The organism is Ruegeria sp. D3, from assembly GCF_056534465.1.
Window position 1 is genome coordinate 110,549 of sequence record NZ_JBQFPK010000010.1, and the last position, 56,329, is coordinate 166,877.

At 59.2% G+C, this 56,329-nt stretch carries 55 protein-coding genes (2 of these 55 cut by a window edge); 20 read left to right on the forward strand and 35 right to left on the reverse strand.

Annotation, left to right across the window (positions count from 1 at the left end):
• The 3 genes from panB to glpK form a co-directional block, all read left to right on the forward strand.
• On the forward strand, positions 1-499 hold the 3' portion of the coding sequence (gene panB, locus ACR0DX_RS15555) for a 3-methyl-2-oxobutanoate hydroxymethyltransferase (RefSeq protein WP_170527510.1). It extends 341 nt beyond the left edge of the window; 499 of the gene's 840 nt are visible here — the last part of the coding sequence; its start codon lies off the left edge, out of view; its stop codon occupies positions 497-499.
• Positions 496-1,338, forward strand: a complete 843-nt coding sequence (panC, locus tag ACR0DX_RS15560) for a pantoate--beta-alanine ligase (RefSeq protein WP_170355876.1) — start codon at positions 496-498, stop codon at positions 1,336-1,338. The genes panB and panC overlap by 4 nt, the downstream gene beginning before the upstream one ends.
• Positions 1,339-1,408: 70 nt before the next feature.
• On the forward strand, positions 1,409-2,887 hold the full coding sequence (glpK, locus tag ACR0DX_RS15565) for a glycerol kinase GlpK (protein WP_170355875.1): 1,479 nt from the start codon (positions 1,409-1,411) through the stop codon (positions 2,885-2,887).
• 13 nt (positions 2,888-2,900) lie between these two features.
• Here glpK and smpB read toward each other — a convergent pair whose 3' ends face one another.
• From smpB to ACR0DX_RS15615, 10 genes are all read right to left on the reverse strand, one after another.
• Positions 2,901-3,383, reverse strand: coding sequence for an SsrA-binding protein SmpB (smpB, locus tag ACR0DX_RS15570; RefSeq protein WP_170355874.1), 483 nt, complete (start codon positions 3,381-3,383; stop codon positions 2,901-2,903).
• A 41-nt stretch (positions 3,384-3,424) separates the two neighbouring features.
• Complete coding sequence (gene idi, locus ACR0DX_RS15575; protein ID WP_170355873.1) at positions 3,425-3,967, reverse strand: isopentenyl-diphosphate Delta-isomerase; 543 nt, start codon at positions 3,965-3,967, stop codon at positions 3,425-3,427.
• A gap of 152 nt (positions 3,968-4,119) precedes the next feature.
• Positions 4,120-4,533: a cytochrome c family protein gene (locus ACR0DX_RS15580; protein WP_170355872.1), complete on the reverse strand. Its 414-nt coding sequence runs from the start codon at positions 4,531-4,533 to the stop codon at positions 4,120-4,122.
• Between the two features lie 113 nt (positions 4,534-4,646).
• Positions 4,647-5,663, reverse strand: a complete 1,017-nt coding sequence (locus ACR0DX_RS15585; protein WP_170355871.1) for a P1 family peptidase — start codon at positions 5,661-5,663, stop codon at positions 4,647-4,649.
• An 81-nt stretch (positions 5,664-5,744) separates the two neighbouring features.
• Positions 5,745-6,488, reverse strand: a complete 744-nt coding sequence (locus ACR0DX_RS15590; protein WP_170355869.1) for an SDR family oxidoreductase — start codon at positions 6,486-6,488, stop codon at positions 5,745-5,747.
• Between the two features lie 55 nt (positions 6,489-6,543).
• Complete coding sequence (gene arfB / locus ACR0DX_RS15595; RefSeq protein WP_170355867.1) at positions 6,544-6,963, reverse strand: alternative ribosome rescue aminoacyl-tRNA hydrolase ArfB; 420 nt, start codon at positions 6,961-6,963, stop codon at positions 6,544-6,546.
• 262 nt (positions 6,964-7,225) lie between these two features.
• Positions 7,226-7,870 carry a queuosine precursor transporter gene (locus ACR0DX_RS15600; protein ID WP_170355865.1) on the reverse strand — a complete coding sequence of 215 codons (645 nt, stop codon included), beginning with the start codon at positions 7,868-7,870 and terminating at the stop codon, positions 7,226-7,228.
• Between the two features lie 90 nt (positions 7,871-7,960).
• The gene (locus tag ACR0DX_RS15605) at positions 7,961-8,845 is read right to left on the reverse strand and encodes an esterase-like activity of phytase family protein (protein WP_170355864.1); all 885 of its coding nucleotides are present in this window, start codon (positions 8,843-8,845) and stop codon (positions 7,961-7,963) included.
• Positions 8,818-9,681 carry a penicillin-insensitive murein endopeptidase gene (mepA, locus tag ACR0DX_RS15610; RefSeq protein WP_170355862.1) on the reverse strand — a complete coding sequence of 288 codons (864 nt, stop codon included), beginning with the start codon at positions 9,679-9,681 and terminating at the stop codon, positions 8,818-8,820. The genes ACR0DX_RS15605 and mepA overlap by 28 nt, the downstream gene beginning before the upstream one ends.
• Entirely contained in the window at positions 9,678-11,045 is a 1,368-nt protein-coding gene (locus ACR0DX_RS15615; RefSeq protein WP_170355861.1) for an MFS transporter, read from the reverse strand. The genes mepA and ACR0DX_RS15615 overlap by 4 nt, the downstream gene beginning before the upstream one ends.
• Positions 11,046-11,174: 129 nt before the next feature.
• Here ACR0DX_RS15615 and ACR0DX_RS15620 point away from each other — a divergent pair, with 129 nt between their 5' ends.
• The 3 genes from ACR0DX_RS15620 (at position 11,175) to yaaA (ending at position 14,384) form a co-directional block, all read left to right on the forward strand.
• Positions 11,175-11,462 carry a YggT family protein gene (locus ACR0DX_RS15620; RefSeq protein WP_170355859.1) on the forward strand — a complete coding sequence of 96 codons (288 nt, stop codon included), beginning with the start codon at positions 11,175-11,177 and terminating at the stop codon, positions 11,460-11,462.
• 78 nt (positions 11,463-11,540) lie between these two features.
• Positions 11,541-13,580 carry a DNA helicase RecQ gene (recQ, locus tag ACR0DX_RS15625; RefSeq protein ID WP_170355857.1) on the forward strand — a complete coding sequence of 680 codons (2,040 nt, stop codon included), beginning with the start codon at positions 11,541-11,543 and terminating at the stop codon, positions 13,578-13,580.
• 33 nt (positions 13,581-13,613) lie between these two features.
• Entirely contained in the window at positions 13,614-14,384 is a 771-nt protein-coding gene (gene yaaA / locus ACR0DX_RS15630; RefSeq protein WP_170355855.1) for a peroxide stress protein YaaA, read from the forward strand.
• Here the strand turns inward: yaaA and ACR0DX_RS15635 are convergent.
• The 6 genes from ACR0DX_RS15635 to ACR0DX_RS15660 form a co-directional block, all read right to left on the reverse strand.
• The gene (locus ACR0DX_RS15635) at positions 14,372-14,836 is read right to left on the reverse strand and encodes a VOC family protein (RefSeq protein ID WP_170355853.1); all 465 of its coding nucleotides are present in this window, start codon (positions 14,834-14,836) and stop codon (positions 14,372-14,374) included. The two genes, yaaA and ACR0DX_RS15635, sit on opposite strands and share 13 nt — an antisense overlap.
• Before the next feature lie 9 nt (positions 14,837-14,845).
• Positions 14,846-17,053 (reverse strand): response regulator, encoded by a 2,208-nt coding sequence (locus ACR0DX_RS15640; RefSeq protein WP_170527507.1) that lies wholly within the window; start codon positions 17,051-17,053, stop codon positions 14,846-14,848.
• A gap of 292 nt (positions 17,054-17,345) precedes the next feature.
• Positions 17,346-19,388 carry a hypothetical protein gene (locus tag ACR0DX_RS15645; RefSeq protein WP_170355849.1) on the reverse strand — a complete coding sequence of 681 codons (2,043 nt, stop codon included), beginning with the start codon at positions 19,386-19,388 and terminating at the stop codon, positions 17,346-17,348.
• The gene (locus tag ACR0DX_RS15650) at positions 19,385-22,147 is read right to left on the reverse strand and encodes a DUF4159 domain-containing protein (RefSeq protein WP_170355848.1); all 2,763 of its coding nucleotides are present in this window, start codon (positions 22,145-22,147) and stop codon (positions 19,385-19,387) included. Before ACR0DX_RS15650 ends, ACR0DX_RS15645 begins: the two co-directional genes overlap by 4 nt.
• A complete protein-coding gene (locus tag ACR0DX_RS15655; RefSeq protein ID WP_170724666.1) occupies positions 22,144-23,019 on the reverse strand; it encodes a DUF58 domain-containing protein in 876 nt (291 codons plus the stop codon). Before ACR0DX_RS15655 ends, ACR0DX_RS15650 begins: the two co-directional genes overlap by 4 nt.
• Positions 23,016-24,023, reverse strand: a complete 1,008-nt coding sequence (locus tag ACR0DX_RS15660) for an AAA family ATPase (protein ID WP_170355845.1) — start codon at positions 24,021-24,023, stop codon at positions 23,016-23,018. The genes ACR0DX_RS15655 and ACR0DX_RS15660 overlap by 4 nt, the downstream gene beginning before the upstream one ends.
• A 64-nt stretch (positions 24,024-24,087) precedes the next feature.
• Here ACR0DX_RS15660 and ACR0DX_RS15665 point away from each other — a divergent pair, with 64 nt between their 5' ends.
• Positions 24,088-24,666, forward strand: coding sequence for a DUF1285 domain-containing protein (locus tag ACR0DX_RS15665; RefSeq protein WP_480846653.1), 579 nt, complete (start codon positions 24,088-24,090; stop codon positions 24,664-24,666).
• Here ACR0DX_RS15665 and ACR0DX_RS15670 read toward each other — a convergent pair.
• Complete coding sequence (locus ACR0DX_RS15670; RefSeq protein ID WP_480846655.1) at positions 24,663-25,595, reverse strand: DMT family transporter; 933 nt, start codon at positions 25,593-25,595, stop codon at positions 24,663-24,665. The genes ACR0DX_RS15665 and ACR0DX_RS15670 overlap by 4 nt on opposite strands.
• 179 nt (positions 25,596-25,774) lie before the next feature.
• On the opposite strand from ACR0DX_RS15670, the gene ACR0DX_RS15675 reads away from it, so the two are divergent.
• Complete coding sequence (locus tag ACR0DX_RS15675) at positions 25,775-26,530, forward strand: hydroxypyruvate isomerase family protein (protein WP_480846657.1); 756 nt, start codon at positions 25,775-25,777, stop codon at positions 26,528-26,530.
• A gap of 29 nt (positions 26,531-26,559) precedes the next feature.
• The gene (locus ACR0DX_RS15680; RefSeq protein ID WP_331251824.1) at positions 26,560-26,823 is read left to right on the forward strand and encodes a DUF2798 domain-containing protein; all 264 of its coding nucleotides are present in this window, start codon (positions 26,560-26,562) and stop codon (positions 26,821-26,823) included.
• 44 nt (positions 26,824-26,867) lie between these two features.
• Here ACR0DX_RS15680 and polA read toward each other — a convergent pair whose 3' ends face one another.
• The 4 genes from polA to ACR0DX_RS15700 form a co-directional block, all read right to left on the reverse strand.
• Positions 26,868-29,663: a DNA polymerase I gene (polA, locus tag ACR0DX_RS15685; RefSeq protein ID WP_480846660.1), complete on the reverse strand. Its 2,796-nt coding sequence runs from the start codon at positions 29,661-29,663 to the stop codon at positions 26,868-26,870.
• Between the two features lie 70 nt (positions 29,664-29,733).
• Positions 29,734-30,117 (reverse strand): hypothetical protein, encoded by a 384-nt coding sequence (locus tag ACR0DX_RS15690; protein ID WP_170355837.1) that lies wholly within the window; start codon positions 30,115-30,117, stop codon positions 29,734-29,736.
• A 243-nt stretch (positions 30,118-30,360) separates the two neighbouring features.
• Positions 30,361-31,023: a YrbL family protein gene (locus tag ACR0DX_RS15695; RefSeq protein WP_170355835.1), complete on the reverse strand. Its 663-nt coding sequence runs from the start codon at positions 31,021-31,023 to the stop codon at positions 30,361-30,363.
• An 89-nt stretch (positions 31,024-31,112) separates the two neighbouring features.
• Positions 31,113-31,304: a zinc-finger domain-containing protein gene (locus ACR0DX_RS15700; RefSeq protein WP_170355833.1), complete on the reverse strand. Its 192-nt coding sequence runs from the start codon at positions 31,302-31,304 to the stop codon at positions 31,113-31,115.
• 87 nt (positions 31,305-31,391) lie between these two features.
• Between ACR0DX_RS15700 and ACR0DX_RS15705 the strand changes: the two genes are divergently transcribed.
• Entirely contained in the window at positions 31,392-32,324 is a 933-nt protein-coding gene (locus tag ACR0DX_RS15705; RefSeq protein WP_170356051.1) for an ABC transporter ATP-binding protein, read from the forward strand.
• Positions 32,325-32,335: 11 nt separating this feature from the next.
• On the opposite strand, the gene ACR0DX_RS15710 is transcribed toward ACR0DX_RS15705, so the two are convergent.
• On the reverse strand, positions 32,336-32,800 hold the full coding sequence (locus ACR0DX_RS15710) for a DUF1203 domain-containing protein (protein WP_170355831.1): 465 nt from the start codon (positions 32,798-32,800) through the stop codon (positions 32,336-32,338).
• A gap of 110 nt (positions 32,801-32,910) precedes the next feature.
• Here ACR0DX_RS15710 and ACR0DX_RS15715 point away from each other — a divergent pair, with 110 nt between their 5' ends.
• The 3 genes from ACR0DX_RS15715 (at position 32,911) to ACR0DX_RS15725 (ending at position 37,364) form a co-directional block, all read left to right on the forward strand.
• On the forward strand, positions 32,911-35,829 hold the full coding sequence (locus tag ACR0DX_RS15715) for an error-prone DNA polymerase (protein WP_170355829.1): 2,919 nt from the start codon (positions 32,911-32,913) through the stop codon (positions 35,827-35,829).
• A 48-nt stretch (positions 35,830-35,877) separates the two neighbouring features.
• Positions 35,878-36,291, forward strand: a complete 414-nt coding sequence (locus ACR0DX_RS15720; protein ID WP_170355827.1) for a group III truncated hemoglobin — start codon at positions 35,878-35,880, stop codon at positions 36,289-36,291.
• A 134-nt stretch (positions 36,292-36,425) separates the two neighbouring features.
• Positions 36,426-37,364, forward strand: a complete 939-nt coding sequence (locus ACR0DX_RS15725; RefSeq protein WP_170355825.1) for a DMT family transporter — start codon at positions 36,426-36,428, stop codon at positions 37,362-37,364.
• A 52-nt stretch (positions 37,365-37,416) separates the two neighbouring features.
• Here ACR0DX_RS15725 and ACR0DX_RS15730 read toward each other — a convergent pair whose 3' ends face one another.
• Positions 37,417-38,529: an S-(hydroxymethyl)glutathione dehydrogenase/class III alcohol dehydrogenase gene (locus ACR0DX_RS15730; protein ID WP_170355824.1), complete on the reverse strand. Its 1,113-nt coding sequence runs from the start codon at positions 38,527-38,529 to the stop codon at positions 37,417-37,419.
• Between the two features lie 129 nt (positions 38,530-38,658).
• Between ACR0DX_RS15730 and ACR0DX_RS15735 the strand changes: the two genes are divergently transcribed.
• Together ACR0DX_RS15735 and ACR0DX_RS15740 are read left to right on the forward strand one after the other, a co-directional pair.
• A complete protein-coding gene (locus tag ACR0DX_RS15735) occupies positions 38,659-38,946 on the forward strand; it encodes an I78 family peptidase inhibitor (protein WP_170355822.1) in 288 nt (95 codons plus the stop codon).
• Between the two features lie 61 nt (positions 38,947-39,007).
• The gene (locus tag ACR0DX_RS15740) at positions 39,008-40,660 is read left to right on the forward strand and encodes a Y-family DNA polymerase (protein ID WP_170355820.1); all 1,653 of its coding nucleotides are present in this window, start codon (positions 39,008-39,010) and stop codon (positions 40,658-40,660) included.
• 15 nt (positions 40,661-40,675) lie between these two features.
• Here the strand turns inward: ACR0DX_RS15740 and ACR0DX_RS15745 are convergent, their stop codons facing one another.
• On the reverse strand, positions 40,676-41,401 hold the full coding sequence (locus tag ACR0DX_RS15745; RefSeq protein WP_170355818.1) for an SDR family NAD(P)-dependent oxidoreductase: 726 nt from the start codon (positions 41,399-41,401) through the stop codon (positions 40,676-40,678).
• A 189-nt stretch (positions 41,402-41,590) separates the two neighbouring features.
• On the opposite strand from ACR0DX_RS15745, the gene ACR0DX_RS15750 reads away from it, so the two are divergent.
• The 5 genes from ACR0DX_RS15750 to ACR0DX_RS15770 are packed head-to-tail and all read left to right on the forward strand — an operon-like array spanning position 41,591 to position 45,788.
• Complete coding sequence (locus ACR0DX_RS15750; protein WP_170355816.1) at positions 41,591-42,913, forward strand: FAD-dependent oxidoreductase; 1,323 nt, start codon at positions 41,591-41,593, stop codon at positions 42,911-42,913.
• Complete coding sequence (locus tag ACR0DX_RS15755; RefSeq protein ID WP_170355815.1) at positions 42,876-43,412, forward strand: chalcone isomerase family protein; 537 nt, start codon at positions 42,876-42,878, stop codon at positions 43,410-43,412. Before ACR0DX_RS15750 ends, ACR0DX_RS15755 begins: the two co-directional genes overlap by 38 nt.
• Complete coding sequence (locus tag ACR0DX_RS15760; protein WP_170355813.1) at positions 43,412-44,635, forward strand: MFS transporter; 1,224 nt, start codon at positions 43,412-43,414, stop codon at positions 44,633-44,635. The genes ACR0DX_RS15755 and ACR0DX_RS15760 overlap by 1 nt, the downstream gene beginning before the upstream one ends.
• Positions 44,632-45,249 (forward strand): DUF3833 domain-containing protein, encoded by a 618-nt coding sequence (locus ACR0DX_RS15765; protein ID WP_170355811.1) that lies wholly within the window; start codon positions 44,632-44,634, stop codon positions 45,247-45,249. The genes ACR0DX_RS15760 and ACR0DX_RS15765 overlap by 4 nt, the downstream gene beginning before the upstream one ends.
• On the forward strand, positions 45,246-45,788 hold the full coding sequence (locus ACR0DX_RS15770; RefSeq protein ID WP_170355810.1) for a DUF3833 domain-containing protein: 543 nt from the start codon (positions 45,246-45,248) through the stop codon (positions 45,786-45,788). The genes ACR0DX_RS15765 and ACR0DX_RS15770 overlap by 4 nt, the downstream gene beginning before the upstream one ends.
• A 51-nt stretch (positions 45,789-45,839) precedes the next feature.
• On the opposite strand, the gene ACR0DX_RS15775 is transcribed toward ACR0DX_RS15770, so the two are convergent.
• The 11 genes from ACR0DX_RS15775 to ACR0DX_RS15825 all read right to left on the reverse strand — a co-directional run.
• On the reverse strand, positions 45,840-46,847 hold the full coding sequence (locus ACR0DX_RS15775; protein WP_170355807.1) for a porin: 1,008 nt from the start codon (positions 46,845-46,847) through the stop codon (positions 45,840-45,842).
• Positions 46,848-47,188: 341 nt separating this feature from the next.
• The gene (locus tag ACR0DX_RS15780) at positions 47,189-48,352 is read right to left on the reverse strand and encodes a TonB family protein (RefSeq protein WP_480846667.1); all 1,164 of its coding nucleotides are present in this window, start codon (positions 48,350-48,352) and stop codon (positions 47,189-47,191) included.
• Positions 48,349-48,726, reverse strand: a complete 378-nt coding sequence (locus ACR0DX_RS15785) for an ExbD/TolR family protein (protein ID WP_480846670.1) — start codon at positions 48,724-48,726, stop codon at positions 48,349-48,351. Before ACR0DX_RS15785 ends, ACR0DX_RS15780 begins: the two co-directional genes overlap by 4 nt.
• Positions 48,723-49,088: a biopolymer transporter ExbD gene (locus ACR0DX_RS15790; RefSeq protein ID WP_480846672.1), complete on the reverse strand. Its 366-nt coding sequence runs from the start codon at positions 49,086-49,088 to the stop codon at positions 48,723-48,725. Before ACR0DX_RS15790 ends, ACR0DX_RS15785 begins: the two co-directional genes overlap by 4 nt.
• On the reverse strand, positions 49,081-49,746 hold the full coding sequence (locus ACR0DX_RS15795; RefSeq protein WP_170355801.1) for a MotA/TolQ/ExbB proton channel family protein: 666 nt from the start codon (positions 49,744-49,746) through the stop codon (positions 49,081-49,083). Before ACR0DX_RS15795 ends, ACR0DX_RS15790 begins: the two co-directional genes overlap by 8 nt.
• The gene (locus ACR0DX_RS15800; protein ID WP_170355800.1) at positions 49,743-50,177 is read right to left on the reverse strand and encodes a hypothetical protein; all 435 of its coding nucleotides are present in this window, start codon (positions 50,175-50,177) and stop codon (positions 49,743-49,745) included. The genes ACR0DX_RS15795 and ACR0DX_RS15800 overlap by 4 nt, the downstream gene beginning before the upstream one ends.
• A gap of 135 nt (positions 50,178-50,312) precedes the next feature.
• Positions 50,313-52,601: a glycoside hydrolase family 9 protein gene (locus ACR0DX_RS15805; RefSeq protein WP_170355799.1), complete on the reverse strand. Its 2,289-nt coding sequence runs from the start codon at positions 52,599-52,601 to the stop codon at positions 50,313-50,315.
• A gap of 334 nt (positions 52,602-52,935) precedes the next feature.
• A complete protein-coding gene (locus ACR0DX_RS15810) occupies positions 52,936-53,862 on the reverse strand; it encodes a glycosyltransferase family A protein (RefSeq protein WP_170355798.1) in 927 nt (308 codons plus the stop codon).
• A gap of 1 nt (position 53,863) precedes the next feature.
• On the reverse strand, positions 53,864-54,829 hold the full coding sequence (locus ACR0DX_RS15815) for a glycosyltransferase family 2 protein (RefSeq protein WP_170355797.1): 966 nt from the start codon (positions 54,827-54,829) through the stop codon (positions 53,864-53,866).
• Positions 54,830-54,866: 37 nt separating this feature from the next.
• Complete coding sequence (locus ACR0DX_RS15820; protein ID WP_170355796.1) at positions 54,867-55,748, reverse strand: sulfotransferase family protein; 882 nt, start codon at positions 55,746-55,748, stop codon at positions 54,867-54,869.
• A 73-nt stretch (positions 55,749-55,821) separates the two neighbouring features.
• A protein-coding gene (locus tag ACR0DX_RS15825) for a WecB/TagA/CpsF family glycosyltransferase (protein WP_170355795.1) crosses the window boundary here: on the reverse strand, positions 55,822-56,329 show its 3' portion. It continues 293 nt past the right edge of the window; 508 of the gene's 801 nt are visible here — the last part of the coding sequence; the start codon falls outside the window, past its right edge; the stop codon is at positions 55,822-55,824.

A 56,329-nucleotide genomic window follows, 5' to 3' on the forward strand; every position in this document is an offset into this window, starting at 1 on the left:
GGGAGCCGTCAAGCTTGAGGGCGGGGTCGAAATGGCCGAGACCATCCGCTTTCTGGTCAAGCGCGGCATTCCGGTGATGGCTCATATCGGCCTGACCCCACAATCGATCAACACGCTGGGTGGCTACAAGGTACAGGGCCGCGATGAACAGGCTGAGGCCGTGCTGGCAGACGCCTACGCCGTCGCAGGCGCAGGCGCGTTTTCGGTCGTGTTAGAGAAGGTTCCGCAACGTCTGGCCGATCGCATCACAGCCGAGGTTGCGATCCCCACCATTGGCATCGGTGCATCTGCGGGCTGTGACGGGCAAATCCTTGTGGTCGACGACATGGTGGGCTTTTTCACCGCCTTCAAACCGAAATTCGTCAAACGTTATGCCGAACTTGGCCCGCTGGCCGAGGCCGCCATCGCCGAATACGCCGCCGAAGTGCGCGCCCGCAGCTTTCCGGCGGACGAACATGTCTTTGCCGATCAGGCCCCGTCCAAAGGACCAAAGACATGACAGCCCCCATCCTGCGCCGCCTTGCCGATCTGCGCGCGTTGACGACAGAATGGCACCGCAAGGGTGAAGTCATTGGCGTGGTCCCCACCATGGGCGCGCTGCATCAGGGGCATCTGTCGCTGGTTGAGGCCGCCAAGGTGGGGGCCGACCGCGTGATCGTCACGATCTTTGTGAACCCCAAGCAGTTCAACAACCCCGAAGACTTGGCCAACTACCCGCGCACCGAACATGAGGACGCGCAGAAACTGGCCCCATTTGACGTGGATGCGATCTATGTGCCCGACCCGGATGAGATCTATCCGCGGGGCTTTGCCACCACCGTTTCCGTCACCGGCCTGACCAACGTGATGGAGGGTGAATTCCGTCCCGGCCATTTCGACGGAGTCACCACTGTCGTCGCGAAGCTGTTCCTGCAAACACAGGCAGACAGAGCCTATTTCGGCGAAAAAGACTATCAGCAATTGATGGTCGTGCGCCGTATGGCCCGCGATCTGGACATCCCGATCGAGGTTATTGGCTGCCCCACCGTCCGCGAACCCTCGGGGCTGGCGATGTCCTCGCGCAACCTGCGTCTGTCACCCGAAGGGTTGGAGATCGCTGCCCACAAACACCGGATCATGACCGAACTGGCCTCCGCTTTGAAAGATGGCGCGGCCTTTGACATTCTGGCTGCGCAAGCGCAGACCGATCTGCTGGCCGCAGGGTTCACGCAGGTCGAATATATCCAGCTCCGCTGCGCCGAAACGCTGGAACCACTGACCCATGCCGACCGCCCCGCCCGGCTGTTTGTGGCCGCTTGGGCAGATGGCGTGCGACTGATCGACAATATTCCGGTCTGAACGCTCTGGCACCCGCGCTATTGTTTGCGCTAAAGTCCTGCAAAACCAATACCGGAGGGGGGCGCGGGGCATGACCTATATTCTCGCTATTGATCAGGGCACCACATCATCGCGGGCCATTCTGTTTGACGCTGAAATGCAGCGCGCGGGCACCGCACAGCACGAATTCACCCAGCATTTCCCGCAGGAAGGCTGGGTCGAACACGACCCCGAGGAAATCTGGGACAGCGTTTTGCGGGTCTGCCGTGAGGTGATGGAAACCAATGGCGTCACCCCCGACCAAATCGCCGGTATCGGCATCACCAACCAGCGTGAAACCACCGTGGTCTGGGATCGCGCCACCGGGAAACCGATCCACAACGCCATCGTCTGGCAGGACCGCCGCACCGCCGAGATTTGCGCCCGCTACAAACAAGCCGGTTGCGAGGATGATGTGACGGCCCAGACCGGCTTGCTGCTGGACCCATATTTCTCGGGCACCAAGGTGAAATGGCTGCTGGATACCGTCCCCGGCGCGCGCGAAAAGGCCGAAGCCGGAGAGCTGCTGTTCGGCACCATCGACAGCTTCCTGATCTGGCGTCTAACCGAAGGCCGCAGCCACGCCACAGACGCCACAAACGCCGCCCGCACCCTGTTGTTCGACATCCACAAAGGCGAATGGAGCACGGAGATCTGTGATCTGCTGGACGTGCCGATGAATATGCTGCCGCAGGTACTTGATTGTGCCTCGGACTTCGGAGAAACGACTCTGTTTGGGGGAAATATCCCAATTCTGGGTGTGGCGGGCGACCAACAGGCCGCCACCATTGGGCAGGCGTGTTTTCAGCCGGGGATGATGAAATCCACCTATGGCACGGGCTGTTTCGCGCTGCTGAACACGGGCGACAAACCCGTTGAGTCGAAAAACCGCCTGCTGACTACCATCGCCTATCAGCTTGACGGCAAGCGGACCTATGCGCTTGAGGGCTCTATCTTTGTAGCCGGGGCTGCTGTGCAATGGCTGCGTGATGCGTTGCAGATCATCGAAACGGCCCCCGAAAGCGGCGATTTGGCGCAACAAGCAGACCCTAATCAGCATGTCGTGCTGGTGCCCGCTTTTACCGGGCTGGGCGCGCCTTACTGGAAACCCGATTGCCGGGGCGCAGTGTTCGGTCTGACCCGCAATTCAGGTCGGGCCGAGTTCGCCAAAGCCACGCTGGAAAGCATCGCCTACCAGACCCGCGATCTGTGGCACGCCATGCAAGGCGATTGGGGCGCGGATACCGATGTGACGCTGCGCGTCGATGGTGGCGCCAGCGCTTCGGATTGGGCGATGCAGGGGTTGTCGGATTATCTGGGTGCTGAAGTTGACCGTCCGGTGATGCAGGAAACAACTGCTCTAGGTGCGGCGTGGCTGGCCGGAATGCGCGCGGGGGTCTATCCCGATCAGCAAGGGTTCTCGGAGACCTGGGCGCTGGACCGCCGGTTTAAACCTGAGATGTCGCAAGAGGATCGCGACGCCGCCTATGATCGATGGAAACGGGCTGTGTCAGCTGCGATGGCGTTCTGAACCGAGTGAGGGATCAGCTATGATCCTTCATCAACCGCTGCTTCTGACGTGACCAATCGCGCTTAGCCTGCGTTTCGCGCTTGTCGTGCAGTTTCTTACCCTTGGCGATGCCGATCTTCAGCTTGGCCCGACCCTTGTGGTTGAAATACAAAACCAGCGGCACCAGCGTCATACCCTTGCGCTGAGTCGCATTCCACAGATTTGACAATTCTTTGCGCGACACCAACAACTTGCGACGACGGCGTTCTTCGTGCTTGAAGACCTTCGCCTGCTCATATGGCGCGATATAGCTGTTGATCAGCCACAGCTCACCGTCATCGACCGAGGCATAGCTTTCGGCGATGTTCGAGCCGCCGGCGCGCAGAGATTTGACCTCGGAGCCTTCCAGCATGATGCCGCACTCGATATCCTCTTCGACCGCGTAATCGAAGCGGGCCCGCCGGTTTTCGGCGATGACTTTGTAATTCGGGTCGGTCTTCTGCTTTTGCTTGGCCATGACGCGTTGATTTAGGCGGCTTGGCGCGGCCTTGCAAGCCCTCAGGTCTTGGCGGAGATGATCAGGTCGGGGCCGAAAATCGTGTCGGCGTGGTTGTGCAGATAAATCTTGAGCCAGGGCGTGAATCGCGCGGGGTGGCGCTGCACCTCGGCCAGAAGGTCGTGATAGTCGATCCAGCGGATATCCATGACCTCGTCGGGGTTCGGTTCGATCTGCAATGGCCCACGCACATGGGCAAGGAAAACGTCCACCACCTCATGCTCGATCATCGAATTGCCCACATCGGCGTGGTATTCCAGCCGGTGGCGATATTCGGGATAGAGCCCGGTAATCCCCAATTCCTCACGCAGGCGGCGCACCGCGCATTCCGAGGGCGTCTCACCCCAGTCAGGATGGGTGCAGCAGGTATTCGCCCACAGGCCCGGCGTGTGGTATTTGCCCATCGCCCGACGTTGCAGCAAAATCTCGGTCCCGCGCACGACAAAGACCGACACCGCCTTGTGCCGCAAACCCTTTTCATGCGCTTCAAGCTTGTCCACGGGGGTCAACTCGCCATCGACCCAGGCCGGGATCATGATTCCCATCTTTCAACTCCTGCTGCCTGTCCGACGGACAGGTCGGACTCGTTCGGCTGCGTATTTCCAAGGTGGCGATGTTGAGCACTCATATCAATCGCACGAAAGGCCGCAGGGGGACTGCGGCCTTTCGATGAATCTCAGGAGATCGGTGTCAGATACTATTCGCTCGAAACGCTGACGATATAGGCATAGACGTCTTCACCGCCGGATTTCAGCCGGAAGGTCATTTTCGACTTGGCCGCTGTGTCATCCAGATAGGTTTTCAGGAAGGCTTTGGGGTCCTGAGAGTACTCGACAAAGGTTGTCTCATCCCAGACCAGACCGTTTTCACCTGCGGCCACGATGCTGTCACCGTATTTGAAGTCTTCAACCGTGCCAGCAGTGCGGCCCGCGATACCGTAAAGGTTCGGGCCGGTCTTGCCACCTTTGACGATCACTTCGCCATCCGGATCAGCGATCATGTGGCAGGATTTGCACTTGTTGAAGGCTTTCTTGCCAGCTTCTGCGTCACCTTCAGCATAGGCAGGAAGGGCCAGAAGGCCGACAATTGCAGTCGCGAGAATGCGATTCATGGCTTTTGCTCCGATACATATTGGCTGCACCGAATGGAACGCCGGCACAGAAAAGAGTCAACGCGCAGATTGCCGCGCAACGACACAGTGTCACAACCCGACTTTAGTCGTCCTTAACCAAAGTCATGCGTCTGTGACCAACATGGCAGCAGATCGCCCAACTCGGGTGTGGCCAGATAGACGGCGCGGACAATGGCCCGTGCAAGGCAGATCGAGGCCGTGTGGCCGATCAGCGCCAGATCCGCATCCGACGTCAGGGGTCGCGCACCGGTGCTGACTCCAAAGACCAGATCGCCATCTCCGGGCGTGTGGGCGGGCAGGATCGCACGGGCGATGCCGTCATGAGCCGCAACCGCCAACCGCTGACATTGCGGTTTCGATAGGGTTGCATCCGTGGCGACAATGGCGATGGTTGTATTGCCCTTGTCAGGTGCTGCCGGGTGCATGACCTGCGCCTTGAGGCTGGGCGCAGGCTGTCCAAGCCCCGAGGTCGGATCAGGCCCTAAACCGCCGAATTCGCCGCCCTGTTCGAACGGGGCGGCCCAGAAATGACGGTCGCTGGCCGTGGTAACACTGCCCAGCGGGTTGGCGGCAACCAATGCGCCGACAGTGACACCGTTTTCCAGCATCACCGAGGCAGAACCCAGCCCGCCTTTATGTCGGGCGGCCAAAGCTCCTGTGCCTGCGCCCGCTGTGCCCAGCGCGAAATCAGAGGCTGCGTTTTCGAACGCGGTGCGTCCCAGCGCGCGATAAGGGTTCTCGGTCCATGTCTTATCACCCCCGTTCAGCAGATCGAACAAGATGGCTCCGGGAACGATGGGGACAATGGCGGGGCCGACGACAAAGCCCCTGCCTTCCGCGCGCAAGGCGTCTGAGACACCCGAGCACGCGTCCAACCCAAAAGCCGAACCGCCAGAGAGGGTGATCGCATCCACCCGCTGCACCGATTTGTCCGGGGCCAGCAGGTCGGTTTCCCGTGTTCCGGGCGCACCGCCCATCACATGTACCGAGGCGGTAAAGGGCGCGTCCGCCGTCAGCACTGTTGTACCGGATTTCAACGCGTCGTCTTGCGCGTTGCCGACGCGCAGGCCGGGGATATCGGTGATCAGGTTTTTCGGTCCGGGCGTCATTTCTAGGTGATCCTGTGGGGAGGGGAAGTACGCAGGCGCGCTGCCTCCGGCGGAGGTATTTTTGGCCAGATGAAGAGCGGATCAGATACAGCGGCCACCGTCGACCTCCAAAGCTGTGCCGGTGATCATGCTGGCCTCGTCCGAGCACAGGAACAGGGCGGCGTTCGCCATATCCTGCGGGGTTGAGAAGCGGCCCAGCGGGATGGTGGACAGAAATTTGGCACGGATTTCGGGGGTGTCCTCGCCCATGAAGGATTTCAGCAGCGGAGTTTCGCCCGCCACGGGACAGATGGCGTTGACGCGGACGCCTGATGGGGCAAGTTCGACGGCCATGGTTTTGGTGGCGGTGATCATCCAACCTTTCGAAGCGTTGTACCAGTTCAGGTTCGGGCGCGGTGACAGGCCCGCCGTCGAGGCCACGTTCAGGATTGCACCCGCGCCGCGCGCCTTCATCTGCGGAACAAAAGCGCGCGCTGTCAGGTAGGCGGATTTCATATTCACGTTGAAGACACGGTCGAAATCATCTTCGGACACGTCCTCGAGCGGGGTTGGCAGGTGGGTGACGCCCGCATTATTGACAAGAATATCGACGGGGCCGAACGCATCGCCGGCCGCATCGGCCATGGCCTGAACTGAGGCCGCGTTGGCCACATCGACCGTTTGGGCGGTGGCGTTTTCGTGCTGTTGCGCCAATGCCTGCGCCGCATCGCCATTGATATCGGCGATCATGACCCGTGCGCCTTCTTCAAGGAACCGCTCGACGATACCGGCACCAAAACCCGACGCGCCGCCGGTGACGATTGCGGTCTTGCCCTTAAGCCTCATGGTCTTGCCCTCCCGTTTGGAGGTCAGACTAGCAAGGCGCGGGGAAACTGCCAGTTCAATCTTCGCTGACCCGCCCACGCAGCGCCTTGACGTCTCCGCGCGCTTTTTTCGCCGCCAGCCGCCGTTTGACCGAGCCATAGGTGGGCTTGGTCGCAACCCGTCGTTTGGGCTTGACCAGCGCGCGGGCGATCAGCTCGGCCAGACGGGCACGGGCCAACTCGCGGTTGCGGGCTTGGCTGCGGGTTTCCTCGCACTGGATGATGATCGCGCCCTCTTTAGTCCAGCGTCGCCCGGCCAGCTTTTTCAGCCGGTTTTTCACCGGATCAGGCAGCGACGGAGACCGCGCAGCTTCGAACCGCAGCTCAACGGCCGTTGAGACCTTGTTCACGTTCTGCCCGCCGGGTCCGGAGGACCGCACAAAGCTTTCGGTCATTTCCCAGTCTTGCAGAATGATATCGTCGGTGATGCGCAACATAGGCGCGACCTTAACTGCCCGAGCACAAAACAAAAAGGGCCGCCCCGGCGGGACAGCCCTTCGAAAGTTCAGGAGGTTGGGTCGGTTAGATCAATCGACCAGCCGGAGCGAGCGCTCCGCCAAGGGCTGCCCTAACAGGCGATCCCCCCGGTTGTTCCGACACCTCTCTCCAATCTCTTTCTCGACACTGGATCACCTCCTTATCTATCTGTTGCGGTTGATAAGGATGGTGACACAAGATGCGCCAATCTCCAAACGTTTTTTACGCAGGCTGTGCGGTCAGGCGCGAGACGATCACTTTGAACGGGATCAGCGCGATCATGGCCAGCGACAGTTTCACCAGCCAATCCGCGAAAGCCAACGTCACCCACAGAGGGGCCATTGGACCCGTCAGCATGAAGGGTACCGGCTCCCACGCCCAGTTGATCGCGGCGTCGGCATTGGCGCCAAACACGGTGACCGAGGCCGAGAAGGCGATAGTAAAGAACAACGCCGTATCCAGCGCCGATCCGACCAGGGTCGAGACCAGCGGCGCGCGCCACCAGCGGCCTCCGCGCATTGCATTGAACACGGTGACGTCGGTCAGCTGCGCGATCAGGAACGCAGTCCCCGAGGCCACGGCGATGCGCAGCGGCACGGCGGCATAGGTGAAGCCATCGCCCTGCAGCATGATCTGACTGCCAATCAGCGAGCAGATGATACCGGTGATGAAACCTGCGAACACAACCTTGCGGGCCGTGGCCACGCCGTAGACGCGGTTCATGATGTCTGTGACCAGAAAGGCCAGCGGATAGGTGAAAGCACCCCAGGTCAACAGCCCGTCAAAGATCAGGAACTGGACCAGAATGTTCGAGGCCACGACGATGGCGGCCATGGCAAGAATGCCGGGAATGTAAGCGCGTTGCATATTTTGATGCCCGTTTTGTCAAGGTAGCGGCGACTTGGCCAGGGGGTATCCCAAGGCAAGCCGTGCGTTTAGACGCTTGGGGGACCTAAGTCAATCGGGCAGCAGGTATTCAGCCAGCTCGGTGCGTTGTAAGGCTAGGAAGTTGTCATCCGAGATCATCGTTGCCCGCAGCCGCCCCTGATCGTCGCGCCAGATGGACAGACCTTCCAGGTTGTCATGCGCGCCGGTGCCAGTCTGGAACAGGGTTTCTTCGGTCTGAGGCCCGTCCCCGTCAATCTGCCAGCGCCGCAACCGGGATTTAAACCCCGTCCACCCCAGCGCACGTTCCAACACGTAAAGCCTGCCGTCGGGGTCGAAATCGGCCGATACAGGCAGGAATTTTCCGCTCTGCGGCAGAACAAACGGTGTCGACCACGCTTGCCCATCCCAGCGATAAACGGGGATGTCGCCATGTGGAGTCCGGCTTTTCTCGGGCATGGTGTAAAGCTGACCTGCAGCGTCAATTGCCACAGCCTCGAAAGACCCGTTCAGGTCAAGGGTTTGGAATGCCTGCGGCCGGGGTAGCACACTGGCTTTGGCACTTGGGGCGCGATAATGCGCCACGCGGTGCAGGGCCTCGAATGAGATGTAAAAGCTGCCATCGGACGCAAAGGCGATACCCTCGGAATCGCCAACCCTTCCTGTCAAAGGTCGCCCCTTGCTGGACAGAACCGGCCAGTGGCCTGTGATTTGGATATCTCGGATACCGTTCTTATCCCGCGCAATGGTCGCGCTTACCAACGTCGCCCGATCGCTAAGCGCGACCATCTTGTGGCCGCCCTCTGATATCTGCAGGGCCGAAAACCCGCCGAACCAATCAGCGGTGTGACGCCACACATGGCTTTGCAGATGGGTCGCGGACTTGACCTCGACCGCCGTTGCTGCCCCCGCAAAGGGCAGCGCGCAAATCAGTTGGATTGCAGAACGGCGGCGCATTGCTGAGGCAGATCGGCCAAACGATATTCACGCCGGGGCTTTGGTGCAGGCGCATTGGGATCGGGCGGAGGCGGATTGAGAATGTTGTTCACCCATTGCTGCGCTTGATCACAGCCATCGCCCTTGGGCGGCGGGTCCTGATTGACGCACCCTTTCGAACCACGCGGACAGGCCAGTCGAACATGGAAATGATAGTGATGCCCCCACCATGGCCGGATTTTTCGCAAATAGGCGCGGTTGCCCTTTTCATCCTTGCACATTTGCACCTTGGCACCAGGAAAGACAAAAATCCGCGCCACGCGCTTGTCCTTGGCGGCGGCTTTCAGGATCTCGTGGTGTTGTCGGGTCCAGTTGTCATTCACAAAGGCCCCTGCGGACCGGCGCAGGGAAATTGACGAGATATTCTCGCGCGCTTTGCGCCCCAGTCGCATGTTGTCGCCGGGCAGCATCCAGATGTCGATATCAAGGCCCAACTGGTGCGAGCGGTGACCGGATGTCATCGGCCCGCCCCTCGGCTGGCTGATATCCCCGATATAAAGCCCATTCCAGCCTGGCTGTTTCGCAGCAAACCGGCTGAGATCCTGCACATAGTCGATCGCCACCGGGTGCCCCCAGTTGCGGTTGCGCGACAGGCGCATGGCCTGCCACGTAGGTCCAGTTTCGGGCAGCTGCACCGAACCGGCGGCACATCCGCGCGAATAACTGCCGAACGCGGCTGGTTTTTGCTGCGAACTTTGCTTTTGCGCCCCGAAAAGCTGTTTGGCCAGCGGCTGTGCGCCCACTGCGCCCGCCCATGCAATGGCCGCCAATACGGTCAAAAAACGTAATAAAATCATCTGCTCTGATCCCCTTCCGGTTTAACCCAGCGCATTAGGAACAAGCCCAGAATAAACAAAGCAATGATCGGTGACACCCCCAGACGCGCACTTCCTGTGGCCGCCGTGACAATCCCCACCAACAAAGGCGCGGCAAATGCGGTGGCGCGGCCCGACAGGCCATACAGGCCAAAGCTCTCGACCGGGGCTTTTGGGTCCGTGTGGCGCACCATTAACGACCGGCTGGCCGATTGCAGGATGCCCCCCATACCGCCGATCAGGACGCCACAACCAAAGAACACCATATCCGGCAGGCCCGACCCCTCGGGCAAAGCAATGCCGTAAATCTGTGTCCGGTCCATCGACACCACTGTGATACAGACAAAGATCAGCACCCAGATCGCGATCAAAATCACTGGTTTAGGGCCGTATTTCTTGTCCGCCTTGCCCCCGATCCACGCAAAGATGGCCGAGGCCAGAACGCTGACAATCCCAAAAACGCCGATCTTGATCAGATCCCATTCCAGCACCAACCGTGCGTAAACGCCACCAAAGCTGTAAAGCCCGTTCAGCGCATCGCGATAGAACATGGATGACCCCAGATAGGTCGCCAGACTGACCCGGTGCCGCAGATCCGAGATGGATTTGCCAAGCAACCGCAGCGCCTCAGCCAGGCTACCCGTTTTCTCGGTCTGCGGATCGTCGCGAACCCACAAGAAATAAGGCACCATAAACAGCACGAACCACAACGCGGTGAAGGGGCCGACAAAGCGCGTCCCCTCCTGCGCGGCGGCGTCTAATCCAAAGGCCGGGTCCAGGCCGATCAGTGTTTTGCCATTGGGCTGTTCCACAAACAGCAGCAACATAGTCGCCAGCGAGATCAGCCCGCCGAAATAACCGAAGGCAAAGCCCGATCCCGAAATCTCACCCACTTCGCTGTCATCGCCCAGATCAGGCAATTGCGAATTGATGAAGATCAGCGCGTATTCCGCCCCCACAAAGCCCAGACCAAAGGCCGATAGCATCAGCCACATGTTCGACCCATCAGGCAGCGTGTACCACAGCGCAGCCGAGCCCACCGCATACATCACCGAGAACGCAAATATCCATGGGATGCGCCGCCCAGATACATCCGCCATAGCGCCCAACAAGGGGGCACCAAAAGCGATGATCAACCCGGTGATCGTCAGGCAATTGGCCCAAACCGTTTGCGCCCGCGCGGCGGCGGCCTGTGCATCCAGCCCGGTGCCGCTGAAGTACCCAGCCGCAACGCCTGCAAAATAGGGGCCAAATATGAAAGTGACCAACAACGTGTGATAGGGCTGACTGGCCCAGTCAAAAAACCACCAGCCCCAGATGCGCTTGCGCTTGGAAATCTCTGCCATGACTGCCCCTGTTATCGTTGTCTTTATAAGACGGGGCTTTACCCCAATTCGCAAGGGTTGTGTTGGCGCGGGCTTGCTCTTTGACGCCGGGGCGCTTACGTCTCGACAAAGCAATACCCCGGAGGCCCCATGCTGTCGCTGATCCAAATCCTTCTGCTGATCCTGGACATTGTCTGGTTCATCATTCTGGCCCATGTGATCATGAGCTGGCTGATCAATTTTCAGGTGCTAAACCTGCATCAACAGCTGGTGGCGCAAATCTGGTACGGCCTGAACCGCATACTCGAGCCGATCTACGGCCCGATCCGCCGTATCCTGCCCAATATGGGTGGCCTGGACCTGACGCCTTTGGTCGTGCTGGTCGGCGTCTATGCGGCGCGGATCATTCTGATCAACAATATGGTCTATTTCGTCTGACCTCTTGTTCACCGAATCTTAGTATGTGATTGTCCTGTCTTAAGAGCAGATAAACCTTAAAACAGGGCAACCCCGCAGATGTTCGACTCCGCGCCTTTGCTGCGAGATGTCTTTGGATTCGACGATTTCCGACCCGGTCAGGAAGAGATCGTCGACGCCGTGACGGCAGGCGAGAACGTTCTGGCCATCATGCCCACGGGTGGCGGTAAATCCCTTTGTTTCCAACTACCTGCCCTGCTGCGCGACGGCGTGACGGTGGTGATTTCCCCCCTGATCGCCCTGATGCGCGATCAGGTGCGCGGGTTGCAAGAGGCTGGGGTTGAGGCTGGCGCGCTGACCTCGGGCAACACTCCCGAAGAAACCGATGCGGTCTGGGAGGCATTGGAGGCCGGGCGGCTGAAACTCCTTTACATGGCCCCCGAACGTCTGGCCGCCGGGTCGGCCTTGGGGATGCTGCGCCGGATCAATGTTAGTCTGATCGCGGTGGACGAGGCGCATTGCGTCAGCCAATGGGGCCATGATTTCCGCCCCGATTACCTGCGGATCGGAGAGCTGCGGCGCGCGCTGAACGTCCCCTTGGCAGCCTTCACGGCCACAGCGGATGCGGAAACGCAGGATGAGATTGTCGATAAACTGTTCGATGGCACTGCGCCGCGCAAGTTCCTGCGCGGGTTTGACCGGCCCAACATCCATCTTGCCTTTGCCGCCAAAGATGGCCCGCGCAAACAGGTGCTGGAGTTCGCCGCCGCGCGCAAAGGGCAATCCGGCATCGTCTATTGCGGCACCCGCAACAAGACCGAAGTGCTGGCGCAAGCCCTGCGCGCCGAGGGGCACTCAGCCTGTCACTATCACGGCGGTATGGAGCCCGAAGATCGCCGCATTGTCGAAACCCGCTTTGCGCGCGAAGATGGGCTGATCGTGGTCGCGACCGTCGCCTTCGGTATGGGCATCGACAAACCCGACATCCGCTGGGTCGCCCATGCGGACCTGCCCAAATCCATCGAGGCCTATTATCAGGAGATCGGCCGTGCGGGCCGCGACGGCGGCCCGGCCGAGACCCTGACCCTGTTTGGACCCGATGACATCCGCCTGCGCCGCTCGCAAATCGACGAAGGGCTGGCCCCGGCTGAACGGCGTATGGCCGACCATGCCCGTCTGAATGCTCTGCTTGGGTTGGCCGAGGCGCTGGTCTGTCGCCGTCAAACCTTGCTGGGCTATTTCGGCGAAAAGGCCGAGCCCTGCGGTAAATGCGATCTCTGCGACACTCCGCCCGAAGTGTTCGACGGCACCACCCCCGTCCGCATGGCCCTATCCGCGATCCTGCGCACCGAGGAATGGTTTGGATCGGGCCATCTGATCGACATCCTGCTGGCCAATGAAACCGACAAGGTCCGCGCGCGGCGGCATGACGCCCTGTCCACATGGGGCATTGGCAAGGACTGGTCCCGCCCGCAATGGCAGGCAATTTTCCGGCAGATGATGGGACATGACCTGGTCCGTCCCGATCCCGACCGCCACGGCGCGCTGCGCATGACCAAGGCCGCCAAGCCGATCCTGAAGGGCGAGGCGCAGATCAACCTGCGCAAGGACACGATCCGCAAAGCCACCCGGCGCCCCGCCGTCAAGGCTATGGTGGCCGAAGAAGACGCGCCGCTGCTGTCGGCGCTCAAGGCCAAACGCCGCGCGCTGGCAGAATCCCAACGGGTTCCGGCCTATGTCATCTTTCCCGACCGCACCCTCATCGAAATGGCGGAAACCCGCCCGATGACGCTGGACGATATGGCCCGGATCGTGGGTATTGGCGCGAAAAAGCTGGAACGCTATGGCGATACTTTCCTTGAGGTGATCGCGGGTGAGGCCGCCGCCCTGCACCCGGCCCGCCGCAAACTGGCCGGGCGCGATCAGGGCGAGATTTACGACCAGCTTCTGGCCGCACAGAATGACCTGACCCGCGGGCCGGACGGGATCGACAAACCGTTGACATGTTCGGCCTCGCAACTGGCCAAGGTGGCCCAACTGCGGCCCGGCGATCAGCGCGGGCTGGAACAGGTGCTGGGCGACCGTCGTCACGAAAGGTTTGGCGCCGCCTTTCTGGACGTGCTGGAACAGGCGGGCTAAATACGCCCTATCAGGCAAGGAGTAAGGGCGGATATGCTGGTAGTGATTTCCCCGGCCAAGCGGCTGGACTGGGCCGAGCGCGATGTGACGGTCACTCAACCCGATTTTCAGGACGACGCGATCCGGCTGTCGAAAACCGCCCGCAACCTGACGCTGGGCGATCTGAAAAAGCTGATGGACCTCAGTGATGATCTGGCACGCCTGAACCGCGACCGCTATCGCGCCTTTTCTGATGCGCCCGAGGCCGATCTGACCCGCCCCGCAGCGCTTGCCTTTGCCGGTGACACCTATCAGGGGCTTGAAGCCGCATCTTTGGATGCAGATGAAATGGCATGGGCACAGGATCACCTGCGCATTCTGTCGGGGCTTTACGGCGTGCTGCGTCCGCTGGACGCCATTCAGGCCTATCGGCTTGAGATGGGCAGCAAGCTGAAAACCCGGCGCGGCAAGAACCTGTATGAATACTGGCGCGATCAGCTGAGCAAGGCTTTGAACGCGCAGGGCGCGCAGATCGGGTCGGACGTGCTGGTGAACTGCGCCAGTCAGGAATATTTCGGCGCGGTTGATCCCAAAGCGCTTAAACTGCGGGTGATCACTCCTGTGTTCATGGAGGACAAGGCGGGCACCCCCAAGATCGTCAGCTTTTTCGCCAAGAAAGCGCGCGGGGCCATGGCTCGCTATATCATTCAGCACCGCCTAACCGATCCGGCTGGTCTGTTGGATTTCAACACTGGCGGATATTCCTATCGTCCCGACCTTTCGTCTGACGATAAACCGGTCTTTGTGCGCCCCTATTCGTCCTGATTCAGCATTGAAGGATCATAGGCCACCAACTCCACAGTGTTGCCCTCGGGGTCTTCGGTGAAAATCCCTCGCCACCCGATCCAGCCGAACTGCTCAACCCGGTAGGGTTGGCCCATTTTGTCATACCAGCGCATCACGGCCTCTTGCTCCTCGAACGGTAGCGACAGCGCGATGTGGTGCAGCGATGATCCGGCCCCTGTGGCAGGTCGGTCGGCACCGCTGGGGTGCAGCCCCGGTCGTGGGGCGGCAGCATGATGGAACAGGGCCAGCACCTGCGTATGACCTGAAAAGCCTTCGGCAATGCGGAAAAAGGTGATAGCGCTGTTGTGGTCGCCGCTCAGGCGCTGCAGGCCGATGACGTCTTCGTAAAACGCCACCATCGCCGCCATATCAGCGCAGCGGATGGCGATCTCGCCCAAGGCGCGAGGGTGAAAGCCGCGGAGTTCAGTCATTGTGAAAGCCTAGCCCGGCACATGCGCATCGGCAATCAACGGGTGTGTCCCATCAGGTTGGTGGTTTTGGATCATCTGATGAATTTTCCGCTTCTGCAGCGGCTTGGTCAGATAATGGTCCAACCCCGCCGACAGGATACCCTGATCATCTCCTGCCATTGCATGCGCCGTCAGGGCGATGATGGGAACGTGGCGGCCCGTCTCAATCTCTCGTCGTCGGATTTCTGCCGTCGCCTGTTTGCCGTCCATGCCTGGCATAGATATGTCCATGAAAACAAGATCGGGGTCGAAGTCCTGATAAGCCTCAACAGCCTCAGTTCCGTTTTCTGCAAAGCGCAGATCGATGTTCAGATCTTTAACCATTTTTTGCAGGATCAACTGGTTGGTCCTGTTGTCTTCGGCGGCCAGAACCCGCATGAGTCGTTTTTGCGACCAGTTGGACAAGGAAGCCGCTTTGGTTGTAACAGGCGGCACGTCATCCGTTTGCGCTGCGCGGCCCAAAGCGGTCAGTCGCGAATAGAATTCGGCTCTGGGTATGGGTTTCTGCAGAACACCTTCAATAAGATGGCGGGCTGGATTGGCGTGGATCATAGCTGGGTTGGCCGACATCAGGACAATGGGCAGGTCGTCCCATCCCCGATCTTTGAGTATGGTGGCAAGCTCTAATCCATCCATGTCAGGCAGATCGTGATCGCACAGAATTAGTCCCACGCTGTCATCAATCTTCGACAACGCTTCGCTGCCAGAGCTACAAATCGTTACCCGTGCCCCCAGACGACTGAACTGTTTAGCCAGGATGGCACGGTTTACAGCCATATCTTCGACCACGATGACGTGCCTCAGCCCCTCCGCCAGATCAGGCGGTTCGGGCTGGGGGCTTTCAATTGTCGGCAGAGAAATTCGGAACCCGAAGCACGAGCCCTCGCGTGGTTCACTTTCAACCCAGATCGTGCCACCCATCAAAGCGATCAACCGTTTAGTGATGGCCAGACCCAACCCTGTTCCTTCAAACTGCCGGTTGCGTTCATCCTCGACCTGGTTGAATTCGCCAAAAATATGGTCAATTTTTTCGACATCGATGCCTATCCCGGTGTCCTCGATTGCCACATGGATATCGCAGGTGCGCAGATCCGTATTGGGTACTCCTGTTACCCGAATGAGCACGTGACCGTGTGACGTGAACTTGACTGCGTTGCCAACCAGATTGGTCAAAACCTGGCGCACGCGCCCCGGATCCCCCATGAAAAGAGTTGGCAGGAACAGGTCGTAGTCGACCAGCAATGTCAGCCCCTTGTCCCGAACACTGGGCTGCAGCAGCATAGATACTTCCAATATGCATCGCTCAAAATCGAATTGTTCGGGATGCAGGATCAGCTTGTCAGCTTCGATCTTCGAATAGTCCAAAACATCATTGATGATGACCAACAATGCCTCGCCCGAATTGCGGATAGTATTGAGATAGAGCCTTTGTTCTTCATCCAGTGGCGTTTCCGACATCAGTTCGGTCATGCCCACGATACCATTCATCGGGGTTCTGATTTCGTGGCTCATATTTGCCAAAAACGCAGACTTTGCGCGGCTTGCGGCTTCAGCCCTTTCACGTGCGGCTTTCAGCTCGGCCTCGTGCCGGACCGACGCTGAAATTTTCAGCGCCAGGCTGACCACGTCACCCCCGTTGCCGCGCTGGTCAATCAGTTTGAAGTAGTGGCCGTTCCAAAGGCGAATGACTTCAGGCTCGGGGTTCGTTTTCGTCCACCTGGCCTGCATTCGCTGGATCCAATCGCACGCTGCTTCATCGCCAAGATCAATCAAACCCTCGGTCGTGAGAATTTCCAGAATACGGGGATAGGCGATACCGGGCGCAACCTCGTCGATACCTTCGAACACGCTCAGGTAGGCCGTGTTCGCCCCGATCAGGCGATTGTCGCCATCGAAAAACGCAAACCCGTCATGGAAAGTCTGTATCGAATGCCACAGCCGACGCTCGGCCACTTCGATCTTGGCATTCGCCAGCGTCAGATCAGATTTGACCTTTTCGTTCTCATCGCGAACGGTCTCAACCTCGGCCTGCGTTTCACCGATACGTTTGGTCAGGGCCATCGCGTGCAAGCCAAGTTTGCGATTGGCCGCCGACAGTTCGGCCTGTTTCATCTCAAGCAACCGTTCCGCAGCCAGCCGCGCGCGTCTTTCCTGTGCAAGTTTTGTTGCAAGACTCATCCGTGACGATCCCAAAGCATTTCCAAACCAGCATCGCGGCAGAGCGTGAAGAAGTGTTTAAGCCGTCACCTGAGCAACTGGTGGCGGATCACAGATTGGATGAAACCTAAGGCGCTTCATGCCGCGCACAGAACCGTCGGCCCTGTCACTCGACGCTGCCAGAATGCGTAACAGACGGCCAGATCGGTTTGCACAGGATGCATGTCAAATACTCTGATCACCCTGCTGACAGCGAGCAGAACGACGCTCGGTGCTCTGGCCAAACGGGTCCTTGTCGCCAAAGATTTCGGGATCAACGCCGTCCTTCGCGCATCCATCCACCAATCAGGAAACCGCCCGCCAGCAGCACAACCAACCATGGCGGCAACAATCCGGCCTGCGTTACATCCCGCGTTTCATAAGCGTTGCGCGGCGTCAGGCCAATCCAACCACGACCCGAGGCCGGTCGACCGACCCTCACATTGCGGATTGACGGCATCCCATCCTCGATCCGGATGGTGCCACCGCGCAGTCCCACCAGAATAGGGTCCAGCACCTCCGAGGTGGCAATCGTGCGCTCGAATTCTTTTGGCGCGGCCGGGCCAAGGCCGATCACCGCCGAGTGCTCACCCTCCTGCAAACGGTAAAGGCCAATCTCGGGCCCGTAATACTGCGCTTCAAACCGACCGGGCGAGACCTCGTCCAATGTCACCTCAAGCGTTTCGCCATTGGGTTGCGTGACAGTGACCGGGCCAACTTCATCTTCCAAAGTCTGGCGAATAATGCGCATGACCTGGCCGTTGGCTTCGGCCCACAGGGCCTCTTCTTCCAGCTCGGGCTCTTTCATCATCCAATGCGCCAGACGGCGCAACAGTTCTAACTGCGGCCCGCCGCCTTCGAAACCGCGACTCCACAGCCAGGCGTGATCCGAAGCCAGCATGGCCACGCGACCCTCGCCCACCCGGTCCAGCACCAACAATGGCCGGTCTTCCACACCGGTCATCAGCACGTCACCCTTGCGTTGCTTGACGTCGATCTGGCGTAACCACGCCCCCCATTGATCCGAGTCGCCCAAATCGGTCGTCACCGGATGCCTGCGACCCAGATCACTTACCATCGGAACAAACCGCTCCTCGATCACACGCGCAGTCGGCTGTGCGGGAAGTATGGGCGCAAGCGGAGATCGAAAGATACTGTCGGCACTGGCAAAATCCGGCCCCGCGGCGATCAGCACAGCGCCACCTTCGTTGATATAGTTGCTGACATTGTCCAGATAGATCGCCGGAAGAATGCCGCGACGCTTGTAGCGGTCAAAGATGATCAGGTCGAAATCGTTGATCTTCTCGAGAAACAGCTCGCGCGTTGGAAAAGCGATCAGCGAAAGTTCGTCAACCGGTACACCGTCCTGTTTCTCGGGTGGACGCAGAATGGTGAAATGCACCAGATCGACCGAGCTGTCGGATTTCAGCAGGTTCCGCCAAGTCCGCCCGCCGGGGTGCGGCTCGCCTGAGACCAGCAGCACCCGTAACCGGTCGCGCACACCGTTCATTTGGATCAGCGCTGTATTGTTGCGGTCTGTCAGCTCGCCCTCGGCCTGTGGCACCGTGAACTGCAGAACGTTGCGCCCGCCATGGGGTAGCGTGATGGGCAACTCGACATCGACACCGATGGGAATGGTAAATTGCTCTGCCTCGGCGCCATCGACCGAGATTTCTAGCGGGGCGGTTGCCGCACCCGCCGGAGCGGCACCGCTGTCTTCGACCCGCAATGTCAGGGTGACGGGCTCGCCGATAATGGCAAAGGCTGGAGCGTTACGAACGATCAGGCGACGATCCCAATCATCGGCGCGCCCCGTCTGCAATAGGTGCATTGGCGCAGGAAGGTCCGGCGCCTGCTCTGCGTCGTGGATGATACCGTCCGAGACGACCAGAATGCCCGCAATTCTGGCGCGGGGCTCTTCGGCCAGCGCTTCGTTCAGCGCAGCCATGACTTGAGTACCCTCATCGCCCTCGCCGTCGCCAACTTTGATGCGACGCAGTTCGGTATTGTCGCGGGACTCGATCTCGGCGGCCAGATTATCGGCGGTTTGGACCGTTTGTTCAGCCCGGTCCGACAAAGTCTGGCTGGCGCTTTCGTCTTCGATCATCAATACGATGTCGGTCAGCGGAGCGCGATCTTCGACCTGATAAACGGGCCCAGTCAATGCCGCGACCACCACCAGCGCCGCCAAACCACGCAACGCCCAGCCCGACAGCCCACGCCACAGGGCCAACGCCACACCCGCCACGGCAATGGCAGCCACAACAGCCAAAACCGTCCACGGGATCAATGGGTCAAAAAGTACGGTTCCGGTCATTGTCCCAACCTGTCCAGCAGCGCAGGTACATGTACCTGATCCGATTTGTAGTTTCCGGTCAGCACATGCATCACCAGATTGACCCCGAAGCGGTTGGCCAGCTCACGCTGACGTTCCCCGGCATAGCCGCGCCCAACGGGCAAAAGCGCCTGACCATTTCGATCCACGGCCCATGCCCCGGCCCAGTCATTGCCGCCGATCACCACAGGCGTCACATTGTCGTTGAGGTTCCTGAACGGCATCCCGTCGATCTGCTCAGCATCCAGCGGTGCAGACTCGACCCAAACATCCGTGCTTGCATACCGACCGGGAAAATCCTGCAGCAGATAGAAGGTCCGCGTCAGCACATGGTCACGGGGAATAGGTTCGAGCGATGGGATGTTCAGCGGTCCTGCCAGTTGCTGCAACTTGCGGCCATTGGGACTGGCGGCGCCGAACCGCGCCACATCTGAATCGCGCGTGTCAAACAGGATCATCCCGCCCGACCGCAAATAGGCGTTCAGCTTGGAATATGCCTCGGCCGAGGGTTGCGGTTGATCCGGAGTGATCGGCCAGTAGAGCAACGGGAAAAAGGCTAGCTCATCACGTTCCAGATCCACTCCGATTGGGTCGGCCGGTTCGACCGATGTGCGGTAGAACAGCGTCTGCGCCAGCCCGCGCATCCCCGCGCCTGCGATATCGTCAACCTCTGCGTTGCCGGTCAACACATGCGCCAGCACCAGCTCGGTCGTGGCATTCAAGGCAAATTCGGTATCTTCTGGCGTCTGCGCCTGCGCGTCGGGGGCAATCAGCACAGCGCCCAGCGCCACAGCCGCAGCGCGGGCTAATCCCAGACGTCCTGACAGCGCAAGTGACGCTATAACATCCAACGTCAGCAGCAAAAGCGCGAGGCTCAGGAGGATACCGCCGATCGGGGTCTCGGTACTGATCTCTTGCCCCTTGATCGGCACATCGGCTGGCCAGGAAATAGGGGTCAGAGCCGCATCTTCGGTTAGAACGTTCAGCGCCAGCTTTTGTTTACCACTTTCATACAGCCCCGGACGCAGGTCCGGGCCGATCTGGCCCGAGACAAGATCGACACCGTCCACACCGGACAGGTTGCCTGCATCCGTTAGGGTACCAAAGCCGTCCATTACCTGAATCGGCTCCCACGTGGTGCCCTGCAACTGTGACTCTTGCCGTGACTTGGCCGCCGACGCGACCGCCAGACGGTCCAGCATTTCGACGAACAGACCCGACAGCGGCAGGCTGGACCATTCCGCATCTGCAGTCACATGAAACAGCACCACCTGCCCCAGACCCAAAGCCTTGCGTGTCACCAGCGGTGTGCCATCCGAAAGCGAGGCAATCACCCGATCCGCCAGATTAGGGTCGGGTTGGGCCATTACTTGCGTGGTCACCGAAACGTCCGACGGCACCTCGAGCCCGAAAAAGGGCGAATCTTCCGGGAACGGAGCCAGCCCCTTGGCCTCGCCCCAGCTCATCGCACCTCCGACCGAACGGCCCCCGCTGCGCAGGCGCACCGGCAGCAAAGCATCCTCGGCGTCGCGACCCAGATCGCTGGCGGCCGTACGTGGCCCGGCAAAGCGCAACAGCAACCCGCCCTGTTCAACCCATTCGACAACGGTCTCTTGCTCACCCGCGGACAGTTTCGCCACATCAGCCAGAACGATCACGTCCGGGTTGGCGGGCAAAACGTCCAGCAAACCACCCTCGACGAAATCTGCCGTTGGGATCAGCACCTGCGTCAGGTAGTGCAGCGGTGACAGCAGCTCGAGCCCTTCTCGGTTCAAGGTGCCGGCGATCAGGGCAACTTCGCGTCGCCGCAGGCTGTCATCGGTCAGTGTCAAAGCGCCGGCCGAGCGTTGACCCTGGATTTCGAACCGCGTGATGCGGGCGCGCAACTCGGACGGTAAGGAAAGATCGACCTGGGCCTGTGTTTCACCGCTGTCGAACGTCATATCCACCGACTGCAGAACACGCATCGCACCGGCTGGATCGCGGCCCTGTGCCAGAACAGAGATTTCCTCAGCCGGTCCGGCCTCAGACCGTTGCGCGGTCAGTTGTATAAGCCCGTCCTGATAAGACGCCGGCAGGATCGCAAATACAGGCGAGGCAGACTGATACACCGTCACTTCTCCCCGCCGCTGCAACTCTGCAAGGATCGCGTCATACCCGTCATAGTCCAAGCGGTCGCTGAACCAATGCGTATCGAACCCGCCATCTAGCTGGTTCAACGCAGCAGTGGTTTGTTCTATCTGGATCTCGGTTGGCTGCCACGGGGCGGGCGCCAGACCCGGCAACCTGCCGCGCCAGTCTTCGGCAGACTGGAACACCGGCATCTCAGGTTGGGTCAGGCTCAGGATTGCAACGGTCCGCCCAGCGCGCCCAGCCTCGGCCAGTTGCGCATCGATCTGGTCCAGCGTCGACGACCACTGCGTGGCCCCGGCCCAACTGGCATCCAGCACCAACATCAACGGTCCTGACCCGGCTTGATCACGCGAGGGGTTCAGAACCGGACCTGCAAGCCCGATGATGATCGCCGCGGCTGCCAGCATTCGCAACAGCAATAGCCACCAGGGTGTCCGATCCGAGACGCTTTCTTCATCTTTCAAGCCCAGCAGCAACGTCACCGCCGGGAACAACCGACGGATCGGCACAGGTGGCACAGCACGCAGGATCAGCCACAGGATCGGCAAGGTCAGCAAACCCAGCAGCACCCAAGGTGCAGTAAAGCCAATACCCGCCAAAACCGTCATACTGACCCCCGATCCAACGCACGATAGAGCCACAACAGAGCAGCCTGCGCGCTGTCACCCGTGTGATGCAGCCCAAGCTGCCAACCGGTCGCGCGACACAACTGCGTCAGCGCGTCCTTGCGTTTGGCAAGCCGGTCCAGATAGCGGTCGCGCAGCTCTCCGGCTTTCAATGTCTCGTGGCGGGTCGTGCCGCCGACGCTTTCGAATATGGTCCGACCGCGATAGGGAAAACTTTCCTCGTTTGGGTCCAGAACCTGCAACAGAACACCGCGCACGCCCCGGTCGGCGGCCTTGGTCAGGGCCAGTTCGACCTCATCCATCGGTCCGAGGAAATCGGAAATGAACACGGCCCGCGCATGCGGGATCATGGCGCGGTGTTCGGGCGGTGCATAATCGGCCTCGGCATCTTCGGACCAGGCTTGCGCCAGCCGCACAATCTGAGCGTTGCCGCGCCGGGGCGGTAGGGTGGTGCCGGTCAGGCCCACGCGTTCTCCGCCTCGCACCAGTAGAATGGCCGTGGCCAGCCCCAGCAGACGCGCACGGTCGGCCTTAGTCGGATGTTTCTTGTCCGATGCAAATCGCATCGAGGCCCCCTGATCGACCCACAGCATCACCGATTGCGCGATCTGCCATTCGCGTTCGCGTACAAACTGCTGATCCCCGCGCGCCGAGCGGCGATGGTCTATCATCCGACGACTATCCCCGATCTGTGCCGGGCGATATTGCCAAAAATCATCACCCAGCCCCGAGCGCCTACGCCCGTGATCGCCCAGCAGAACGGTTCCGGCCAGATGCTCAGCCCGCGCCAACAGCGGCGGCAGCCGAGACGCCTCGGCCTCGGATCTTTCACGAAGGGTCAGCGCAGCATTCACGCCGCAGCCTCGGTGCGGATCAAGCCGGCAGCGGTGCTTTCGATCAGATCAGCAAGGCTGTCCCCGCGCGCCCGGGCGGCAAAGTTCAGCGCCATCCGGTGGCTGAGCACAGGGCGCGCCATATCCAAGACGTCATCGGCATTCGGGGCCAGCCGTCCCTGCAACATCGCCCGCGCGCGCACTGTCATCATCAGCGCCTGCGCCGCACGTGGACCCGGCCCCCAAGCGACCGTTTCCGCCACCCGTTCGGACACGCCAGCCTCATCCGGGCGGAAGGCGCGAACCAGATCGAGGATCAGCTCAACCACCGAATCTCCGACGGGCATGCGCCGCAACAGAACCTGAGCGGCCAGCAGCTCTTCTTTGGTGAAAATCTCATGCGCGTCATCTTCTTCGACGCCCGTGGTGGCCAGCAGAATGTCACGTTCGGTTTGGCGATCGGGGTATTCCACGTCGATTTGCACAAGGAAGCGGTCCAACTGCGCCTCGGGCAGCGGATAGGTACCTTCCTGCTCAATCGGGTTCTGCGTCGCCAACACGTGAAATGGCGTCCCCAGCGAGCGATCCTCGCCCGCCACCGTCACAGTGCGTTCCTGCATCGCTTGCAGCAGCGCCGATTGCGTCCGGGGGCTGGCGCGGTTGATCTCATCCGCCATCAGCAACTGGCAAAAGATCGGACCAGAAATGAACCGGAAGTGGCGACTGCCATCTTCGGCGGTATCCAGAACCTCGGACCCCAGAATGTCGGCAGGCATCAGGTCCGGCGTGAACTGGATGCGGTTGCCGTGCAGGCCCATTACGGTCGACAGCGTTTCAACCAGTCGCGTCTTACCCAGACCGGGCAGACCGATCAGCAACGCATGCCCGCCGCACAGCAGCGCGGTCAGGGTCAGGTCCACGACCCTTTCCTGTCCGATAAAGCGACGGGTGATCGAGGCCTTCGCCTCTTGCAGTTTCGATTCCAGCGCTTCGATCTCGGACACGAGGTCGGCAGGTTCGGTCATGACTTTCCCTTCCGTGGACTATTATAAGCAGAGTGTATCGCGCTGAGAGGAAATGGCAAAAGCAATGAGCGGACAAAAACCTGTGACCCCGTCACCAGATGGCATTGAAGCATCAGTCAAAGCTGCCAAAACGCGGGGTTCGCCGCCCGTTCACCTTTGGAATCCTCCGTTTTGTGGCGATCTGGACATTAATGTCGCCAAAGATGGCTCTTGGTCTTATCTAGGGTCGCCGATCAACAGGTTCGAGCTTGTGAAGCTGTTTTCGTCAATTCTTAAGAAAGAAGACGGGAAATATTACCTCGTCACCCCGGTCGAGAAGGTGGGAATCACTGTCGAGGACGTGCCTTTCATCGCCGTCGATTTCGAGGTCGAGGGCAGCGGCGAGATGCAAAAGCTGACATTCACCACATATGTGGGCGACACGGCCGTCGCAGGTGCGGACCATCCGCTCCGGATTGTCATTGATACCGAAACAGAGGAGCCTGCCCCCTATATATTGGTACGCGCAAACCTAGAGGCGCGGATCGACCGCAAAAGCTTTTACCGGCTGGTCGACATCGCCGAGCATAGTGGCGATTGGTTCGGGGTCTGGTCAGACGGGCAGTTTTTCCCTCTGATCCGGTCGGATGATCTGCCGGACTAGGCCACCTGTGCCCGACGCTCTTGCGCCAGTATCACGGCCACTGCCACGATCGCCGCGCCCAGCGCGCGGGTCCAGTTCCACTCCTCGCCCAGCACCAGCATGATCAGCATCACGTAAAATGGCGCGATATTGATGTGGAATGAGGCCAACGCAACGCCGATCTTGCCCACGGATGCGATGAAAAACACCTGACTCAACCCCATGGAGATCAACGCATAGATCACCAGCATCCCCGCTTGCTGCATGTCGAGCGTGGTTGTGGGCATCACCTCCATCCCCATCTGCGCGGCACCGGCGAACAACACGGCAGCGGTTCCCAGCCCCCCGACAAAGGTGATGGTGCTGCGCCCTGTCTGGCTGAGATCGGGGAAATCCCGCGCAATCGCCATGCTGGCCCAGCAGAACAGGCCCGTGGACGCAATGGCGCAAACCGCACCCAAGCCCAGCTGCGCCGGGGCCACCGCGCTGGTGGCAATTAAACCACCGACAATCGACACGATCACGCCCAACGCAAAATTCCACCGCAGCCGCCGTGCGCCCGTCACCACTTCTAACACCGTTGCGAACAAGGGCGCGCAGGATGCGATGATCGCCACGGTCACGGGATCGGTCAGCTTCTGCGCGAGAATGATCAGGAACATCGCCACGCCCAGCGTGCCGCCGACCCGCATCGCATGACCCCAACGTGCTCGCAGCACACGGGTCGGGCCGTCAAACAGCACCCAGATCGGCACCATAACCAGCACCGCCAACGCCAGCCGCGCCACCAGCAACGCGACCGGAGGCCAGCTTTGCAGCAGCACCTCAGCCGCCGGAAACCCTGCCGCCCACGTCAACATACTGGCGACCGCCAAGCCATTGCCCGATAAGGCAGAACTGCGCCCGGCAGACACAGAGAGGGCGGTCCCGCGCACGGGGTCAGGGCTCATCGCCATGGTGTCAGACCTTCTGCTGGATCGGCGACTGGAAATGATTCGCCGCATTGTCCCAAATGTCTCTGATCTGTGCCGGGCGTTCTGGCCGATTTTCGACAATCTGTCGTTTTCAGGCCCTTTCACCGCCAAACCCGGCCCGCTAAGGTCCCGCCACCATCAAACCGGGTCCGATCATGCCGAAATTTGCCGCCAATATCTCATTGCTGTTCGCCGAACTGCCCTATCTCGACCGGTTCCAAGCAGCGGCTGAGGCCGGGTTCAAAGCCGTCGAAATTCTGTTTCCTTATGATTTGGCCGCCAAGGAAACCCGCCGCGCCCTACTGGCCAATGGGCTTGAACTTGTGCTGATCAACGCACCACCTCCCAACTATACCGGCGGGCAGCCGGGCTATGCGGCCGTACCAGGCGGCGAAGGGCGATTTCAGTCCGATATCCGCCGGGTGATACGCTATGCGGACGTGCTGAAACCGGGGCTGATCCACATCATGTCCGGCTATGCTTCGGGCCCTGATGCGCTTGAATCGTTTGTGCGCAATCTGCAATGGGCTGCCGACTATGCGCCGAACCAAAAGTTCACGATCGAGCCGCTGAACCCTGTCTCGCAACCGGATTACTTCCTGAACGACTACGCGCTTGCCGCCGAGGTTCTGACCCAGGTAGATCGCCCCAATATCGCCCTGCAATACGACAGCTTTCACGCGCATATGATCCATGGCGACGCGCTGGAAATCTGGAACCGCTATCGCCCACATGTAGTTCATGCTCAGATCGGTGCCGCACCGAAACGGGCTGAACCGGGCAAAGGCCCAACGGACTTCGCGGCCCTGTTCGCGGCAATGGACCAACATGGGTACACAGGTTGGGTCAGTGCCGAATACACCCCGTCCACGCAAAATTCCGCAGACAGTCTTGGTTGGATGACCCCATAACTCTGGATTCTTGACAAAAAATCCAGCAAATGAAGAACGTCTCGACTTCGAAAGCGCCTTCAATGATACCAGCCCGTTTCGCCCACGCCCTTTTCGGTCTGATCATGTCAGGACTGATGTCCTGTATCGTTACAGGTATCGCAACCGTCAAGGCAGTTGGTTTTGGTCCCACCACCCTGGGTGACTGGTTCGGGTCCTGGGCCTTTTGTTGGCCCATCGCATTTCTTGTTATTCTAAGCCTTGGACCTTTCGTCAAACGTATGGTCGAAGGTTGGGTCAAGACGCAGGATTGACCCGCTGCAAAGAGGGCCCGCCGGGCCTGATGAGCAGCGCGCACTTAATGCGCTTCGGCCCAGTTGGCGCCCTGCCCGGCATCGACACACAACTTGACATCCAGTTTAACGGCGGGATCCGATGCTCCCTCCATCACGTCGCGCGCCACACCGATCACCTGATCCACCGCATCCTCGGCCACTTCGAACAGCAATTCGTCATGCACCTGTAGCAGCATCTTGGCAGGCAGCCCATTGATGGCGTCCGGCATCCGCACCATCGCCCGCCGGATCACATCTGCCGCTGTCCCCTGAATCGGTGCGTTGATCGCCGCTCGACGCGAGAACCCGGCATGCGGCCCCTTGGCATTGATCTCGGGCGTGTGGATTTTACGGCCAAACAGCGTCTGCACATACCCATGTTCTTTGGCGAACGCGACGGTGTCGTCCATATAGGCTCTGATACCCGGGAACCGCTCGAAATACCGATCGATGAAACCCTGCGCCTCGGCGCGTGGAATGCGCAGGTTGCGCGCCAAACCAAAGCCTGAAATCCCGTAAATCACGCCAAAGTTTATCGCCTTAGCCTGGCGGCGGATATCAGGCGTCATCTCATCAAGCGGCACGTCAAACATCTCGGAGGCGGTCATGGCGTGAATGTCCAGACCATCGGCAAAGGCCTGTTTCAACGCCGGTATCTCAGCGATATGAGCCAGAATGCGCAGCTCGATCTGGCTGTAGTCGAGGCTGACCATCACATTACCTGGCTCGGCGATAAAGGCCTCGCGGATGCGGCGGCCTTCTTCGGTGCGCACCGGGATGTTCTGCAGGTTCGGATCGGTCGAGGCCAGACGCCCCGTATTCGCCCCCGTGATCGAATAAGATGTATGCACCCGGCCTGTATCCGGGTTGATATGGGTCTGCAGCGCGTCGGTATAGGTCGATTTCAGCTTGGAAAGCTGCCGCCAATCCAACACCCGGCGGGGCAACTCGTGTTCGGTGGCGAGGTCTTCCAGAATGTCCGCCCCGGTCGAATACTTCCCGGTCTTGCCTTTCTTACCGCCCTCAAGCCCCATCTTGTCGAACAGGATCTCACCCAGTTGCGCGGGCGAACCGACATTGAAGTTCTCTCCCGCCAATTCGTGGATTTCAGCCTCTAACCCGGCCATTTTCTGCGCAAAAGCGTTAGACATGCGGCTCAGGACATCGCGGTCCACCTTGATGCCATGCATCTCCATCTCTTTGAGAACCGGCACCAGCGGGCGTTCGAGCGTCTCATAAACCGTCGTCACCTGCACCTGATGCAGTTGCGGTTTGAACAGCTTCCACAGGCGCAGGGTGATATCCGCATCCTCGGCGGCGTAAGCCGTCGCCTCGTCAATCGGCACCTTGTCGAAAGTGATGGCCGATTTGCCGGACCCCAGCAGCGGTTTGATCGGAATCGGCGTGTGATTCAGGTAACGCTCGGACAGCGTATCCATCCCATGCCCGTGCTCACCGCCATGCATCGCATAAGACATCAGCATCGTGTCGTCGATCGGCGCCACTTCTACGCCATAACGCGCGAAAATCTTGGCGTCGTATTTCATGTTCTGCCCGATCTTCAGGATCGAGGCGTCCTGAAGCATCGGTTTGAGCAAAGTTAGAGCCTCATCCAACGGCATCTGCCCCTCGGCCAGTGCATCCGACCCGAAAAGATCATCAGCGGCCCCATCGCGGTGGGTCAGCGGAATGTAACAAGCCTCGCCCGCCGTGACACACAGGGAAATGCCCACCAGATCGGCGATCATTTCGTTCAATCCGGTCGTCTCGGTGTCGACGGCCACCCAGCCGGTTTCATAAGCCCGGTCGATCCACGCCTGCAGCGCCGCCGCGTCGCGCACACATTCGTATTTCGAGGCGTCAAAGGGGATATCCTCAGCCTCGGTCACCACTTCGGGCGCAGGCGCATCGGCGATCACCGGGGCCTCGGCCCCCAGCTTGTCCGCAATGCGTTTGGTGAGGGTGCGGAACTCCATATCCGCAAGGAACCCAAGCAAGGTTTCGGGATCAGGGTCCTGCACCTCCAAATCGTCCAGCGTGAAATCCAGCGGCGTGTTTTCGTCCAACTGCACCAGTTTCTTCGACAGCTCGATCTGGTCGCGCTTTTCGATCAGGGTCTGGCGACGCTTGGGCTGTTTGATCTCTTCAGCGCGATCCAGCAGGGTTTCCAGATCGCCATATTCGTTGATCAGCAAGGCGGCGGTCTTGACCCCAATCCCCGGCGCACCGGGCACGTTATCTACGCTGTCGCCTGCCAGTGCCTGCACATCGACCACGCGTTCAGGCCCGACACCGAACTTCTCGAACACGCCATCCTTGTCGATACGTTTGTTCTTCATCGCGTCCAGCATCTCAACGCCGCCGCCCACAAGCTGCATCAGGTCTTTGTCCGAGCTGACAATAGTAACCCGCCCCCCAGCCTCGCGCGCCTGCACGGCCAGCGTGGCGATGATGTCATCGGCCTCATAGCCCTCCAATTCTTTGCAGGCAATGTTGAAGGCGCGGGTCGCCTCGCGGGTCAGGGGCATCTGCGGACGCAGATCCTCGGGCATGGCCTCGCGGTTGGCCTTGTATAGGTCATAGAGATCGTTGCGGAACGTGTGTGACCCCTTGTCGAAGATCACCGCCACATGGGTCGGCGCATCCGGCCCCGCGTTCCCTTCGACATATTTCTGCAGCATGTTGCAGAAACCTGACACCGCGCCAATTGGCAAACCATCCGACTTACGTGTCAGCGGAGGCAGCGCGTGGTAGGCCCTGAAAATAAAGGCCGATCCGTCGATCAGATGCAGGTGACATCCTTTTCCGAAATTGCTCATGCGCGCTCTCCCTGTCGGTCAGGGGACGTTGTGCCACAGGGCCGCTCAGGTGGCCAGTCAAGAACGCGCGTCAGCCACCGAACAAGCCGCTGATCACGTCGGAAAAACTGTTGAGCAGCGCCATGATAACCAGCACGCCCAAAAAGGCGAAGAAGGCCATGGCAAAAAACTGAAACAGAATCGCACCTACGCCAATCACGGTGCCGGCAATTGCAGGGCGCCTTCTTTCGTGACGCAGCAGCCCAATCACAGATACAACGATTGCCAAGGCCCCAAGCATGGCCACGCCGATCTGTAGAAAGTCATCCAGATCACGGCTGCGCGCGACGGGCTCGGGCTGTTCCAGCCCCGCGGCCGAGCGCAAGGTGGACTTGCCGATCTCGGCGGCCAATTCGCCCAACGAAACGCCCGTCGATTGCTGCGGCGCAAACGGCCCGGCCCAGAACACGAACAACGCGGCAAACAGCGCAAGGGCACCAATACCAAACCCGATCTAGCCGAAAACCGGACTGGCTGTGTCAGTAGATGCTACATCCGTCATCGAACTCATCCCAAAATCTGCAAATCGGCCATAGCATAAAACCACGGCAGTATTTGGGAGAACACTATTGCTTGCAGAAAACGCACCGTAACTGTGCCTGTATGACCATATCTCTTCGATTCAGCGATCCGCCATCAGGCAAGCAGCAAACCAAAGCTATGGGGCGCTGAACGCTCTGGTTGCCGCATCCCATCGCAATCCGGTTTTTACAGCGATTTCGTGCATCTGCTTGTTCAACGACCTGTCATTCAGTCGCCGGCTTAGGCTGCGCAACGGGACCAGATTGCGTTCCCCGTACCCGTCGATCAGCACAAACATCGGCACTGAGTCGCGCGTGCCGTAAACGATATTTTGCGCATGAATATCGCGACCCACGATCTGAAAGTCGAACAGCTTGTGAACAAAATCATTCAGCTTGTTCAGAACCTCGGGGGGCAGCCGGCGCTGCTGGCACAACGACATCAAATCCTGCGCCAGAGAGCCGTCCTCAGATTCCATACGCTCGACCACAATGCCCGGCCCGGCATCCGTTTGCACAACGCCAAAAGACCGGGCCAATGGCATTTTCGCGATATCCGGGCCGCTTTTCAACGCCGCCTTCATCTCGCACTCCAGCTCTTTCAATGCATTGCGATAGACCGAGTCCGGCAGCAAATACCGCACAACGCGCTTGGCAAAGGATCGGTTGGGCCGCGTGCGCGGGCGCGTCACCTTGATCAGAAGATCGGATTGGTCAGGGTAGGCATAGACGTTTCTGTGGCCACCTGTGGCAACAAGATCTTTGTCGGACAGGTGAACCAGTTGCACTGGAAAGATCATTCCGGATCCGCGTGGAAATGACACAAGAATTCTGACGCAGCACGCTACAGCATATCCTGCCCGGCGTCAGCCCTTGTAACAGTATTATATCAGATTGATTGCGCCTCTTCGGCCGCGGACCCTTTGAGAATGTATTTGCAATCGCAATAGGGGCATTCGACCCAACCAGTGTCTTCAGGGATTTGCAGCCAGACACGTGGATGGCCCAGTGCCCCTTCGCCACCGTCACAGGCGACACGGGTGGTTTCCACGATCTTGGTTTCCGGCGCTTCGATGGTCACGGCTGGCGATCCTTCTTCGGTTGTCGGCCTCGCGGGCATGTATTAGGTGCGTTTATGAGCGATGAGCAAACCGGGGGCAAGAGCCACATGAGCGATGCGGCAATCAGGATCGAAGGTCTGCACAAGACCTATCGCGGCAGCAAGGCACAGCCCGAGAAACACGCGCTAAAAGGCGTTGACCTGACGGTCCCGCGCGGGTCGGTCTTTGGATTGCTGGGGCCAAACGGGGCCGGGAAATCGACATTGATCAACATTCTTGCCGGGCTGGTGGTTAAATCGGCCGGAACGGTCTCTATCGGCGGGTTTGATCAGGATAAAAATCCGCGCCAGTCCCGTGCAGCAATTGGCGTAATGCCGCAAGAGCTGAACCTCGATCCGTTCTTCACCCCGCGTGGCGCTTTAGAGGTTCAGGCCGGTCTTTATGGCGTCCCCAAGGCCCAGCGCCGCAGCGACGAGATTCTGGAACTGGTCGGCCTTGGCGACAAGGCCGAAGCATATGCGCGCACTCTGTCTGGGGGTATGCGTAGGCGGCTGCTGTTGGCGAAGGCTCTTGTGCATCATCCCCGCATTCTGGTCCTGGATGAACCCACGGCGGGCGTGGACATCGAACTGCGTCAGATGCTCTGGACCAATGTGCGCAAGCTGAACGAACAGGGCATGACGATCATCCTGACCACGCATTACCTGGAAGAAGCGCAAGAAATGTGTGACGAGATCGCGATCATCAACCACGGAGAAAAGATCGCGCAGGACAGCACCTCCAACCTGCTGAGTCGCATGGACAGCCGGACAATGGTCATTGCTCCGGACAGCCCGGTGACCGAACTGCCAACAACGCAAGGGGTCGAGGCCACTCTGCGTGACGATGGCAGCCTGGTGCTGCAATATCGCAGCGCTGCGACCAGCGCCGAACAAGTTCTGGAATCGGTCCGCACCGCAGGCATCCGTATTCGCGACGTCCGTACCGAAGAGGCAGACCTCGAGGATGTGTTCCTCGCCCTGACATCTGCACGCGGATAAGAATTTGACCGTTAGACTCGATCTACCCGCGCCTGATAACAGTTGTTCCGCGCGGACCGGATGTGGATATAGGCCACATCGGGACGAGCAAAGATATCACTGATCTTTGCGCCGATCCGATCTGTGGGCGTAATCTCTCCGGTGCCATAGGCGATCCGATCATCCAACCCATACCCTTTGATCAGATAGTCGGGAGAGGTGGTCAGAATCTCGGGCATCTCATCCCCTTCATACTGTTCACACGGGGCGGCACACAGAAAGATCGGACCCGTTTCCGCGTAGGGTTGTGTCTCTAAAAAAGGGCGATGCGCCAATATCAGCATCTCTTTTCCTTCCGGAATGTTCTGCAGGCAATGGCGGCATGGATTGCCCGCACCTTCGGAAACGGCGCGCTCGGGCGAGGCGCCATATGCGTCCGGCCCTCCGGCCTGAAGCGCGCGGACTTGGGGGGTGGGCAATGCTGTGATCTTGAACATCTCGGGTCTCCTTTTTCTGCCACCCTGCCCAGAGGGAACACTGCAAGCGACCCGTTTCCTGCGCAAAGGACTCGAAAAAGAACAAAAGGTGAATATAATGTGGAATCGCCATGTATGCCGAATTGTCGATCACATCGAACTTCACCTTTCTCACCGGGGCCTCGCACCCCGAGGAGTATATGCAGCGTGCCGTCACACTTGGTCTGCCCGCCATCGCGATTGCCGATGACAACTCGGTCGCCGGGATCGTGCGTGCCCATACCCAGGCGCGCGAGATCACCCGAAAGGTGCGCGAACGTGTGGAATGGGAAGGGCAGAACACGCCCATCGGCCCGCCCTGCCCCGATCACATCCCCAAACCGCCCTCCTACCCGATCCACGCCGTGCCACGCCTGATCCCGGCAGCCCGGCTAATCTTCACCGACGCGCCCACCGTCACCGCCCTGCCCCTGAACCGGCAGGGCTGGGGCAATCTGTGTCGTATCCTGTCCGCGGGCCGCCTGCGCGCCGAGAAAGGCGATTGCACCCTGCACCTGTCCGACCTGCTGGAGTTTTCCGACGGTCTGCACCTGCTGCTCTGGCCACAGGCAACCCGGTCGCCGGGCGGCGCGGACGCATGGCGGACACAGGCGCAACAGCTGACGCGCCGCTTTGGTGGGCGGATGCATTTGCTGATGCATCCCCGGTATGACGGGGCTGATAACGCCTATTTTTCTTTATTAGAGACTGAATCGCAGCAACTCGGCCTGCCCACCCTCGCCAGTGCTGCGCCACTGATGCATCACGGCGCGCGGCGCAAGCTGGGTGATGTGCTGACCGCCATCCGCCTGCGCCGCAAGGTCGATGATCTGGGCCGGGACGCTCTGGCCAATGGGGAACAGCGCCTGCGGTCCAAGGCCGAGATGTTGCGCATTTTCAAAGGCCATGAAGGGGCCGTCACCCGCGCCCATATGTTCAGCGAACAGCTGACATTCTCGCTGGATGAGCTGCGCTATGAATACCCCAGCGAGGGCAGCGAACAGGAAACCCCGACCCAACGCCTGCACCGTTTGGCGCATGAGGGGCTGAAATGGCGGTATCCGGCAGGAGCCTCGGAAAAAGCCAAAAAGATGCTGGCGCATGAACTGACCCTGATCGGCAAGCTGAAATATGAACCCTATTTCCTGACCGTCCGTGACATCGTCACCTTTGCCCGATCCCGCGATATCCTGTGTCAGGGGCGCGGATCAGCCGCCAATTCCGTCGTCTGCTACTGCCTCGGCATCACCGAGGTCAGCCCCGAACTGGGCACGATGGTGTTCGAACGCTTCGTCTCCGAGGCGCGGGACGAACCGCCCGACATAGACGTGGATTTCGAACATGAACGCCGCGAAGAGGTGATTCAGCACATCTATGACCGCTATGGCCGCCACCGCGCGGGCCTCTGCGCCACCGTGATCCATTATCGCGGCAAGCGCGCCATCCGCGAGGTCGGGCGAGCGATGGGCCTGACCGAAGACACGATCTCGGCGCTCTCATCACAGCTCTGGGGCTTCTTCTCGGCCAAGGGGCTCGAGTCTGAACGAATGCGCGAAATCGGCCTTGATCCCGAAGATCGCCGCCTGAAACAGACTCTATCATTGGTTTATGAGATCGACGGCTTCCCCCGCCACCTGTCGCAACACGTCGGCGGCTTTATCATCACCGAGGGGCGGTTGGACGAACTTGTCCCCATAGAAAACGCCACCATGGAGGACCGTACGGTCATCTGTTGGGACAAGGACGATATCGACAGTCTGGGTATTCTGAAGGTCGATGTGCTCAGCCTTGGCATGCTGACCTGCATCCGCAAGGCGTTTGACCTGATCACCCAGCACCACCAAACTGGCTATACCCTTGCCACCCTGCCGCCCGAGGATCCGGCAGTGTACGATATGCTGTGCAAAGCCGACAGCATCGGCGTTTTTCAGGTGGAATCGCGCGCGCAGATGAACTTTCTGCCCCGGATGCGGCCGCGCAATTTCTATGATCTGGTGATCGAGGTCGCCATCATCCGCCCCGGCCCCATTCAGGGCGACATGGTTCATCCTTATATCCGCCGCCGGAACGGCGAGGAGGAGGTCAGCTTCCCCTCGGACGCGTTGGGTGAGGTGCTGGGCAAAACACTGGGCGTGCCGCTGTTTCAGGAGCAAGCCATGCAGATCGCCATCGTTGGCGCGGGCTTCACCCCCGAACAGGCGGACCGGCTGCGGCGGTCGCTGGCGACGTTCAAGAAACATGGTAATGTCAGCGAATTCCGGTCCTTGTTCCTGCGCGGGATGGAGCGGAACGGCTATGAACAGGATTTCGCCGAACGCTGTTTTTCGCAGATCGAAGGCTTCGGCTCTTACGGTTTCCCCGAAAGTCACGCGGCCAGCTTTGCGCTGCTGGTCTATGCCTCGGCCTGGATCAAATGCCACCATCCGGGGATTTTCGCCTGCGCGCTGCTGAATTCACAGCCCATGGGGTTCTATGCCCCAGCGCAGATCGTGCGCGACGCGCGTGAACATGGGGTTCAGGTGCGCCCCGTCTGTATCAATGCCAGTTTCTGGGACAACGTGATGGAACCCGACGGTCACGGCGGGTTGGCTCTGCGGCTGGGGTTCCGCCAGATCAAGGGCCTGAGCGAGGAAGATGCCAGCTGGCTGACCGCCGCGCGCGGTAATGGCTACCATCAGGTGGATGATGTGTGGCGTCGTGCCGGACTTGGCCCCTCGGTAATCGAACGGTTGGCTGAGGCCGATGCCTTCTCCGCCTGCGATCTGACAAGGCGCGAGGCGTTGTGGCAGGCCAAAGCGATTGCCACCGCGAAGCCCTTGCCGCTGTTCTCGCAGGATCTGGAGGGCGAGGCGCTGGACGAGCCCGCAGCCTATCTGCCACAGATGACGCTAGGCGAGCAGGTAGTCGAAGATTACGTGGCCACCCGCCTCAGCCTCAAGGCGCATCCAGTGGCCCTGATCCGGTATCTGCTGACGCCCGATCCGCGCGACAAAACCACACCTGTTGCGTGACGCCCAAACCGGGTATCGGCCCAGAACAGAGTCGAAAACGGACCAAACATGACCCGCCCCACGCTGTCGCCGCGCTTTCCCGCGACCCCAGATCAGATCAATGCTCAGGTCGCCGCCTTTTACGCCCGCGTGCGCGAGGACGCGGTGCTGGGACCGGTCTTCAACACACATGTCCAAGACTGGCCCACGCATGAGGAAAAGATCGCCGCCTTCTGGCGCAACGCCATCCTGTATGAGCGCAGCTATGACGGCAATCCGCAGCGGGTCCATATCGAACGGCCCGACGTGCAGCCCGACATGTTCGCCCATTGGCTGGACCTTTTCGAAGAGGTCGCCACCCAGACCCTGCCACCCGAGACCGCGATCCCGTGGGTCGCACTGGCCCGCCGGATCGGCGTGGGGATGAAGGCCGGTGTGCAATCTGCACGCCAACCCAAAGACGCACCTCCCATCCTGCGTTGATCCCAGGACATGGCGGTTTTGCCATGTTAGCGGTAAAATAGGGGCTATGCGGGTCGGCCAAATGGGTTTACTCAGGGGTACGACAGCCCCAATGCGCTGCGCCCCTACACCGACACATCACCCGAGGCCGCCTCATGAGCACTCAGAACACCACCCTTCGGGGGCTTGGCTATGCGTTTGCGGGGTTTGCCGTTTTTGCAAGCCACGATGTCCTGATCAAAGTGCTGGGTAGCACCTATTCGGTGATGCAGATCATCTTTTTCGCAACGCTGTTTTCCTTTGTGCCAATGGCGGTGACGATCCTGACCGACCGGACAACGGGCAATTTCCGACCACATCATCCGTGGCTGGTCCTGCTGCGCTCGGCCCTGATGGTGACATCCATGGTCTGCGCCTTCTACGCTTTCTCGGCGCTGCCGCTGGCCGAGGTCTACTCGCTGTTATTCGCCTTCCCTCTGTTCGTCACCGTCCTGTCGATCCCGATCCTGGGGGAAGTCGTGCGCGCACAGCGTTGGGCCGCCGTCGGCTGTGGCCTGATCGGAGTTCTGATCGTCCTGCGCCCCGGTGCCACGGATATCACTCTGGGGCATCTCGCGGCCCTGACTGCGGCGTTTTCCAGCGCGTTAGGGTCTGTTTTGGTACGCAAGATCGGGAATGAGGAACGCTCGGCCGTACTGATCCTTTATCCGATGCTGCTGGCCATTGTGGTCATGAGCTTGATGCAGCCCGCTGTTTACCAACCACCCTCGCTGCTGCATCTGGCGATGATGGCGCTGGTGGGCGTGTTTTCGGTCATCGCCCAACACCTGATCATCCTTGCCTATCGCGCCGCGCCTGCAGGCGTGGTCGCCCCCAGCCAATACAGTCAGATCATCTGGGCTACATTGTTCGGCATGGTCTTTTTCAACGAGCGGCCCGATGGCTGGGTCGCCGTTGGGGCCAGCATCATCATCGCCTCAGGCGTCTATGTGGTCTGGCGCGAAAGCCGGGCGAACACCTCATCGGTCAATACCCCGGTTCTGAGGGTCCGCTCGCCCCGGTCCGACACAGGCGCAAGCCGTCCCGGCAAATAAAAACGGCGCGCCGTTCACAGCGCGCCGTCCTCAAAATCGCAGGTTCAGGGCCTTAGTAGACCACAACCGAGCGGATGCTTTCGCCCTTATGCATCAGGTCGAAACCGTGGTTGATGTCGTCCAGACCCATGGTGTGGGTGATCATCGGGTCGATCTCGATCTTGCCTTCCATGTACCAGTCGACAATTTTCGGCACATCGGTCCGGCCCCGCGCGCCACCAAAGGCCGTCCCGCGCCACGAGCGGCCCGTGACCAGCTGGAACGGACGGGTCGAGATCTCGGCCCCCGCAGGTGCCACGCCGATGATGATCGACTCACCCCAGCCCTTATGCGCCGACTCCAGCGCAGCGCGCATTACGCCCACATTGCCGGTGGCGTCAAAGGTGTAATCGCCGCCGCCTTTGGTCAGGTTGACCAGATAAGGAACCAGATCGCCTTCAACCTCGGCCGGATTCACAAAATCGGTCATACCGAACTTGGTCGCCATCTCGACCTTGGCCGGGTTCAGGTCAACGCCAACAATCTGATCGGCCCCAGCCAGACGCAGGCCCTGAATCACGTTCAGACCAATGCCGCCCAGACCGAATACGATGGCACGGCTGCCGATTTCCACCTTGGCAGTGTTTATGACAGCGCCGATACCGGTGGTCACACCGCAGCCGATATAGCAAATCTTGTCGAAGGGCGCGTCCTCACGCACCTTGGCCAGCGCGATCTCGGGCAGAACCGTGTGGTTGGCGAAGGTCGAGCAGCCCATGTAGTGCAGGATCGGATCGCCATCCAGAGTCGAAAAGCGCGAGGTGCCATCAGGCATCAGGCCCTGTCCCTGCGTTTCACGGATCGCCTGACACAGGTTGGTCTTGGGATGCAGACAGTATTCACACTCGCGGCATTCGGGGGTGTAAAGCGGGATCACGTGGTCGCCTGGCTTCAGGCTGGTGACGCCTGGGCCGACCTCAACCACGACGCCTGCGCCTTCATGGCCCAGAATCGCGGGGAACAGCCCCTCAGGGTCGGCACCCGACAGGGTGAATTCATCGGTGTGGCAGATGCCGGTGGCCTTGATTTCCACCAGAACCTCACCCGCTTTGGGGCCTTCAAGGTTCACATCCATCACTTCCAAAGGTTTGCCCGCCTGAACGGCGACGGCGGCACGGGTACGCATATCGTTGTCTCCCTGTCTTCTTTGCCCCGACCCTGCGGCAATCGCAGGAGGTTTTCAACTGCGCTTTGGTGACAGGTTTGTTAAACATCTGATATTGCAGAAACGACATTGCCGGAAAAAGGAACGCCAATGTACCGTTTTATCCCCACGCTGGCCTTGCTGATCGCCTGCACCCAGACACCCGCGCCCGAGGACGCGCCCCTGTCGCCCGAACCTGCGCCGGTTGATCTGGCGTTTTGTCTGGGTGAGCCCTTTGCCAATTCCATTGGTCAACCTGTCTCGACCATTCAGGCCCAATTGCCTGAACGGTCCCGCGTTCTGGGGCCCGACGGCATTGCTACGCAAGATTACCGGATCGACCGGCTGAATGTGTTTGTAGATGAGACCGGGATCATTCAGCGCCTGACCTGCGGCTAGGCGTGGACTCGGCAGACGATTCTACGGTAAGAACAAAATAAGAACATCTTGATGTCTGCCGATGCCAAAACGCCGAATACTCTCGCTCTGGTTTCCTCGTCTGGGGGCTGAACGGCTGATCCGCGCTGCGCGGGGGCTGCAGGATGGGCCTTTGGCTGTGGTGACCGAGCAGTCGAACATGCAGGTGATCACATCGCTGAACGCCACGGCGCAGACCGTCGGGTTGCGCGTGGGCCAACCAGTGCGCGATGCCCATGCCATGTGCGCCAATCTGGTGACACGCCCCCGCAACGCCCCGGCCGAGGCTGCGTTTCTGACCGCCCTGCGTCGGTGGGTAGGCAAGTTCAGCCCATGGGTTGCCGAAGAAGCCCCCGACGGCCTGATCGTGGATCTGTCAGGCTGCGCGCATCTCTTCGGCGGGGAAGAAGCGTTGTTGAACGTGATCGAAACCGACTGCGCAGATATGGGGCTCAGCGTGCAGATGGGCATCGCCGACACGTTGGGCGCGGCCTGGGCGCTGGCGCGTTATGCGGGGCAAGAGGCCACCTCCGACCGCAATGGCGACGCCATCAGCCAAGAGGCCCGCGCCACCCGCGCCCGTGCCGTCAAACGGCGGCACTGGACCAAGGGCGGGGCCGCGCCGCAGGTGGTCGCCTTGGGCGGCGGCGCGCGGATCGCAGCGCCGGGGCAATCCTATGGCGCGCTCAGCCCCCTGCCCATCGCGGCACTGCGGCTTGAGGATCAGGTGGTCGCACAGCTGAACCGTCTGGGTCTGCGCCGGATCGGCGATCTGTTGGGGCAGCCGCGTGCCTCGCTGGCGCGGCGATTTGGGCGGGGGCTGGTGCTACGGCTGGATCAGGCGATGGGCAGCGCGCCCGAGCCGGTCTCCCCCGCCCGCCCGCCGCATCACTTTGCGGTGCGGATGACCCTACCCAACCCGATCGGCCTGACCGAGGATGTGATGGCCGCCATCGACCGCGTTCTGCCAACGCTCTGCACCAAGCTAGAGGAGAAAGCGCGCGGGGTACGCACCCTACGGCTGGAAGCTCATCGCGCCGATCAGGCCGCCGAGGTTATCGAGGTCGGACTGGCCCGCCCAACCCATGACAAACACCGTATTCGGCCTTTGTTAGAGATGAAAATTGACCAGATCGACGCGGGCTATGGCATCGACATGCTGCGGCTTGAGGCGGTGCAGACGGAACCCCTACACGCCCGTACCATGGCCGGCCATGCCGAGGCGCGCCGCGTCGCCCGCAACCGGTTGGACGGCAACACCGCCGTCGAAGACCTTACGGCCAAGCTGGGCGCGCGGGTCGGGTTGGAGGCGATCACAAGGCGGCACCCGGCGGCCTCGCATATCCCCGAGAAAACCGCACAGGTGCTGGCCGCTGCGTGGTCGGAGCCCGCGTCCGACTGGCCCGCGCCGCCGCGCCCGCGCCCCTTGCAGATGTGGCAGCCCGAGCCGGTAACGGCCCCCGATACCCCGGACGTGCCCAGCACCTTCCGCTGGCGCGGGCGAGACTGGCAGTTGGCGCAGGCGACGGGGCCGGAACGGATCGCACCCGAATGGTGGCTGGATGACCCCAACTGGCGCAGTGGTGTGCGCGATTACTGGGTGGTTGTGACCGAACAGGGCGAACGGCTGTGGCTGTTTTATGGCCACGGAGGCACCATGTCGGCGGGCTGGTTTTGCCACGGTCAGTTTGGATAAATGCCTAATTAGGATCTATTTCCCGCGATATACTAACCAATCCGGCAGGTAATCGATCAGCCGGATCACCCACGAAAACGGCGCGGGAAAATCGGTGCGAAACCGGCGACGCCCCATCGCTTTGGCCACGCGATTTGCTGCATCCTCGGGCGTCATCAGCATGGGCATCTTGAAGCTGTTCTTCTCGGTCAGGCGGGTCTTGATGAAGCCCGGATTGACGATCCGCACAGTCACACCAGTTCCAGCCAAATCATGCCGCATCGTCTCCGCAAGAGACACCAGCGCGGCTTTGCTGGCCCCATAGCCAATTGCAGCAGGCAACCCATGGTATCCGGCCAGAGACCCGATAAGCGTGATCTCACCCTGTCCGGCCTTGACGAAACCGGGCACGGTTTCTCCCAACACCCGCATGGCCCCCAGATAATTCACATCGACCATCCTCAGCGCGGTTTCCGTATCCCAATCGCCACTGCGCATGGGATCATAGGCCCCGGCGTTATAAACCAGACCATCCACCGCGCCCGCCCCGGCCACCGCGGCGCGAACCGAATCCAGATCAGTCACATCCATAGGGATTGCGCGAGCGTTGGGCAAAGTTTCACACATCTCGGCCAGACGGTCGGCATTGCGCGCGGATAAGATCAGATGCGCGCCCTGACGGCTGAGAGCTTGGGCCAAAGCCCGCCCCAGACCTTCGCTGGCACCAATGATCCAATAGGTTTTTCCGTCAAAGCTGCTCATTCCGCGACCGTTTCATATGTTGTGTTTCTTTTACGACCGCGACGGGGCGCTGGATCAAAAGCAGATCCGCCAGGTCTTCTGTAACCCGAGGTCAGAACATAGTGCATTCAAGAAAAACACCTAATCCGATTGATCCACCCCCGCCTATTCTGCGTATCTTATTGTAATACGTTACATAACGAGGCTTGAATGTTCGACGAATCCCGGGGCGGCCGGAAAAAAATCGCAGTCATTGGCGCAGGCATCTCGGGTCTCTCCGCAGCTTACTACCTGTCAGAAAACAACGACGTAACCGTCTTTGAGGCCGAACCCCGACTGGGCGGCCACGCGCGCACGGTTATGGCCGGAAAGAACGGCGATCAACCTGTGGATACCGGGTTCATCGTCTTCAACTATGCGACTTATCCCTACCTGACCGCGCTATTTGACGAATTGAACGTTCCGGTCATCAAGTCGGAAATGAGCTTTGGCGCCACCATTGACAATGGCCGCATCGAATACGGGCTGAACAACCTGCGTACACTGACGGCGCAGAAACGCAACTTGGCCCGTCCCGCCTATTACAAAATGATCGCCGACATCCTGCGGTTCGGAAAAGAGGCCCCAGAGGCCGCCCAAGACGATGACACCACAATCGGAGAGTTGGTGGATCAGCTACGCCTGGGCCATTGGTTCCGCCACAACTATCTGATGCCCATGTGTGGCGCGATCTGGTCGACCCCAGTTGAGTTCGTGGATCAGTTCCCGGCCCGCTCGCTGGTGCAATTCTTCCGAAACCACGCTCTGCTGGCCAGTGGACGCGCGAAGCAGCATCAATGGTATTCCGTCAAAGGCGGTAGCATCGAATATGTGCGTCGCATCGATGCCGCCCTGCGCGCGCGCGGATGTGATATCCGATTGGCTGCACCGGTTGATCACGTGAAACGCGACGATGTGGGTGTTACGGTCCACAGCCAAGGTCACGCGGATCAGTTCGACGAGATTATCCTCGCCACGCATTCCGATCAATCGCTGGCCATTCTGGGCGATGCCGCGACCGAAGCCGAGCGCGCGGCACTTGGCGCAATCCGGTATCAGCCCAATACAGCGATTCTGCATTGCGACGAACGCCAGATGCCACGGCGACGCGCCTGCTGGTCCAGTTGGACCTATCGGTCGCAGGCTGGAAATGTTGGCGTAACCTACTGGATGAACCGGCTTCAGAATATTCCGGACAGTGACCCCCTTTTCGTGTCGCTGAATGCTTCATCAGAAATTCCTGCGGATAAAATCTATGATCAGGTCGAATTTGCCCACCCGGTATTCGACAAAGCAGCCCTGAAAGCACAAGGGCAAATCCGCGAGATGCAGGGACAGAACCGAACCTGGTTTGCCGGCGCCTATAACAGGCACGGCTTTCACGAAGACGGGATTGCCAGCGCGATGCATGTTGTTGCGCAGCTGAACGGCACCCCGCAAACCCTCGGAGCTGAAAATGACACTCTTGCAAAAGGCCCGGCCATCCCTGCCTAAGGGTGGCTTCCGCGCGGCGTTGATTTCGGTGTTGCTGCTGGCCCCTGGCGGGCTTGCAGCCTCACCGGGCCTTAACACGCTGGACAACCCTCAACTGCATGGCACGGCAACCTACCGGTACTTGGGGTTGCCTTTGTATAATGCGCAGCTGTTCACACAGCGCGGTGCGTCGTTTGATTGGGGGCAGGACTTTGCCCTTGAACTTCAATACCGCCGCAACGTGACGAAAAAGGCGCTGATCAATTCGACACTGGATGAGATGGAGCGCATCGGCAGCCCGGCCCCAGTGCGCGATCAGCTTGAAACCTGCTTCAAGGCCGTGAAGAAAGGCGACCGATACCTGGCCGTATCAGATGGACCAGATCGCGTATCTTTCTGGCTGAATGGAGCCAAGACCTGCACGATGTCCTATCTGGGCATCAAGCGCAGTTTCATGTCTGTTTTCTTGGGTGAAAACACGCGCTCAGCCTCCTTCTCGCAGAAGTTGCGGGGACAATAATGCTGTATCCGCGGGTCAGCCTCTATGCGCTGATGCTCGCGGCAGCGGGTATCCCGCTTTATATTCATCTGCCGCGTTTCGCCGCCGTCAATCTTGGTATCGGACTGGGCGTAATCGGTACTGTCCTGCTGGTGATCCGGTTGGTCGATTTGGTGCAGGATCCTTTGATCGGCTGGGCCATCGACCGTTGGCCCAAGGCCCAACTTGTATTTGCAGCAATGGCTGCACTGGGATTGGCCGTTGGCTTTCCGATCCTCTTTAACTTGCCCGAAGGCGCAAGTATCGCAGCATTAGTCTTTGTTCTGGTGTTACTGTTTTCGGCCTACAGCCTCGGCACGATCCTTTTGTATGGCCGCAGCGCCACCCTTGCAAAACAGACAGATCCGAAAGAACTGATGACATTGGCCGCATGGCGCGAAGGCGGCCAATTGTTAGGAGTGGTCGTCGCAGCCAGTGCCCCTGCTCTGTTTCTGGCGTTCGGAGCGGCCGCTCAGGGATATCCAGCTTTCGGCATATTCCTGGGCCTGTTAGCGATGCTGACATGCGCGGTGACGTACCCCATTTGGCTGCGTACGCCGATAACCGGCGACGGGTTATCTTTTGCAGGGCTGGGTCAGGCAGGTGCGCTGCGTCTGTTGGCTTTGGCGCTGGTGAACAGTTTGCCTGTGGCCATCACGTCAACCTTGTTTTTGTTCTTCGTTGAAGATCGTCTGCAATTGGCTGGAAAAGCCGGGCCGTTATTGATCCTGTTTTTCCTCAGCGCCGGGGCAAGCGTTCCGCTTTGGGCACGCCTAAGCAACCGAATTGGCCCGAAACAGACTCTGATAATCGCCATGCCCCTTTCGATCGCAGGCTTCATCGGTGCCGCCACTCTGTCGGCGGGGAACCTGACTGGGTTCGCGGTGATCTGTATTGCATCTGGTGCCGCATTGGGCGCGGATATGGTCGTGTTGCCAGCGATGTTCTCGGTCGTACTGACGCGCGCTGGCCTGAACGCATCCGCGGCGTTTGGCATCTGGTCATTTGCGGGCAAACTGGGCCTTGCATTGGCCGCCTTCTTCACTTTGCCGCTGCTCGAACGCAGCGGATTCGCTCCGGGACAAGCAAACTCGGCCGAGGCTCTGAATACGCTCAACCTCGCCTACGCAGTGCTGCCCTGCATCCTGAAACTCGGCGCGTTCGGAATGGTTCTGACGTTGCCAACGGAGGTCACTTCCAAATGACACTTGTTGCCATCCTTCTTGCCGCCATCCTTTTGGTGATCATTGCAAAGCGGAGGTTCCTGAGCTTTCGCTCACAGGTACCTGCGGACTACGCAAGCACAGGCCCTGCCTTTAACATGAAACAGAACCTAAACGGGGAAATCCTGTCCGAGGGGTTGATCTATGGACCCAACGGCAAGATGACCAACAGCTTTGTTGCCCGTATGGTTGGCGAATGGGACGGAAACACCGGTACACTGGCCGAGTATTTCACCTATTCCAACGGCAAGCAGATGACCCGCAAATGGTATCTGACACTTGGCACTGGCAACACATTTACCGCCACTGCAGATGACATCGTGGGCGAGGGTCAAGGCACGATCTCGGGGTCTACTGTCAAGTTGAAGTACCGGATCATTTTGCCGCAAGATTCAGGCGGGCATACTCTGGACGTGACCGATTGGATGTATCTGACCGAAAACGGTGTGATCATGAACCGATCCGAGATGCGCAAGTTCGGAATAAAGGTTGCCGAACTGGTTGCCACGATGCGCCCTGCGCCCGAGGTCAAGACCGCGCATCTGAACGGGGCGAACGGATATGATGCAGACAGCGACATGAGGCCGCTGCAATGATGATCCGGCGGCTTACTGTCTCAGCTCTGGCGATCGTGGGGATTGTGGCTTTAGCATCTTGTTCGGCCAAGCCGCGCGTTCCAAAGACGTTCCTGTCAGACCGGCAATTGAATCTGGAAGAGTTCTTTGAGGGCGAAACCGTAGCCTATGGGCAGTTCCAAGACGTTCTGGGCAATGTACCGCGACGGTTTACTGTGGATATAGACGGCACATGGGACGGCAAAACGCTGACGCTTGTCGAAGATTTTGTTTATGACGATGGTGCCACGGAACAGCGGATCTGGACTCTGACCAAAACAGGTGAAGATACGTGGACAGGAACCGCTCCGGGTGTGCTTGGCACCGCCTCGGGTGTCGAGCGTGGGGATACGTTCAACTGGAAATACAAAATCGACCTGCCCATAAAAGAAGGCACAATGCGCGTGAACTTCGACGATTGGATGTGGCTGTTGTCGGATGACCGGTTGCTGAACCGCGCTTATGTTTCGCGTTACGGCGTGCGGTTGGGCGAAGTCATTCTGTTCTTTGAAAAGAAATGAAAAAGGGCGGATCTAAGGACCCGCCCAATAGTCTGTATGGTTCAGATCAACTTAGAAGTTGAACTGAGCACCAAAGTCAGCGCGGATGCGGCCGTCTTCGTCACCGTCTTTGATCTCGCCAACAGCGCCACGCAGGGTCGCACCGTTGCCCAGGTCGTAGATGGCACCAACACCGATGTTGCGCGTATCGTCATCCGCATTGCCGTCACCGTAAACGAACTGCAGGGTGGTTGCTGCGCCAACGTTGTAAGATGCCGACAGACCATAGGCAGTGCCGTTTTCGGCATCGTCAGCAACGTCGTCGTCTGCCAGGAACAGGGTGCCGTAGAAATCGCCCAGTTCTGCGCCGATGGTCAGAACGGCCAGGCTTTCTTTTTCAACGCCAGCGCCTTCGTCGGTCTCACCATAGGCCAGCGACGCGGTGATGTTGTTGAATGTGTACGAACCGCTTACGTCCCAGCGATCGCGATCGTCAGTCTGACCCGCGCCCAGGAATTGAGTGTCCTGATCATACGAGGCCGAGAACGCGAAATCACCGACGGTGTAACGGAAGAATACCGCGTTTGCACCGGAACCGGTCGAGCTGTACTCGAGGAACGAGTAGTTAACGCCAACGTACTGGCCAAGGAATTCTTCCAGGCCGGGTTCGTTGCCGAAATAGTCATCCAGGTTGTCGAACGAACCCGAGACGTTGCCCGCGTCAACACGCAAGCCGCCGTAGATGACCGAGAAACGGGCGCCGTTCAGACCAGCTTCGTTCTGTTCACCGGTGGACGAGTCGTCGTCGGCCTGCAAACGAACGCGGCCCTGGAATTCGACACCGCTGTCGGTTTCGACATTGGCGTCGATGTTCAGGCGGAAACGCGACACCAGAATGGTATTGTCGGTCGAAGGATTGTTCACGTTGACGGCGCCGCCGGCGGTCGTGGTTGTGGTTTGTGCAGAACGATCTTCTTCGTAGCCAATACCAAAACGACCGTAGCCGCTGAATTTAACTTCCGCGGCAGCAACGCTTGCGGTTGCGATCAGCGCGGTCGATGCGATGAGGAGTTTTTTCATGGTGTGATTCCATAAATTTCGAGAGGAGGACAGCCGCGCAATTGCGACTTGAGCTTCCATTCTTAGATTTACAGAAATTACGCAATATGTATCTTGCGTTTTTTTGTCAGCGCAATGGAGTCTGTTGCATCTTTGCACTGATCGTTGATCCCGCCGCAGGGGGGTAGCGTTTATTTAAGAACCATTCGGGGATTCACCAGAAACATTACAAAGGTGTGATCAACAAAAGTGGCGGTGGGCCTTGAAACGGGCAAGCGCCGGACTGTCGCATTGAAAATAAAGGTAAATTCAAAACCCAAATTTTTGAGTGCAGATAAAACGATCTGCATGTCCGATGGTGGTCAATTGCTGGTGTAAAAGAACGACAAACTGCGGCTGGTTCCCCCGGGTGGCAGAGGGAAAGGCTCGGCGGCGCGAACTTGCGCGCGGGCAGCGCGGTCGACTTCGGGCGAGCCGGAACTGTCCACCACATCGACAAAGGCCAGTGATCCGTCAGGGTTGATCCGGAAGAAAACCTGCGCAAAGCCGCGCGCCGAGACAAAGACGACCGGGGCGCGGTTCAAATGGACCAGAACCTCGCCCGCGTAGTTGGTGGTGTCCGAATTCCCGGGCCCCCGCCCACCAGACCGAGTGCCACTGTTGCCTCGGGTGAAGTTATCGACCCCGCTGCGCCGATAGGTGGATAAGGGCGACTCGATCTCTTGCGAAGGGAACCTCAGATCACTGAAATCCCGCGCGCCATTACTTGCGCCCTGCCGTCGGGGTATCGGCTTGCGTTCGGGCCGTTGTGGCCGGATCGAGGACTGAACAGCCAGTTCCGAATCCGCCTCGGTCTCTTCCGGCTCGGCGGTTGCTTCGGGCAGAACGGGATCGACCGCTTCATCTTCAAGCGGGACAACCGGCACGACGGAAATTTCGGGCACAGGTTCAGCTTCGGGTTCAGGAAGCGCTGCCAGTTCTTCGACATCAGGTGTCACGGGCGGCGTTTGGGCGGGGGCCTCAAGTTCCTCGGGCAAAACGTCCGGATCGCCTTCGGGTATCTCAACCACCTCTGCTGTTTCCACGGGCGGAGTTTCTTCAATTTCATCGCTCGCGGCTTCTTCGCCTTCAGATGTATCTTCGGTCTCAGCCACATCCGGTTCGACTAGCTCGGTTTCTACGGGCTGCACAACTTCGGCCTCACCAACATCCGGCGAGAAGGTCTGCTGAGGATTTTCCGAGGCGACAAGCGCCTCGCTGACCGGCACTTCAGGTTCCTCTGGCAGTTCTTCGACCACTTCTTCTTCGGCTGGCGGCTCGGGCTCGGGGACAGGCTCCGGCTCTTCCGGTTCTGATGCGGGTTCGGCAAGGTCTTCGAAACTGTTGCCCAGTTCAACCGTATCTTGCGCGTCCGAAGTGCCAGCATCCTGAACCAGATTTGGCGTCGTAAAAGCAAGCCCCATGAAATGCAGAAGCAATGACACCAGCACGGCGACAACCGCGATGAAAATGGACCCCCGGATCATTCCAACGCCTTTTGGGTCACCACGAATACAGATGTTGCCCCAAGACGACGCAATGTCCCCGTAACTTCGACCAGACGCGCGCCCAGCGCCTCGCGATCGGGGACGATCCGCACCGGGCCGGGCTCTCGACCTTGCATATAGGCTTCGGGCTCAATCTCTGTTCCGCGAAAACTCAGGCTGCCGTCACTGTGCATTACCAAAGCATCGGGCGGTTCGCGCCCATCCAATTTGGACGTATCCACAAGCTGAAGATCCGGATCCAGCGGCACCGCAACCGTTCCGGCGATCAGAAAGAAGATCAACATCAGAAAGACGACATTGATCAGAGCGATCGTGGAGTCGCGTTTGCGGCGGGGACGGATTGAGCGGATCATTCCAGCACCAAAACGCTGAGACCTTCGCGCCCCCTGAGCCGGACCAAAAGGTCCACCAACCGCTGCGAGGTGGTCGCCTCGCCCAAACTGATCAGAATCTGGCCGGTTTCGACCTGCGCCGTCAGATCATCAAACGTAATGTCAGCACCGTTCAAAGTCAGCGTCTCGGGCCCGAGTTGAACAAAAAACCGTTCGGTCGGGGTATCAGAGGGAGTGCCGCCGCCGGTCGCGTTACTCAGCTCGATTTCGGCGTATTTCGAAAAGGTCGACGTGAGCATGAAGAACAGCAGCAGAAGAAAGATCACGTCGATGAGCGGCGTCATCGACAGCGGTCGTCTGACAAAGGGCGCCTTGTTACGCATGTCCCGGTGCGGTTTCCATGGGTTGGTCAGTAGCGGCGAGCGGTATCGCTTGCCCAGGCACAAGGATCGTGCGCAGCGCCTTGTCGGCGAATACTCTTTCACGTGCCGTCCGGCTTTCGAACCAAGACAGGACCATTGAGGTCGGCATAGCCACGGCCAACCCTACGGCAGTCGTGATCAGAGCCACCCAAATTCCGCCCGCCAAAAGTGACGGATCAACAGACGAGCCAGCGGATTGCAGGCTTTGAAACGCCTCGATCATACCCAGAACAGTCCCGAACAAACCCAGCAGCGGGGCCAACTGCGCCACCGTGTCCAACAGGCGAAAGCCGCGTTCAAGCCCGGCCAGCGCCAGCCCGGCTTCGGCATCCAGACGTTGGTCCAGCCCTGGTGCATCCGGCGCATCCATGGCCACTTCGACCAGCGGTGCCAGATAGCTGCGGCTTTTGGCCAGCCGCGCGCGCGCCGTCTGCATGTCGCCATCATCCCAGGCGGCCAATGCCTGCGACAACACCCGGTGCCGTCCAACACCTGACACGGTGAACTGCCAGACCTTATAGAGCGTCACCGCAAGGGTCACGACGGACATGGCAATCAGGATCGCAACAACCGGCCCGCCAAGGTTCAGGATTTCGCGCAGCGCGTCAATCGGGCTCATCCCAGAAGCTCCACGTCTGTGCGGGTACTCAGCTTCAGTGCCTCAATGCAGATCGGACTGTCTGCGCCTTCGACCGAGCATTTCTTTGCACCGTTGATCAGCACTTGTCCGATGGACGCGCAGCTTACGTCGCGCAGGTCAAATCGCCGTAACCGAGGGCGATCCACGGGCAGTTCGCGAAAAGGGTACAGCGTCAGGGTGATCAGACTGCCGGATGTGTCGAAGATAACCGTTTCGAAACTGGCGTCTTCTATGTCGACACCGGTTTTGTTTTCGACCAGGAAGTTCATACGACAGCCCTGTTCGACATCCTGCAAGGCATTCAATTCAATCTGCAAATTCCCCGGCCCACTGTCCTGAGACTGCGCGGCAGACGCGAACGGCAAGCTACAGAAGATCAAAGCCACAAGGGCCGGACGGAGAAACGGCATTTACGTGCTCCCGATTGTTCAAAGTGGACATCGAAGACTGACGACACTTGACTGGCGATCCGCTACACATAGCGAACACCGCAAGCCGGTAAAAGAGCAGCAGACGGCTTTGTGAATTTCGTGGCAGACCTGCGCCTATTCGGTTGTAGTGTCACCATTTCTCGACGCCTCATCAGAGGGTCGACGCGTGGCGAATGCACAGGCAACCAACCATTCCATCGCGTTCGCCTTCATGTCATGTTCCGCTGTCACGGCGATACTGCGACTTTCGAAGATCTGATTGTAAATCGGCCAGTCATCCTGGAGAGAAGGGTAAATCGACCCTTGTGTCTTTCTCTGCTCCCATTTGTGCATCTTGCCTCCGGCTACTCCAAAGCTGATCTGGCCGGGAATCGTGGCCGTTCCACGCCGGTCGGTCATCAAAGGGTCCGAAAAATCGCGATGCCCCATACCTTGCACAAAACTGACATTGGCGGGATTGCAGCCCAGCCCGAACCACATGCCTTCCGCAGCCTTGTCTAGCAAATCCTGCGGCACGTCCTCTACCAACGCACCGTACATGGCAAACTGCCCGGCTCTCCAGTTCGAGCCGGGACCAAAACGCATCCAACCCCGGCCCCAAGGGTACGTGGCCGTCGTGTGCAACCCGAAATCCCGCCCCATTCTTTCGCCTTTTAAAGCGCGCGATTTTATCCAGCGACCGATCGCGGAATACACCTTGCTGTTTACGGGCCTGCCTTCTTTGGCGGCCTTCATATATTCGGTATTGCTGTAGGGATAGACACCCAATCGAACGCCGTCCACAGGCGTATCAGCCTGCGGGGCAAACGGGTTATGAGCTTCATACGCGGCGCGCGCCTGTTTGTTACCGGTCGCCCGATACAAAGCCGCCGCGGCAGCGACACGAGCCTCGGCGACCCTGCTTTTCGACAAAACGGCCGTCTCATCAGCTTCGTCCATGTCCGGCACGGGTTGCTGTTCCGCCCAATTCCACGCCAACAGGGCTTCGGCAATGATCGCATCGCCCAGCACCTGGTCTGCGCAGGTGTTCTTGATCACATGCCCCAGCTTGGCTGCGCCGAAGACGAACCGATAAGCGGCCCAGACCTCGGGTCCATAGGCATAGATTTTCTGCACCGGGTTCCATGAAACCGATCCAAATATCCCGCTTCTGGAATACTCGACGCCCCCTATGATCGCACCATCCTCGTGCTGTGTGCGACGCCACAAAGACGCGCCCCAAAGTGCCTCGTGGATCAGATCAGGCAGGACGGTTTGACCATCTCCGATATCCTGCGCGTTCTTTTTGGCCTTCACGGCCGGATGCGCGAAAGGTTTGCCGCTTTCAGGCAGATTCAGGTCCAGAGTTCGACAGTGATCATGAGCCTCGACAAGTTCGGCCATGTGAAAGACCACATCCATGTGCTGCACGCGGCGATCCCAGTCACCCGCGTCATGCCATCCACCCCATGCGCTTGGATTGGTCGACATCGTCGACAGTTCGGGCGCGGCGTCGGTACCTCCTGTCCCCTGCACATACTCGGACAGCAATTCAAAAACGCGCGCTTTTCCGTAGCCCTCGCTTGTAACGCCCAGTTTAACGTCCGTTTGCCATATTCTGAGCCCATCGTCGGGGTGGCCGTCGCGCGGCCGCGATATCCCCTCGCCGAATGGTTCCGCAATTTCACAACCGGATCTCTGGTAATAGTACCAGCGGGCAGCCAGTCGCAGGGCTTTGTCGTAAGGTGCGAGTGATACAGGGAAAGGAAAAGACCGACCCAACCCGTCGACATGAAGATGAAAATCTCCCTCGAGATTCAGGTCAGAAAAGTCAGCCTCATATATATCGCAGCCATTGAAATTAAGGTCTTTCCGATGCGGCTCGGCCCCAGGTTTCACAAGTCGCAAACGACCTGACATCGCTTCGGCCCCGTCTTGGGTGGACGTAAGGCGCCAAACCGTGTCCTCTGATACTGCGCCATCCGTGTTTCCGGCCCGGCCGTTCTGGTCCTGACCCCACCACGCACCGACATATGCCTTCTTTGGCCCGGTCAGAGGATATCCGGCGTGACAAACGTGGATCGCTTCGCTGAACGGGTTTTTTTCTCGGCGGTGTTCGCTCCTTTTTACAGACGGCCCCTTGATGGCAACGACCGCACCTTCGGGAATGTCTTGATCCAGTTCGAAGGTTACAACATGCCTTTTCGTGCTTTCGAAACGTCCGTTTGCGACTGCCATCGTCTGAACAGGTGTAGATTTGCGGTACAGCGCGGTCACCTGCACGGCTGTACCGTCGACGGTCACTTGCCACTGATCGGCCTCATCAGCCAAAGCGTGCTTTTGATGGTCTTCTTTGCCCAGACGAAACCCGCCCAAGCGGCTGCCCTTCTCGACTTTGGCCCAACTTGTGAAAAGTTGAGGCATGGTCGCACTCTCATTCCCCGAGAAGTTCCCTGAACGACCATTCAACTTCCCAACCGAACCGAAATCCTTTGTTGGGTCCGGCGACCATACAACTCGGTCACTAGCGGTCACTTCAACAGATTCAGGTGCTGCCAATTTGGTATCAACAAGAGTGAGCTGGATAGTACTTGCGCCAATAAACCCAACACTATCTTCTGTCACATGCTGTCGCGCCTGAGCACGAACCGGCGCGGCCCCAGCCCAAAAAAGCCCTGCCAAACAGGTGCTTTGCAACAAAAACATACGCCGAGACAAAGCCATTGATCATGCGCCCCCTTCTGATCATTCGCCTATCTTACACCCTTCGATCCAAACTGCGAACGAAGCGCCAGATCAATTTCGGGCGAAACAAGCTGTCCGGGTACATGATCACGCCACATAAGCCTTCGAACAAGGCGACGGGTTTGCGCCCATACAGGTACTGATTTCGGACACCCGACCAAAACGCATCTATGTGCCGCGCACGTAAAAGAAAACGCAAACGCGCGCCGAATTCTTTTTGCATCTCAGGATTAACCGCAATCTTCTTGACGCAAGGCACCTGCTGCACAAACAGCGAACTGCGTGTTTTGAAATTCGCCCCGTTTGCGACCTGACGGTAATACAACAAAGCCGGGCCTCGGATCACGCTGAATTGGCCATGCAGCAAGACACGGCACCAGAATTCCCAATCTTCCCCGGCGGTCAGGTCTTCGTCATATCCTCCGGACAGCCGTGCCACCTCGGTGCGCAGGGCAAGCGCGCCTCCGTTTACGACGAAGTTCTTTTTCAACAAGGCAGGCAGTTGTTCCCCGTCCGGTACCAGCGACCTGTTATCGGCACCGCGCAGATGTTCACCATCGACATTAATACGCTGGACGCCCGCCAGCGCACCGATTGCGTCAGAACCTTCGAGAGCGTCCTTGTAAAACAGCAGCCCATCAGCATGCAGCAGATCATCCGCATCCAGGAATAACACGTAGACACCACGCGCCAGACTTAGACCCAAGTTTCGTGCGGCGCTAACACCCTTGGCCGGCCCGACAACGGGAATGAAACGCGGGTCGCGACCGGCAAACTCTTCGATGATGCCCCGAGTTCCGTCGGACGAGCCGTCGTCAATACAAAGAACCTCGAAATCTGCGAAGGTCTGGGCAATAAGGCTTTGAAACGTTTCTTTGATGAAACGTTCCATGTTGCGTGCGGGAATAACCACCGAAAACACCGGGTTTGCCTGCTGCATGTCAACGCCCCCCTATGCGATCGACCTGAACGGCCGCCGCGCTATATTCGGAAAAGGTTAATCGCGCCATCGCCGCCAGCATTCCCGCACCACGACAGACTTCAAGAACACCCCGATACATCCTTGCTCTGGAGCCGAAACCCAAACACAGGCACAAGGTTGCCCCCCACCCGATGGCCCCGACGCCTTTGACCATCCGTAGAACCACCCCCTGACGCCGGATCAACGCGATGCGCCCCAATGTATTGCCTTTGCGGAACCAACGTCGGCTTAGCCAACGCATGGTGGTCCTGTTTTCCGGGACATCATCCCAAACCAGCGCATCGGCTGCAGACCGGATCATGCCGCCCGTTTGCTTTAACCGCGAAAAGAACTCTTCATCCTCGCCTCCGGTCGTGTTGAAGCGCATGTCGAACCGCAGGCCATGCGCCCGAATGACCGCAGCATCCGCGATCGAGTTGTTCGTTGCAGCAGAAGGTAACTGAGCCCGATGTTCATAAGGCCCCATTTGAAACAGCCCTAGTGCGTCCACCCAATCTGGCGGTTTTTGCCGATATTTGGGCTGGACTGCGCCCTGCACAGCAACCGTCTCGGGTGTTTCAATCACATCAAGCATGCGCGCCAACCAAGTAGGAGAGGCCGTTTCGTCATCGTCCAGAAAGGCGAAATACCTTGCATCATATGGAGCCTCAGCCAGAGTCCGATTGCGCGCCGAAACAATGCCACGCTCGTGCTCGATCACGTAGATCACCGGCCAAAGGCTAAGCCCCTGTATGTCGCCCAACTGGGATTGTGCTGTTTCATCCGGCGCGTTGTCCGCGATGACCAGCGTGATCCGGACATTCCAACCGTCCAGATCCTGCGCATTCAGGCTTTCGATCAGCATTTTCAGCCCATGCGGTCGCCGATAAGTCGCAATGCAAATCGCGACATGCAGAATGGGGTCTTGCTGAACCTTAGCGCACATTTTCAAACGCCCCAACTGGTTGGAAGAACCCCATGACTCACCCTTGGGATTCGGAACGGTCAGCAAACACGTCCCGCCATGTCGGCCACGGCAAGACATCCCGACCAGCTTGTTGGGCCACATATTCCATGTCCGGCGTGAACTGACTTGCCAGGCGCTGCCGCGTTTCCGGCATCGGCGGTGCCACTTTGGTTTTCAGGTGCTGCCTGTTCATCGACAGCGCCTGTTTCAATCCCGGCAATTCCTTCAGGGAACTTACCAGACCCGGCATGCCCAACGAACGGATTGTATCGCCGCCATATCGGAGTGTTTTTTGCACCCCGGGCATCCTATACGTGATGCTTTCATGGTGGCGGGCGCCTAGGGACACGGGGTTGGCCTCGGCCGCGACGCCAAGGTGGTCGCAAACTTTGTCATAGGTGCCACGAGGATCGGCGGAAATATCCTCGGAGAACAGCAACAGCAGCGCATCTCGATCAAAATGGGCAAGCCAACTTTCCAGATTGGCCTTGTAGTGACTTTGAAGCGCATAGGCAGGGTTTTGCGCCCATGCGGTCTCGAACGAAGTTGCCGGATCAATGTGGCCCTTGCGTATTTCGTGCATATGGTTCGAAAACGCCCGCTCGATCGGATCACGCAAAATGCAGATCAGTTTGAGATCTTTGTTGTAGGCCCGTGCCCTCTGAGCTGCGTCGCGACTGAAAAAATAGGTGGGCGAACACTCACCCCTGATACGGCCCTCAGAATTGTCGTCGAAACAGGATTCGTACCACGTGTACCCACGGTCATAGTTTGCAGTGAAAAAGTTCAGCTCTTTCGTTTCGCTGGTTACCACGTCCGGGTGTTCCGCGAGGACATGATGCAACCATGTTGTCGCGGCTTTTTGCGCGCCAATGCCAATAAATCCGACTTTCGCCACTTTAAAACACCTTCCAACTCATCAACAGAACCCGCCCGACGACTTGAAATACGAAATACGCCGGCGGTGTGTGTTATTGCCGTCGCAATCGCCGGGATATGTCTTTTCTCAGAACAATACTCAGCGCGTGCGGAATGGTGTGCACATACCTTTTGATCAGGTATCGCGGACCAGTTGCAATTCGGTGCAACCATTCCAGCCCCGACTTTTGCATCCACAAAGGCGCCCGAGCGTAATCACCAACTATGTAATGATAACACCCGCCACAGGTCACAATCCAAGCGCAGTTTTCCAACTTTGGAGCAATGCGCGCAGCGAAATATTGCTCTTTCGGCTTACCCAACCCAACCCAAAGAATATCCGCGCCGCTCGCATTGATATCTTCGATAATGGCATCTTCTTCGCTTTCATCGAAGTACCCATTGCGCCGTCCGGCAATTTTCAAACCGGGATACAAATCCTTGAGTTTTTCGGTACAGTCGCGGTTTATTTCTTCGACGCCGCCCAACAAATAAAAACTAAGATCATTCTTCACTGCGACTTTTGCCGCCGAATGAATAAAGTCAGTGGTCGCAGTTCGT

Excerpts from the sequence above, each read along its gene's own strand:
- ACR0DX_RS15605 (WP_170355864.1), bottom strand. The coding sequence starts at position 8,845 with ATGCGCCGCCGTTCTGCAATCCAACTGATTTGCGCGCTGCCCTTTGCG.
- ACR0DX_RS15585 (WP_170355871.1), bottom strand. The coding sequence starts at position 5,663 with ATGACGCCCGGACCGAAAAACCTGATCACCGATATCCCCGGCCTGCGC.
- ACR0DX_RS15635 (WP_170355853.1), bottom strand. The coding sequence starts at position 14,836 with ATGACTGAACTCCGCGGCTTTCACCCTCGCGCCTTGGGCGAGATCGCC.
- ACR0DX_RS15790 (WP_480846672.1), bottom strand. The coding sequence starts at position 49,088 with ATGCGTAACAAGGCGCCCTTTGTCAGACGACCGCTGTCGATGACGCCG.
- ACR0DX_RS15710 (WP_170355831.1), bottom strand. The coding sequence starts at position 32,800 with ATGTTCAAGATCACAGCATTGCCCACCCCCCAAGTCCGCGCGCTTCAG.
- ACR0DX_RS15735 (WP_170355822.1), top strand. The coding sequence starts at position 38,659 with ATGTACCGTTTTATCCCCACGCTGGCCTTGCTGATCGCCTGCACCCAG.
- ACR0DX_RS15740 (WP_170355820.1), top strand. The coding sequence starts at position 39,008 with ATGCCAAAACGCCGAATACTCTCGCTCTGGTTTCCTCGTCTGGGGGCT.
- glpK (WP_170355875.1), top strand. The coding sequence starts at position 1,409 with ATGACCTATATTCTCGCTATTGATCAGGGCACCACATCATCGCGGGCC.
- recQ (WP_170355857.1), top strand. The coding sequence starts at position 11,541 with ATGTTCGACTCCGCGCCTTTGCTGCGAGATGTCTTTGGATTCGACGAT.
- ACR0DX_RS15580 (WP_170355872.1), bottom strand. The coding sequence starts at position 4,533 with ATGAATCGCATTCTCGCGACTGCAATTGTCGGCCTTCTGGCCCTTCCT.
- ACR0DX_RS15650 (WP_170355848.1), bottom strand. The coding sequence starts at position 22,147 with ATGACGGTTTTGGCGGGTATTGGCTTTACTGCACCTTGGGTGCTGCTG.
- ACR0DX_RS15795 (WP_170355801.1), bottom strand. The coding sequence starts at position 49,746 with ATGAGCCCGATTGACGCGCTGCGCGAAATCCTGAACCTTGGCGGGCCG.
- ACR0DX_RS15730 (WP_170355824.1), bottom strand. The coding sequence starts at position 38,529 with ATGCGTACCCGTGCCGCCGTCGCCGTTCAGGCGGGCAAACCTTTGGAA.
- ACR0DX_RS15755 (WP_170355815.1), top strand. The coding sequence starts at position 42,876 with ATGACACTCTTGCAAAAGGCCCGGCCATCCCTGCCTAAGGGTGGCTTC.
- ACR0DX_RS15715 (WP_170355829.1), top strand. The coding sequence starts at position 32,911 with ATGTATGCCGAATTGTCGATCACATCGAACTTCACCTTTCTCACCGGG.
- ACR0DX_RS15675 (WP_480846657.1), top strand. The coding sequence starts at position 25,775 with ATGCCGAAATTTGCCGCCAATATCTCATTGCTGTTCGCCGAACTGCCC.
- ACR0DX_RS15770 (WP_170355810.1), top strand. The coding sequence starts at position 45,246 with ATGATGATCCGGCGGCTTACTGTCTCAGCTCTGGCGATCGTGGGGATT.
- ACR0DX_RS15640 (WP_170527507.1), bottom strand. The coding sequence starts at position 17,053 with ATGAGTCTTGCAACAAAACTTGCACAGGAAAGACGCGCGCGGCTGGCT.
- ACR0DX_RS15785 (WP_480846670.1), bottom strand. The coding sequence starts at position 48,726 with ATGATCCGCTCAATCCGTCCCCGCCGCAAACGCGACTCCACGATCGCT.
- idi (WP_170355873.1), bottom strand. The coding sequence starts at position 3,967 with ATGGGAATCATGATCCCGGCCTGGGTCGATGGCGAGTTGACCCCCGTG.
- ACR0DX_RS15665 (WP_480846653.1), top strand. The coding sequence starts at position 24,088 with ATGAGCGGACAAAAACCTGTGACCCCGTCACCAGATGGCATTGAAGCA.
- ACR0DX_RS15725 (WP_170355825.1), top strand. The coding sequence starts at position 36,426 with ATGAGCACTCAGAACACCACCCTTCGGGGGCTTGGCTATGCGTTTGCG.
- ACR0DX_RS15750 (WP_170355816.1), top strand. The coding sequence starts at position 41,591 with ATGTTCGACGAATCCCGGGGCGGCCGGAAAAAAATCGCAGTCATTGGC.
- ACR0DX_RS15660 (WP_170355845.1), bottom strand. The coding sequence starts at position 24,023 with ATGACCGAACCTGCCGACCTCGTGTCCGAGATCGAAGCGCTGGAATCG.
- ACR0DX_RS15600 (WP_170355865.1), bottom strand. The coding sequence starts at position 7,870 with ATGCAACGCGCTTACATTCCCGGCATTCTTGCCATGGCCGCCATCGTC.
- ACR0DX_RS15590 (WP_170355869.1), bottom strand. The coding sequence starts at position 6,488 with ATGAGGCTTAAGGGCAAGACCGCAATCGTCACCGGCGGCGCGTCGGGT.
- ACR0DX_RS15745 (WP_170355818.1), bottom strand. The coding sequence starts at position 41,401 with ATGAGCAGCTTTGACGGAAAAACCTATTGGATCATTGGTGCCAGCGAA.
- ACR0DX_RS15680 (WP_331251824.1), top strand. The coding sequence starts at position 26,560 with ATGAAGAACGTCTCGACTTCGAAAGCGCCTTCAATGATACCAGCCCGT.
- ACR0DX_RS15720 (WP_170355827.1), top strand. The coding sequence starts at position 35,878 with ATGACCCGCCCCACGCTGTCGCCGCGCTTTCCCGCGACCCCAGATCAG.
- ACR0DX_RS15670 (WP_480846655.1), bottom strand. The coding sequence starts at position 25,595 with ATGAGCCCTGACCCCGTGCGCGGGACCGCCCTCTCTGTGTCTGCCGGG.
- yaaA (WP_170355855.1), top strand. The coding sequence starts at position 13,614 with ATGCTGGTAGTGATTTCCCCGGCCAAGCGGCTGGACTGGGCCGAGCGC.
- ACR0DX_RS15695 (WP_170355835.1), bottom strand. The coding sequence starts at position 31,023 with ATGATCTTTCCAGTGCAACTGGTTCACCTGTCCGACAAAGATCTTGTT.
- ACR0DX_RS15810 (WP_170355798.1), bottom strand. The coding sequence starts at position 53,862 with ATGCAGCAGGCAAACCCGGTGTTTTCGGTGGTTATTCCCGCACGCAAC.
- ACR0DX_RS15775 (WP_170355807.1), bottom strand. The coding sequence starts at position 46,847 with ATGAAAAAACTCCTCATCGCATCGACCGCGCTGATCGCAACCGCAAGC.
- panC (WP_170355876.1), top strand. The coding sequence starts at position 496 with ATGACAGCCCCCATCCTGCGCCGCCTTGCCGATCTGCGCGCGTTGACG.
- ACR0DX_RS15780 (WP_480846667.1), bottom strand. The coding sequence starts at position 48,352 with ATGATCCGGGGGTCCATTTTCATCGCGGTTGTCGCCGTGCTGGTGTCA.
- ACR0DX_RS15765 (WP_170355811.1), top strand. The coding sequence starts at position 44,632 with ATGACACTTGTTGCCATCCTTCTTGCCGCCATCCTTTTGGTGATCATT.
- smpB (WP_170355874.1), bottom strand. The coding sequence starts at position 3,383 with ATGGCCAAGCAAAAGCAGAAGACCGACCCGAATTACAAAGTCATCGCC.
- polA (WP_480846660.1), bottom strand. The coding sequence starts at position 29,663 with ATGAGCAATTTCGGAAAAGGATGTCACCTGCATCTGATCGACGGATCG.
- ACR0DX_RS15645 (WP_170355849.1), bottom strand. The coding sequence starts at position 19,388 with ATGACCGGAACCGTACTTTTTGACCCATTGATCCCGTGGACGGTTTTG.
- ACR0DX_RS15800 (WP_170355800.1), bottom strand. The coding sequence starts at position 50,177 with ATGCCGTTTCTCCGTCCGGCCCTTGTGGCTTTGATCTTCTGTAGCTTG.
- ACR0DX_RS15805 (WP_170355799.1), bottom strand. The coding sequence starts at position 52,601 with ATGCCTCAACTTTTCACAAGTTGGGCCAAAGTCGAGAAGGGCAGCCGC.
- ACR0DX_RS15705 (WP_170356051.1), top strand. The coding sequence starts at position 31,392 with ATGAGCGATGCGGCAATCAGGATCGAAGGTCTGCACAAGACCTATCGC.
- mepA (WP_170355862.1), bottom strand. The coding sequence starts at position 9,681 with ATGATTTTATTACGTTTTTTGACCGTATTGGCGGCCATTGCATGGGCG.
- ACR0DX_RS15620 (WP_170355859.1), top strand. The coding sequence starts at position 11,175 with ATGCTGTCGCTGATCCAAATCCTTCTGCTGATCCTGGACATTGTCTGG.
- arfB (WP_170355867.1), bottom strand. The coding sequence starts at position 6,963 with ATGTTGCGCATCACCGACGATATCATTCTGCAAGACTGGGAAATGACC.
- ACR0DX_RS15615 (WP_170355861.1), bottom strand. The coding sequence starts at position 11,045 with ATGGCAGAGATTTCCAAGCGCAAGCGCATCTGGGGCTGGTGGTTTTTT.
- ACR0DX_RS15760 (WP_170355813.1), top strand. The coding sequence starts at position 43,412 with ATGCTGTATCCGCGGGTCAGCCTCTATGCGCTGATGCTCGCGGCAGCG.
- ACR0DX_RS15815 (WP_170355797.1), bottom strand. The coding sequence starts at position 54,829 with ATGTGCGCTAAGGTTCAGCAAGACCCCATTCTGCATGTCGCGATTTGC.